General features: G+C 60.8%; 52 protein-coding genes and 4 tRNA genes. 15 read left to right on the forward strand and 41 right to left on the reverse strand.

The features are described 5' to 3' along the window. The 3 genes from iscB to FHR94_RS17120 form a co-directional block, all read left to right on the forward strand. On the forward strand, positions 1-908 hold a 908-nt coding region (gene iscB, locus FHR94_RS17110; RefSeq protein ID WP_183327549.1), incomplete at its 5' end, for an RNA-guided endonuclease IscB. A 67-nt stretch (positions 909-975) separates the two neighbouring features. Then, positions 976-1,746: a UDP-2,3-diacylglucosamine diphosphatase gene (locus FHR94_RS17115; protein ID WP_183327551.1), complete on the forward strand. Its 771-nt coding sequence runs from the start codon at positions 976-978 to the stop codon at positions 1,744-1,746. Between the two features lie 262 nt (positions 1,747-2,008). Beyond that, positions 2,009-2,200 carry a DUF2283 domain-containing protein gene (locus FHR94_RS17120; protein ID WP_183327553.1) on the forward strand — a complete coding sequence of 64 codons (192 nt, stop codon included), beginning with the start codon at positions 2,009-2,011 and terminating at the stop codon, positions 2,198-2,200. 7 nt (positions 2,201-2,207) lie between these two features. Here FHR94_RS17120 and FHR94_RS17125 read toward each other — a convergent pair whose 3' ends face one another. From FHR94_RS17125 to FHR94_RS17175, 11 genes are all read right to left on the reverse strand, one after another. After that, the gene (locus tag FHR94_RS17125) at positions 2,208-3,257 is read right to left on the reverse strand and encodes a CobW family GTP-binding protein (RefSeq protein ID WP_183327556.1); all 1,050 of its coding nucleotides are present in this window, start codon (positions 3,255-3,257) and stop codon (positions 2,208-2,210) included. A gap of 251 nt (positions 3,258-3,508) precedes the next feature. Next, positions 3,509-5,326 (reverse strand): SurA N-terminal domain-containing protein, encoded by a 1,818-nt coding sequence (locus FHR94_RS17130; RefSeq protein ID WP_183327558.1) that lies wholly within the window; start codon positions 5,324-5,326, stop codon positions 3,509-3,511. Between the two features lie 190 nt (positions 5,327-5,516). Further along, positions 5,517-5,789, reverse strand: a complete 273-nt coding sequence (locus tag FHR94_RS17135) for an HU family DNA-binding protein (protein WP_183327560.1) — start codon at positions 5,787-5,789, stop codon at positions 5,517-5,519. A 177-nt stretch (positions 5,790-5,966) separates the two neighbouring features. Continuing rightward, the gene (gene lon, locus FHR94_RS17140; protein ID WP_183327562.1) at positions 5,967-8,375 is read right to left on the reverse strand and encodes an endopeptidase La; all 2,409 of its coding nucleotides are present in this window, start codon (positions 8,373-8,375) and stop codon (positions 5,967-5,969) included. A 165-nt stretch (positions 8,376-8,540) separates the two neighbouring features. Beyond that, the gene (gene clpX, locus FHR94_RS17145) at positions 8,541-9,824 is read right to left on the reverse strand and encodes an ATP-dependent Clp protease ATP-binding subunit ClpX (protein ID WP_183327564.1); all 1,284 of its coding nucleotides are present in this window, start codon (positions 9,822-9,824) and stop codon (positions 8,541-8,543) included. 105 nt (positions 9,825-9,929) lie between these two features. Continuing rightward, positions 9,930-10,550 carry an ATP-dependent Clp endopeptidase proteolytic subunit ClpP gene (gene clpP / locus FHR94_RS17150; RefSeq protein WP_183327566.1) on the reverse strand — a complete coding sequence of 207 codons (621 nt, stop codon included), beginning with the start codon at positions 10,548-10,550 and terminating at the stop codon, positions 9,930-9,932. 88 nt (positions 10,551-10,638) lie between these two features. Next, positions 10,639-12,012 carry a trigger factor gene (gene tig / locus FHR94_RS17155; RefSeq protein ID WP_183327568.1) on the reverse strand — a complete coding sequence of 458 codons (1,374 nt, stop codon included), beginning with the start codon at positions 12,010-12,012 and terminating at the stop codon, positions 10,639-10,641. Positions 12,013-12,330: 318 nt separating this feature from the next. Continuing rightward, positions 12,331-12,405: transfer RNA gene (locus tag FHR94_RS17160), tRNA-His, on the reverse strand. A gap of 22 nt (positions 12,406-12,427) precedes the next feature. After that, positions 12,428-12,502, reverse strand: a tRNA-His gene (locus FHR94_RS17165). Between the two features lie 72 nt (positions 12,503-12,574). Further along, positions 12,575-12,651, reverse strand: a tRNA-Arg gene (locus tag FHR94_RS17170). A gap of 68 nt (positions 12,652-12,719) precedes the next feature. Continuing rightward, positions 12,720-12,796 (reverse strand) — tRNA-Pro (locus FHR94_RS17175). A gap of 287 nt (positions 12,797-13,083) precedes the next feature. Here FHR94_RS17175 and folD point away from each other — a divergent pair. From folD to FHR94_RS17200, 5 genes are all read left to right on the forward strand, one after another. Beyond that, positions 13,084-13,944, forward strand: a complete 861-nt coding sequence (gene folD, locus FHR94_RS17180) for a bifunctional methylenetetrahydrofolate dehydrogenase/methenyltetrahydrofolate cyclohydrolase FolD (RefSeq protein WP_183327570.1) — start codon at positions 13,084-13,086, stop codon at positions 13,942-13,944. A gap of 269 nt (positions 13,945-14,213) precedes the next feature. Continuing rightward, positions 14,214-14,681: an S-ribosylhomocysteine lyase gene (locus FHR94_RS17185; RefSeq protein WP_183327572.1), complete on the forward strand. Its 468-nt coding sequence runs from the start codon at positions 14,214-14,216 to the stop codon at positions 14,679-14,681. After that, positions 14,678-15,421 carry a 5'-methylthioadenosine/S-adenosylhomocysteine nucleosidase gene (gene mtnN / locus FHR94_RS17190; RefSeq protein WP_183327575.1) on the forward strand — a complete coding sequence of 248 codons (744 nt, stop codon included), beginning with the start codon at positions 14,678-14,680 and terminating at the stop codon, positions 15,419-15,421. The genes FHR94_RS17185 and mtnN overlap by 4 nt, the downstream gene beginning before the upstream one ends. Positions 15,422-15,438: 17 nt before the next feature. Further along, a complete protein-coding gene (locus FHR94_RS20110) occupies positions 15,439-15,729 on the forward strand; it encodes a nucleotidyltransferase family protein (protein ID WP_183327576.1) in 291 nt (96 codons plus the stop codon). Then, the gene (locus tag FHR94_RS17200; protein ID WP_183327578.1) at positions 15,726-16,079 is read left to right on the forward strand and encodes a HepT-like ribonuclease domain-containing protein; all 354 of its coding nucleotides are present in this window, start codon (positions 15,726-15,728) and stop codon (positions 16,077-16,079) included. Before FHR94_RS20110 ends, FHR94_RS17200 begins: the two co-directional genes overlap by 4 nt. 142 nt (positions 16,080-16,221) lie before the next feature. Here FHR94_RS17200 and pyrC read toward each other — a convergent pair whose 3' ends face one another. Further along, positions 16,222-17,259, reverse strand: coding sequence for a dihydroorotase (pyrC, locus tag FHR94_RS17205; RefSeq protein WP_183327580.1), 1,038 nt, complete (start codon positions 17,257-17,259; stop codon positions 16,222-16,224). Positions 17,260-17,386: 127 nt separating this feature from the next. Here pyrC and FHR94_RS17210 point away from each other — a divergent pair, with 127 nt between their 5' ends. Together FHR94_RS17210 and FHR94_RS17215 are read left to right on the forward strand one after the other, a co-directional pair. Further along, positions 17,387-18,280: a DMT family transporter gene (locus tag FHR94_RS17210; protein ID WP_183327582.1), complete on the forward strand. Its 894-nt coding sequence runs from the start codon at positions 17,387-17,389 to the stop codon at positions 18,278-18,280. 43 nt (positions 18,281-18,323) lie between these two features. Next, positions 18,324-18,761 (forward strand): hypothetical protein, encoded by a 438-nt coding sequence (locus FHR94_RS17215; protein ID WP_183327584.1) that lies wholly within the window; start codon positions 18,324-18,326, stop codon positions 18,759-18,761. Positions 18,762-18,952: 191 nt separating this feature from the next. On the opposite strand, the gene FHR94_RS17220 is transcribed toward FHR94_RS17215, so the two are convergent. The 3 genes from FHR94_RS17220 to FHR94_RS17230 all read right to left on the reverse strand — a co-directional run bounded on the left by FHR94_RS17220 (position 18,953) and on the right by FHR94_RS17230 (position 21,331). Further along, a complete protein-coding gene (locus tag FHR94_RS17220; protein WP_183327586.1) occupies positions 18,953-20,194 on the reverse strand; it encodes an NAD(P)/FAD-dependent oxidoreductase in 1,242 nt (413 codons plus the stop codon). Positions 20,195-20,287: 93 nt separating this feature from the next. Beyond that, the gene (locus tag FHR94_RS17225) at positions 20,288-20,746 is read right to left on the reverse strand and encodes a tellurite resistance TerB family protein (RefSeq protein WP_183327588.1); all 459 of its coding nucleotides are present in this window, start codon (positions 20,744-20,746) and stop codon (positions 20,288-20,290) included. Positions 20,747-20,899: 153 nt separating this feature from the next. Beyond that, complete coding sequence (locus FHR94_RS17230; protein ID WP_183327590.1) at positions 20,900-21,331, reverse strand: DUF6789 family protein; 432 nt, start codon at positions 21,329-21,331, stop codon at positions 20,900-20,902. 164 nt (positions 21,332-21,495) lie between these two features. Here FHR94_RS17230 and FHR94_RS17235 point away from each other — a divergent pair, with 164 nt between their 5' ends. The 4 genes from FHR94_RS17235 (at position 21,496) to FHR94_RS17250 (ending at position 25,384) form a co-directional block, all read left to right on the forward strand. Then, entirely contained in the window at positions 21,496-22,596 is a 1,101-nt protein-coding gene (locus FHR94_RS17235) for a pyridoxal phosphate-dependent aminotransferase (RefSeq protein ID WP_183327591.1), read from the forward strand. Positions 22,597-22,667: 71 nt separating this feature from the next. Further along, positions 22,668-23,735: a glycosyltransferase gene (locus tag FHR94_RS19995; protein ID WP_183327593.1), complete on the forward strand. Its 1,068-nt coding sequence runs from the start codon at positions 22,668-22,670 to the stop codon at positions 23,733-23,735. A 1-nt stretch (position 23,736) separates the two neighbouring features. Further along, positions 23,737-24,438: a lipopolysaccharide kinase InaA family protein gene (locus FHR94_RS17245; protein WP_183327595.1), complete on the forward strand. Its 702-nt coding sequence runs from the start codon at positions 23,737-23,739 to the stop codon at positions 24,436-24,438. 37 nt (positions 24,439-24,475) lie between these two features. Further along, on the forward strand, positions 24,476-25,384 hold the full coding sequence (locus tag FHR94_RS17250; protein ID WP_183327597.1) for a glycosyltransferase family 2 protein: 909 nt from the start codon (positions 24,476-24,478) through the stop codon (positions 25,382-25,384). A 4-nt stretch (positions 25,385-25,388) separates the two neighbouring features. Here the strand turns inward: FHR94_RS17250 and FHR94_RS17255 are convergent, their stop codons facing one another. The 18 genes from FHR94_RS17255 to relB all read right to left on the reverse strand — a co-directional run bounded on the left by FHR94_RS17255 (position 25,389) and on the right by relB (position 48,473). After that, positions 25,389-26,009 carry a polysaccharide pyruvyl transferase family protein gene (locus FHR94_RS17255; RefSeq protein ID WP_183327652.1) on the reverse strand — a complete coding sequence of 207 codons (621 nt, stop codon included), beginning with the start codon at positions 26,007-26,009 and terminating at the stop codon, positions 25,389-25,391. A gap of 259 nt (positions 26,010-26,268) precedes the next feature. After that, positions 26,269-26,823: a YrbL family protein gene (locus tag FHR94_RS17260; RefSeq protein ID WP_183327598.1), complete on the reverse strand. Its 555-nt coding sequence runs from the start codon at positions 26,821-26,823 to the stop codon at positions 26,269-26,271. Positions 26,824-26,930: 107 nt separating this feature from the next. Further along, the gene (locus tag FHR94_RS17265) at positions 26,931-28,508 is read right to left on the reverse strand and encodes an ATP-binding protein (protein ID WP_343064683.1); all 1,578 of its coding nucleotides are present in this window, start codon (positions 28,506-28,508) and stop codon (positions 26,931-26,933) included. 109 nt (positions 28,509-28,617) lie between these two features. Continuing rightward, a complete protein-coding gene (locus FHR94_RS17270; protein WP_246390037.1) occupies positions 28,618-29,409 on the reverse strand; it encodes a hypothetical protein in 792 nt (263 codons plus the stop codon). A gap of 125 nt (positions 29,410-29,534) precedes the next feature. After that, positions 29,535-30,791, reverse strand: coding sequence for an O-antigen ligase family protein (locus FHR94_RS17275; RefSeq protein WP_246390039.1), 1,257 nt, complete (start codon positions 30,789-30,791; stop codon positions 29,535-29,537). A 71-nt stretch (positions 30,792-30,862) separates the two neighbouring features. Further along, positions 30,863-32,245, reverse strand: coding sequence for an undecaprenyl-phosphate glucose phosphotransferase (locus tag FHR94_RS17280; protein ID WP_183327610.1), 1,383 nt, complete (start codon positions 32,243-32,245; stop codon positions 30,863-30,865). Positions 32,246-32,302: 57 nt separating this feature from the next. Then, positions 32,303-33,529, reverse strand: coding sequence for a glycosyltransferase family 4 protein (locus FHR94_RS17285; RefSeq protein ID WP_183327612.1), 1,227 nt, complete (start codon positions 33,527-33,529; stop codon positions 32,303-32,305). Beyond that, positions 33,526-34,776 (reverse strand): glycosyltransferase family 4 protein, encoded by a 1,251-nt coding sequence (locus FHR94_RS17290; RefSeq protein WP_183327614.1) that lies wholly within the window; start codon positions 34,774-34,776, stop codon positions 33,526-33,528. Before FHR94_RS17290 ends, FHR94_RS17285 begins: the two co-directional genes overlap by 4 nt. Then, complete coding sequence (locus tag FHR94_RS17295; protein ID WP_183327616.1) at positions 34,769-36,505, reverse strand: hypothetical protein; 1,737 nt, start codon at positions 36,503-36,505, stop codon at positions 34,769-34,771. Before FHR94_RS17295 ends, FHR94_RS17290 begins: the two co-directional genes overlap by 8 nt. Before the next feature lie 218 nt (positions 36,506-36,723). Then, a complete protein-coding gene (locus FHR94_RS17300) occupies positions 36,724-37,623 on the reverse strand; it encodes a hypothetical protein (protein WP_183327618.1) in 900 nt (299 codons plus the stop codon). Positions 37,624-37,984: 361 nt separating this feature from the next. Beyond that, a complete protein-coding gene (locus FHR94_RS17305; protein WP_183327620.1) occupies positions 37,985-39,601 on the reverse strand; it encodes a heparinase II/III family protein in 1,617 nt (538 codons plus the stop codon). A gap of 9 nt (positions 39,602-39,610) precedes the next feature. Further along, positions 39,611-41,752, reverse strand: a complete 2,142-nt coding sequence (locus tag FHR94_RS17310) for a glycosyltransferase (RefSeq protein ID WP_183327622.1) — start codon at positions 41,750-41,752, stop codon at positions 39,611-39,613. 3 nt (positions 41,753-41,755) lie between these two features. Beyond that, a complete protein-coding gene (locus FHR94_RS17315; protein WP_183327624.1) occupies positions 41,756-44,806 on the reverse strand; it encodes a glycosyltransferase family protein in 3,051 nt (1,016 codons plus the stop codon). A 40-nt stretch (positions 44,807-44,846) separates the two neighbouring features. Then, positions 44,847-46,127: a UDP-N-acetyl-D-mannosamine dehydrogenase gene (gene wecC / locus FHR94_RS17320; protein WP_183327626.1), complete on the reverse strand. Its 1,281-nt coding sequence runs from the start codon at positions 46,125-46,127 to the stop codon at positions 44,847-44,849. Between the two features lie 142 nt (positions 46,128-46,269). Continuing rightward, a complete protein-coding gene (locus FHR94_RS17325; RefSeq protein ID WP_183327628.1) occupies positions 46,270-46,488 on the reverse strand; it encodes a hypothetical protein in 219 nt (72 codons plus the stop codon). Positions 46,489-46,663: 175 nt separating this feature from the next. Further along, positions 46,664-47,788 carry a non-hydrolyzing UDP-N-acetylglucosamine 2-epimerase gene (gene wecB / locus FHR94_RS17330; RefSeq protein WP_343064684.1) on the reverse strand — a complete coding sequence of 375 codons (1,125 nt, stop codon included), beginning with the start codon at positions 47,786-47,788 and terminating at the stop codon, positions 46,664-46,666. A 231-nt stretch (positions 47,789-48,019) separates the two neighbouring features. Beyond that, complete coding sequence (locus FHR94_RS17335; protein ID WP_183327632.1) at positions 48,020-48,295, reverse strand: type II toxin-antitoxin system RelE/ParE family toxin; 276 nt, start codon at positions 48,293-48,295, stop codon at positions 48,020-48,022. Continuing rightward, on the reverse strand, positions 48,282-48,473 hold the full coding sequence (gene relB, locus FHR94_RS17340; RefSeq protein WP_183327634.1) for a type II toxin-antitoxin system RelB family antitoxin: 192 nt from the start codon (positions 48,471-48,473) through the stop codon (positions 48,282-48,284). Before relB ends, FHR94_RS17335 begins: the two co-directional genes overlap by 14 nt. Before the next feature lie 280 nt (positions 48,474-48,753). Here relB and FHR94_RS17345 point away from each other — a divergent pair, with 280 nt between their 5' ends. Next, entirely contained in the window at positions 48,754-49,062 is a 309-nt protein-coding gene (locus tag FHR94_RS17345) for a HigA family addiction module antitoxin (RefSeq protein ID WP_183327636.1), read from the forward strand. Positions 49,063-49,067: 5 nt separating this feature from the next. On the opposite strand, the gene glmS is transcribed toward FHR94_RS17345, so the two are convergent. The 8 genes from glmS to cysQ all read right to left on the reverse strand — a co-directional run bounded on the left by glmS (position 49,068) and on the right by cysQ (position 56,167). Then, positions 49,068-50,951, reverse strand: coding sequence for a glutamine--fructose-6-phosphate transaminase (isomerizing) (gene glmS, locus FHR94_RS17350; RefSeq protein ID WP_183327638.1), 1,884 nt, complete (start codon positions 50,949-50,951; stop codon positions 49,068-49,070). Further along, on the reverse strand, positions 50,951-52,846 hold the full coding sequence (gene cysN, locus FHR94_RS17355; RefSeq protein ID WP_221188529.1) for a sulfate adenylyltransferase subunit CysN: 1,896 nt from the start codon (positions 52,844-52,846) through the stop codon (positions 50,951-50,953). The genes glmS and cysN overlap by 1 nt, the downstream gene beginning before the upstream one ends. Positions 52,847-52,998: 152 nt before the next feature. Further along, positions 52,999-53,352 (reverse strand): four helix bundle protein, encoded by a 354-nt coding sequence (locus tag FHR94_RS17360; RefSeq protein WP_183327642.1) that lies wholly within the window; start codon positions 53,350-53,352, stop codon positions 52,999-53,001. Positions 53,353-53,519: 167 nt separating this feature from the next. Next, positions 53,520-54,437, reverse strand: coding sequence for a sulfate adenylyltransferase subunit CysD (cysD, locus tag FHR94_RS17365; protein WP_183327644.1), 918 nt, complete (start codon positions 54,435-54,437; stop codon positions 53,520-53,522). Between the two features lie 68 nt (positions 54,438-54,505). Then, the gene (locus FHR94_RS20115; protein ID WP_183327646.1) at positions 54,506-54,760 is read right to left on the reverse strand and encodes a type II toxin-antitoxin system PemK/MazF family toxin; all 255 of its coding nucleotides are present in this window, start codon (positions 54,758-54,760) and stop codon (positions 54,506-54,508) included. Positions 54,761-54,814: 54 nt separating this feature from the next. Continuing rightward, positions 54,815-55,018 (reverse strand): DUF2281 domain-containing protein, encoded by a 204-nt coding sequence (locus FHR94_RS17375; RefSeq protein WP_183327648.1) that lies wholly within the window; start codon positions 55,016-55,018, stop codon positions 54,815-54,817. 28 nt (positions 55,019-55,046) lie between these two features. Then, on the reverse strand, positions 55,047-55,289 hold the full coding sequence (locus tag FHR94_RS17380; protein WP_183327650.1) for a hypothetical protein: 243 nt from the start codon (positions 55,287-55,289) through the stop codon (positions 55,047-55,049). A 50-nt stretch (positions 55,290-55,339) separates the two neighbouring features. After that, positions 55,340-56,167: a 3'(2'),5'-bisphosphate nucleotidase CysQ gene (gene cysQ / locus FHR94_RS17385; protein ID WP_425485399.1), complete on the reverse strand. Its 828-nt coding sequence runs from the start codon at positions 56,165-56,167 to the stop codon at positions 55,340-55,342. Between the last annotated feature and the right edge of the window lie 110 nt (positions 56,168-56,277).

Raw genomic sequence — 56,277 nt, forward strand, 5'->3', positions numbered from 1 at the left:
TCAGCCAGGAGCTGGTGCGCTTCGACACCCAGAAGCTGGAGAACCCGGAGATCAGCGGCGTCGAGTATCAGCAAGGCACCCTGCTCGGCTACGAGGTGCGCGAGTACCTGCTGGAGAAATGGGGCCGCGAGTGCGCCTACTGCGGCGCCCAGAACACCCCGCTGGAAGTGGAGCATGTGGTGCCGCGTTCGCGTGGCGGCAGCCACCGGATCAGCAACCTCACCGTTGCCTGTCACGCCTGCAACCAGGCCAAGGACAACCGGCCTCTTACCGACTTCTTTGCCACCGACAGGGGGCTGAGGAAGCGCCTGAAAGCCAATGGCCTGTCGGCCGATACGCGGCTTGATCGCGTGGAACGCCAGCTCAAGCGCCCACTGCGTGATGCCAGCGCCGTCAACGCCACCCGCTGGGCGCTGTTCCAGGCGCTCAAGGCCACCGGCCTGCCGGTCACGGTGGGCAGCGGTGGGCTGACCAAGTACCACCGTCAGCGACTCGGCATCGCCAAGACGCACGCCCTGGATGCCGCGTGTGTCGGGCCGCTGGACGCCCTGCACCGCTGGGAAGTGCCGACACTGACCATCAAAGCCATGGGGCGGGGCAGCTACCAGCGCACGCGCTTGACCCGGCACGGCTTCCCGCGTGGCTACCTGAGGCGCCGGAAGCAGGTACGAGGTTTCCAGACCGGCGATAGGGTCAAGGCCATTGTCCCCAGCGGCAAGAAAGCCGGCGTGCATGTCGGCCGTGTCGCGATCCGCCAGACCGGCCGTTTCAATATCCAGACCCTGCACGGCGTTGTGCAGGGGATCTCGTATCGCCACTGCACCCTGATTCAGCGCGGTGATGGCTACGGCTACCACCAGACACCCACTCTCAACTCAAAAGGAGGAGCGGGACGGGCGGTGGCGTAGGTCGCCCTGCGGGCGACTCGCTATCCCTCCCGGCACTAAAAGTACCGGGTATCCCGCGAAAAATCTGATGACCACCCTGCTGATTGCCGACCTGCACCTGCATCCCGGGGCACCCGAGATCACCGAGGGCTTTTTGAACTGGCTCGACGAGCGCGCCCGGGGCTGTGAGGCTCTCTACATCCTCGGGGACCTCTTCGAGGCCTGGATCGGCGATGACCTGCTCGACCTGGGCGATGCCGACCCCACCGGCCACGCACCCCTTGCCGCTCGCGTCGCCACGGCGCTCAAGCGCCTGGCCGACGACGGCACCGCCATCCACCTGATGCACGGCAACCGTGACTTCCTGCTCGGTAGCCGGTTCGCCGAGGCCGCCGGGGCCCGCCTGCTGGAGGACCCCAGCGTGATCACGCTGGGCGACAAGCCGGTGCTGCTGATGCACGGCGACAGCCTCTGCACGCGGGACGAGGCCTACATGGCCTTCCGCACCCAGGCCCGCGACCCTCGCTGGCAGCAGCAGGTCCTGGCCATGCCCATCCCCGAGCGCCTCGCCCTGGCCAAGCAATTGCGTGAGCAGTCCGGCGAGGCCAACTCCAACAAGGCCGAGGACATCATGGACGTCACCCTCGAGGAGGTGGTCGCAGCGCTGCGCGCCCATGGCGTCGACACCCTGATTCACGGCCACACCCACCGCCCCGCAGTGCATGAACTCGAGGTCGATGGCCGGCCGGCGCGTCGGATCGTGCTGGGCGACTGGCGGCCCGACAAGGGGTGGGAGATTGTCGTCGAGGATAGCGGTGAGCCACGGCTGCGAGAGTTTCCATTGGAAATAAAGGCTTGAAGTTCATGTACAGCCGGCGTTTCCAAAGAAACATACATATCACCCGCCACGCTCGCGAGCGGATGGTACAGTGACACATCGACGAAGCGACCGTCCTGGACTTACTGAAAACCGGTGACACCCGCTACAAGGATGCATCACGGCTATGGGTTGCCAAGAAATGTTGTGGTCGCAGCGATCATCTTGTTTGTGCAGCAGTCATCCTGGAAGATAATCTCGTCGTCAAGACCATCATGCACCACTTCGCATGGGAGGATTGACAATGCGTACAACCTATGATGAAGCCGACGACATCCTGGTACTGCATCTGTCCGACAAGGAAATCGTCAGAGAACGCTCCCAGGATTGGAACACTCACATCAGCTACGCAGCAGACGACAGTATCGTCGAAGTGGTGATTTTGGATGCGTCCAAGCAGGGCGCATGGCCACTTCTACGCAGTGAGGCTGCGTGAGGCTGCTTCAAGGACATTCCAACTCCACAAGACAAGTGGCCAGTGCTTTCTCCAACGCCTCGGCATCGGGCAGGGCTCCGGCCTCACCGATGAGCTCCAGGCGCGAATCCCGCCGCCAGGCCGTGCCGGTCAGGCTCACCGTGCCCTCGGCGCGGTTGTAGAGCTTCCAGCCGTCCCCGGAACGGAAGACGCCCTTCACCCGCAGGCCGGCGGGCAACGATCCCAGCAGTATCGTGAGACGATCCAGGTCGAAGACATCGTCGGCCTGCCAGCGCCAGCCCAGGGTGACGTGACCCAGGGAGGCACCCTCCTCACGCACCGGCCGGCCCGGTGCCGGGTCAGGGAGGGCGAACGTATCCGGCAAATCGTCCAGCACCAGGGAAGCCGACGCCTGACGGGCGGCCTGGTGAGCGGGTGGCCCGGCACCGTCCGTCTCGGCGGCATGTCTCCCGCTCTCCAGCAGCCGGGCGAGCGGCAGCTCGCCATGGGGCGCCTCGGCCACCCAGCGCTTGGCGGGCCAGAGGCCCGCCAGCCAGCGGCGCGCCGCCTCACGCTGTGTCGGCGTGGCCAGGTCGGTCATGGTCAGCGCCACACCATCCGCCATGGCCAGCTGATCGCGGAAGGTCTCGTGCTCCCGGGCTCGGGGATCATCGAGTCGTCGCGGATCGAGCACGGCGATGATGTCCTGCACCGTCAGGGCGCCGGCGAACCCTTCGCCACGCAGCACGTCGAGTAACCCGGCCGGGTGGCCAAGCCCGGAGGGCTCGATGATCAGCCGGTCGGGACGATGGCGATGCAACAGGTTGACCAACGAGGCCTGCAGCACGAAGGCCAGCTGGCAGCACAGGCATCCGCCGGGTAACCCCTTGACGACGACATCGTCGCGGGCCTCGAACATCGCCTGATCGATGCCCACCTGACCGAACTCGTTGATCACCACCGCCCAGCGCTCATCGGCCGGCTTCTGCTCGACCAGCCGGTGGATCAGGGTGCTCTTGCCACTGCCGAGAAAGCCGGTGATCAGATGGACAGGCACATTGACCAGGGGAGCGGGCATGAAACGGCCTCCGGGAATGACGGAATTGTTATAAAATAACATAAAGCGCTGAGCAGGATGATGCCGGTATTGCATCAGGCATCAATGAGAAACCCCACCAGGCTCGACACCCGGTGGGGTTTCGCGTTCTCGTCCACGGTAGCTGCCGCCCGTCTATGAGCAGCTGGGCGCTGGGCGCTGGACGCTCGTAGCTGGGCGCTGCCCAAAGGGCGACTTGGCGCTTTCAGCTCCGCGCTTTCAGCTGGGCGCTCTCAACGCCGGATCTCCGCCTGCTCCCGCAGGTGTTCCAGCAGCCCCTGGATCGTTCCCTGGGCGCGCAGCTGTTCGACCATGCGCGCCACGAAGCCCTCGACCTGGGCATCGACCTCGCCGGACTCGACCCGCTCCAGGGCGATCAGGTAGACACGCTGTCTGTCCTCGGCATGGCCATACACCGTGCTTCCCTCGTCGGGATGGGGCAGGCGAAAGGCCGTCTCGACCACCGGTTGAGGCACCTCGCTGCCGGCCTGGCGACGAACCGCCTCGGCCTGCTGCCATATCAGGTCCATCGGTTCGCCGCCACGCAGTCGCTGGACCATCTCGGCAGCCTGCTCGCGCAAGGTCTCCTGGACCTTCTGCTCACGCACGGCCGCTGCGACCTGCTCGCGGACCGTCTCCAGCGGCAGCGTGGTGGCCTGGCGATGATCGGTCACGCGCAGCACCAGGCGGCGGTCCTCATCGAGCTCGATCACCTCGCTGTTGAAGCCCTCCTCCAGGACCTCCTCGGAGAATGCCTGACGCATAACACCGGGCTCGGCGAGCACCCCCTCGGCCGACTCGCGGCTGACCCAGTCGCTGCGCTCGAGCTCGAGATCCAGGCTATCGGCCACGCTCGCCAGGTCCTCGGCGGCGAAGCTCTCGTCGATCAGCTGCTGGACGCGGTCGTTGAAGGCGTCGCTAACCTGCTCATGCGCCAATTCCCGGACCAGCCGGTCACGCACCGCCTCGAAGGGCGGGCGCTCGATCTCGGTGACCTTGATCAGGTGCAGGCCGTTGTCGGTCTCGACGATATCCGACACCTGCCCTTCCGAGAGGGCAAAGGCGGCCTCATCGAAGGCCTCGCCGAAGAAGCCACGACTGATCACGCCGAGATCCCCCCCGGTGTCGCGGGTGGCACCGTCATCGGAGAACTCCGCCGCCAGGTCGGCGAAGGCCTCGCCTTCGGCCAGGCGTGACTTGACGGCTTCTAGGCGCGCCACGGCTTCCTCCCGGGAGCGCTCGTCACCGAAAGTGACCATGATGTGGGACACGCGACGATCGGCCTGGGCGGCATCGGCCTGCCAGGCATCGCGCAGCTCGGCCTCACTGATCTCGACCTGCTCGGCCATGCGCTGGCGATCCAGCACCACATACGCCAGGCGCACCTGCTCGGGGCGCTGATAGGCCTGCTGATGGGCCTGATAATAGTCGCGCAGCTCGGCGTCGCTGACCTCGGGTGCCTCGGCCAGGTCGGCAGGCTCGAGGACATGGTAGCGGAAGGTGCGCGTCTGGCGTTGCAGCGAGGCGAGACGCGCCTGCTCGTCATCGAGGCTGAACTCGCTGGCCGCCAGGCCCTGCTGGAGCTGCTGGCGCTTCATGTCGAGACGCAGCTGCTCACGGAACGAGAGGGGCGTATAGCCGGCACTGGCCAGACGGTTGCGGAACAGTTCGCGATCGAAGCGCCCCTGCGCGTTCTGGAATTCCGGCAGGGTGACGATCAGGCGATCCAGCTGCGCCTCCGAGAGGTACAGCCCGCCCTGTTCGGCATACTGGGTCAGAAGACGGTCGGTGATCAGGGCATCGAGCATCTGGGCCCGGAGCTCACGCTCACGCTCCGGCGGTACCTGGCCACTGCGGATGGCCCGCTGGACCTCGAGCTCCAACTGCTGGCGGGTGATGGACTCACCGTTGACCGAGGCGATCTCGTCACCGTCGCTGCCCAGCAGCCCGACGAGGGACTCCACGCCGAACAGGGCCATGGTCACGACGATGGCCCCGATGATGATCTTGGCGCCCCAGCTCCTGGAGCGGTCACGAATACTTTGCAGCATGCAGGCCTCTGCGGATGAAGTGTGTCAGGACGCGCACATTATACGCATCAGACAAGGAGCCGCGACCGTGGGAGTGCCTGGAAGCGGCCGGCACCGGCCGGGAAAAGCGCGGGATAAAAAAACAGGCGCACCGCGGGGCGGCGCGCCTGTCATCGAATCGGTCACCGATGGAGCAGCAGCGGCCGGCCCCTCAGTTCACGGAATCCTTCAGTGCCTTGCCGGCCTTGAAACTCGGCACCTTGGCGGCGCTGATCTCGATCGGCTGGCCGGTCTGCGGGTTACGGCCGGTGCGCGCGGCACGCTCCTTGACGGTGAAGGTGCCGAAACCCACCAGGGAAACGCTGTCACCTTTTTTCAGGCTGTCGGTCACGGTATCGACCATGGCATCCAGCGCACGGGCAGCGGCGGCCTTGGGAATATCGGCAGACGCGGCGATGGCTTCGATCAGCTCGGACTTGTTCACACTTCACCCCTTGACTGTTGCGTAAATTGGCTCTAATCGGCAGGAGGTTGCACTGACTGGCGCGATCACAGCATGGCTGCAGTTTATAGCAATGCGATGAAAGACCTGTCAAGCAACCATCCCGTCCGGCCCCCATCATGCCGGGGTTTTGACACGGGCATGATGGGGAAAACGCCGTTAATGGGTACTGACCATCGAGTAGGAAGAGGCAGGGTCTTCTGCCTTGGACTCCTCGCTTTTTGCCTCTGGCTTTTTCACCAGCGCCGCCTCGAGAACTTCATCGATCCAGCGGACCGGACGGATGTCCAGGACATCCTTTATATTGTCCGGCACTTCCTTGAGGTCGCGACGGTTTTCCTCGGGGATAAGCACCATTCTTATACCACCCCGCCTGGCGGCCAGCAATTTCTCCTTCAGCCCGCCAATGGGCAGTACCTCGCCGCGCAGGTTGACCTCGCCGGTCATGGCCACATCGCAACGCACCGGCTGACCGGTATAGGCCGAGATCATGGCGGTGACCATGGCGATGCCGGCACTAGGACCATCCTTGGGCGTGGCGCCCTCGGGCACGTGGATATGCAGGTCTTCCTTCTCGAAGCGCTCGGGATCGATGCCGAACGACGGTGCGCGGGCCCGCACCACGGTCTGGGCGGCGCTGACCGACTCCTTCATGACATCGCCGAGCGACCCGGTCTTGTCCAGGCGTCCCTTGCCGGGCGTGAGCACCGACTCGATGTTGAGCAACTCACCGCCCACCGAGGTCCAGGCCAACCCGGTCACCCGGCCGACCTGGTCCTCCTGGTCGGCCAGCCCGTAGCTGTAGCGGCGCACGCCGGCGTACTCCTCGATGTCCGCCGCCGCCAGCTGCTCGGGCGCCTGGGCCCCCTCCTTGCCTTCCTGCTCGAGGCGCTGGCGCAGCACCTTGCGACAGACCTTGGCGATCTGGCGTTCCAGCTCACGCACCCCTGCTTCACGGCTGTAGTAGCGGATCAGCTCCAGCAGCGCCTCATCGGCGAAGCTCAGCTCGTCCTCCTTGAAGCCGTTGGCCTTGAGCTGCTTGGGCACCAGGTAGCGCTTGGCGATGGCCAGCTTCTCGTCCTCGGTGTAGCCCGGCAGCCGGATTACCTCCATGCGGTCGAGCAGCGGACCGGGAATGTTCATCGAGTTGGCGGTGCAGATGAACAGGGTCTCGGAGAGATCATAGTCCAGCTCCAGGTAGTGGTCGCTGAAGGTGTCATTCTGCTCCGGATCCAGCACCTCGAGCAGTGCCGAGGCCGGGTCACCGCGGTGGTCCATGCCAATCTTGTCGACCTCGTCGAGCAAAAACAGCGGGTTCCTGACCCCGGCCTTGGCCATGCGCTGGATGATCTTGCCGGGCAGCGAGCCGATGTAGGTACGACGATGGCCGCGAACTTCGGACTCGTCGCGCACGCCGCCGAGCGCCAAGCGCACATACTTGCGGTTGGTGGCCCGGGCGATGGACTGGCCCAGCGAGGTCTTGCCGACCCCGGGCGGCCCCACCAGGCACAGCACCGGTCCCTTGATCTTCTTGACCCGCTTGTGCACGGCCAGGTACTCGAGAATACGTTCCTTGACCTCGTCCAACCCGTAGTGATCCTCGTCGAGGACCTTCTGGGCATGGGCCAGGTCATGCTTGACCCGGGTGCGCTTCTTCCAAGGCACCGACACCAGCCAGTCGAGGTAAGAACGCACCACCGTGGCCTCGGCGGAGGACGGCGACATCATGCGCAGCTTGCCCAGTTCCTGCTTCGCCTTCTCGGCCGCCTCCTTGGGCATGCCGGAGTCCTTGATCGCCTGCTCGTACTTGTCGGCCTCGTTGGGCACGTTCTCGAGCTCGCCCATCTCCTTCTGGATGGCCTTCATCTGCTCGTTGAGATAGTACTCGCGCTGGGACTTCTCCATCTGCTCCTTGACCCGCGAGCGGATACGCTTCTCGACCTGCAGCAGGTCGATCTCGGACTCGATCAGCGCCATCAGGTGCTCGATGCGATCGCGCACCCGGTCCATCTCGAGCAGCTGCTGCTTGTCGTCGATCTTCAGCGACAGGTGGGCGCAGATGGTGTCCACCAACCGGCTGGGGTCCTCGATGCCCGAGAGAGAGTTGAGGACCTCGTTGGGGACCTTCTTGGACATCTTGACGTACTGCTCGAACTGATTGAGCAGGACCCGCACCAGGGCCTCCTGCTCACGCTCGGACAGCGGCTCGCTCTCGCGAAGCACCACCTCGGCACGGCTGTAGCCGTCGTCCACCGGCAGGATCTCGCGGATATCGGCTCGGGACTCCCCTTCGATGAGCACCTTGACGGTGCCATCGGGCAGCTTGAGCAGCTGCATGATCTCGGCCACGGTACCGATGGCAAACAGGTCCTCGTCATCCGGATCGTCCTTGCTGGCCTCGCGTTGCGCCACCAGCAGCACACGCTGGTCGGCCGCCATGGCGGCATCCAGCGCCTGGATGGACTTCTCCCGGCCGACGAACAGCGGAATGACCATCTGCGGGTAGACGACCACATCCCGCAATGGCAAAAGGGGCAGACTCAGGGTCTGTTCGGCGTTCTGCTGCATCGCAGACGTTCCTCAAACGATCAATTGGATACCAAGGGAGTGGGGGCGTTGCCATGATATTGCAAGGCCGGCGATGGCGGCGCGGCAAAGAAAAGGGCCGCCAGGCGGCCCTTGGATGTGCAGGCTGACAGGGCGTCTCGACGCGGCGAGACCGGCATGTCGGACCTAGCCGCTGGTCCCGTCGACGCGCGGCTGCTCCTCCTGCTGGGAGTAGATCAGCAGCGGTTCACTCTCGTCGGCGATGACCGAGGCATCGATCACCACCTTGCTCACCCCCTCGAGGGACGGGATCTCGTACATGGTATCGAGAAGCACCGACTCGAGGATCGAGCGCAGGCCACGGGCCCCGGTCTTGCGCGCCATGGCCTTCCCGGCCACCGCCCGCAGCGCATCCTCGCGGAACTCGAGCTCGACGCCCTCCATCTCGAACAGGCGGGCATACTGCTTGATCAACGAGTTCTTCGGCTCGGTGAGGATCTGGATCAGGGCATCCTCGGTAAGCTCGGTGAGGGTCGCGATGACCGGCAGACGACCGACGAACTCGGGGATCAGACCAAACTTGACCAGGTCCTCGGGCTCCACATCGAGCAGCAAGTCGCCCACCCCCTTGGTCTCGTCCTTGCTCTTGATCTCGGCGCTGAAGCCGATCCCGCCCTTCTCGGCGCGCTCTCGGATCACCTTGTCCAGCCCGGCGAAGGCGCCGCCGACGATGAACAAGATGTTACCGGTATCGACCTGCAGGAACTCCTGCTGGGGGTGCTTGCGCCCGCCCTGGGGCGGCACCGAGGCCGTGGTGCCCTCGATCAGCTTGAGCAGGGCCTGCTGTACACCCTCACCCGAGACATCACGGGTGATCGAAGGATTATCCGACTTGCGCGAGATCTTGTCGATTTCGTCGATGTAGACGATGCCGCGCTGGGCCTTCTCCACATCATAGTCGCACTTCTGCAGCAGCTTCTGAATGATGTTCTCGACGTCTTCGCCCACATAACCGGCTTCGGTGAGCGTGGTGGCATCGGCGATGGTGAAGGGCACGTTGAGCAGCCGTGCCAGCGTCTCGGCGAGCAGCGTCTTGCCGCTGCCGGTCGGGCCGATCAACAGGATGTTCGACTTGCCCAGCTCCACCTCGTCGCCCTTTACGCCGTAGCGCAGACGTTTGTAGTGATTGTAGACCGCCACCGACAGCACCATCTTGGCGCGGTCCTGGCCAATCACGTAGTCGTCGAGTGTGTGACGGATCTCGCGGGGCGCCGGCAGCCGCTCCTCGTCGCTCTCGGCATCGGCATCGAGAACTTCCTCGCGAATGATGTCGTTGCACAGATCGACACACTCATCGCAGATATACACGGACGGGCCGGCAATCAGCTTGCGCACTTCGTTCTGGTTCTTGCCACAGAACGAGCAGTAGAGCAGCTTGCCGCCTTCGTCCTTGCCTTTGCCGTCGGCCATTCGCGTACCTCTTTCATGGTGACGTCCGGCCAAAGCCGGGCGTCGGGTTCGCCACGGCGGCCCTAGGGCCGCCGGGAAACGTCTCACTGCGTGGATTTCACGCTATCAGGATGTTGGCCGCTTATCCAGCACGGCGTCGATCAGGCCATATTCGGCGGCCTGCGGACCGTCCATGAAGTTGTCACGGTCGGTATCCCGGGCAATGGTCTCGAAGTCCTGACCGGTGTGGTGCGCCAGGATACGGTTGAGCTTGTCGCGGATACCGAGGATCTCGCGGGTATGGATCTCGATGTCCGAGGCCTGCCCCTGGTAGCCGCCCAATGGCTGATGAATCATCATTCGCGAGTTGGGCAGGCAGTAGCGCTTGCCTGCCGCCCCACCGGCCAGCAGCAACGCCCCCATGCTCGCCGCCTGACCGATACAGACGGTGGAGACATCGGGCTTGATGAACTGCATGGTATCGTAGACCGACATGCCCGCCGTCACCGAGCCGCCCGGCGAGTTGATGTAGAGGTGGACATCCTTGTCCGGGTTCTCGGACTCCAGGAACAGCAGCTGGGCCACCAGCAGGTTGGCCATGTAGTCTTCTACCGGCCCCACCAGGAAGATGACGCGTTCCTTGAGCAGCCGGGAGTAGATGTCGTAGGCGCGCTCGCCGCGAGCGCTCTGCTCGACCACCATCGGCACTAGGCCGCCAGCAGCTTGGGTATCGAACTCGTTGCTCATCGGGTGATGTCCTTCGATGTATGAAGCGGAGTGTGGCACCCTGCCCGGCCGCGGGCCAGGCAGGAGGATCGATGCGCTGATCGGCTGATCAGGCCTGGCGTTCCTCGCCCTGCGCCTCGTCCTGGGCTTCTTCCTCGCCTTCCTCGGCATCACCGCCCTGCTGCTGGGCCGCGGCGAGCGCCTCCTGGTAGCTCATCTCCACGTCCTTGACGGTCGCCTGGTCGAGCAGCACGTCGACGGCCTTCTCTTCCAGCACGGCAGACTTGACCTGGGTCTTCATCTGGTCGTTGCCCATGTAGTACTCGACCACCTGCTCCGGATCCTGGTACTGCTGGGCCAGTTCCTCGACCTTGGCCCGGATCTCGTCGTCGGAGGCGTCGAGCTCATGGGTCTTGATCACCTCGGCCAGCAGCAGGCCGATCTGCACACGGCTTTTGGCCTGCTCGGCGAACAGCTCGTCGGGCAGTTGGCTGACATCGAAGTCCTCGCCGAGCCCGAACTGCTGAGCCGCCTGGCGCTTGAGGCCCTCGGTCTCCTGCTGGATCAGGCTCTGCGGCACGGCAATCTCGTTGGCCTTCTTCAGGGCCTCGAGCACCTGCTGCTTGACGCGGTTGTCGACGGCCTGGCTCGCCTCACGCGTCATGTTCTTCTTGATCTCGTCGCGGAACTTATCCAGATCACCGTCTTCGACGCCGAATTGCTTGACGAACTCGGCATCGACCTCGGGCAAGGCCTGTTCTTTCACAGAGTGGACCTTGACCTTGAAGGTGGCTTCCTGGCCGGCCAGCTGCTCGGCCTGATAGTCCTCGGGGAAGGTGACCTTGAGCTCCTTCTCCTCGCCGGCCCTGGTCCCGATGAGCTGCTCCTCGAAGCCCGGAATGAAGCTGCCGGAACCGATCACCAGCTCGTGTCCCTCGGCACTGCCCCCCTCGAAGGGCTCGTCACCCAGAAAGCCCTGGAAGTCGAGGGTCACCTGGTCGCCATCCTCGGCAGGACGCTCGACCTCTTCCCAGCCGGCATTCTGCTTGCGCAGGGTCTCGATCATCTCGTCGACATCGGCCTCGGTCACCTCAACCACCGGGCGCTCGACCTCGGTGCCCTCGATGGACGCCAGCTCGATCTCCGGATAGACCTCGAGGGTGGCCGTGAACTCCAGGTCCTTGCCCGCCTCGTTGACGGTGGCCTCGATCTGCGGGTAGCCGGCCGGGTTGAGGTTCTCGTCGGTGATGGCACGCACGTAGCGCTCACGCATCACCTCGCCCACGACCTCGTTGCGAATCTCGTTACCATAACGCTGGCGAATCACCGACATCGGCACCTTGCCCTTGCGGAAGCCGTCCATCCGCACGTTCTTGGCGGCATCCTTCAGGCGTGCATCGACGGCCTCGTCGATCTCGGCAGCCGGCACCTGGACCTGTACGCGGCGTTCAATCTGGGAGGGCGTATCGACGGAAACTTGCATGAAATGTCCTCTACCGACTAGGGCGTTCTGTAAAGCGTGAAACGTTCAAAGAAGGGGATTCTATGAATCCCGCTACACAGTGGCAAGCGCCATGCTTGTTGACATGGGGGCCGGCTGGCGCATTGCAAGGGGTGGCGCGGATAAGATTGCGGTCATCGTGACCTGGCCATTCTGGCACTACGACAAGAGGTAACGAGGAAAGATCCCTGCATGGCGCCCTGAGCACTCAAGCCACGCCGGAAGAGCGAGCCGAAGGGAGCATGCAGAAGAGGCAGAGGGGCAAGGAAAAGTCGGGAAGATACCGCGAAAGGGAGGCAATGGGGTGGATGATGGGGATCGAACCCACGACCACCGGAGCCACAATCCGGGGCTCTACCACTGAGCTACATCCACCACTGCCTGATGACGTGTCGAATGGGGTGGATGATGGGGATCGAACCCACGACCACCGGAGCCACAATCCGGGGCTCTACCACTGAGCTACATCCACCATCTCGACACTGCTGCTCGACCGACCACTTGGCCAGAGGTACGATCGCTGCCGACCTCGCCATGGTAGCCATGGCGCGCCCAGCAGGACTCGAACCTGCAACCTACGGCTTAGAAGGCCGTTGCTCTATCCGATTGAGCTATGGGCGCATTCTATGTCCCCTGACACCTGACCGCAACCCCTTTATGACGAATTTTTCAATTCATTCAATGGGTTGTGGTCGGGGTGGAGGGATTCGAACCCCCGACATCCTGCTCCCAAAGCAGGCGCGCTACCAGACTGCGCTACACCCCGTCGGCATCGTGCACGGCCCTGACGTCGCCGCAGAGGCCTCGTCAAGCGCTGCGTATTCTACGTAACTTTCCCGTCCCGTCAAGTTACGAGCGCCGAGCGGCGTAGGGTAGATAAGCGCCAGCGCATCTACCAATTCCTCTCCTCTTCATCTGCCGCCGCATCGATACGCCGGATGCGCCCGCTGCGCGGGCTTATCCGGCCTACGGCTCCCCCCTCGCTTTGCCTAGACGCCCGGTCATGCGAAAATCGCCTCCCCGCCCACCATCCGCCAACCAGAGGGAAGCTTGATGTCCGCTCAACTGATCGATGGCAAGTCCATTGCCGCCCGAGTCCGCCAGCAGGTTGCACGCCAGGTGCAGGCGCGCCGCGAGGCCGGAGGGCGCATTCCCGGACTGGCTGTTGTGCTGCTGGGCGAAGATCCGGCGTCCCATGTCTATGTCCGCAACAAGCGCAAGGCCTGCGAGCAGGCAGGCATCCAGTCCTTCATGCACGAGTTGCCCGCGGACACCTCCCAGGCCGACCTCGAAGTCCTCGTCGACAAACTCAATGCCGACCCGGCGGTCGACGGCATCCTGGTCCAACTGCCGCTGCCTGACCATATGGACTCGCGCCCGATCCTCGAACGCATCCTGCCGCACAAGGACGTCGACGGTTTCCACCCCTACAACCTGGGACGCCTGGCCCAGCGGCTGCCCCTGCTGCGCCCCTGCACGCCCAAGGGCATCATGACCCTGCTGCAGGAGACCGATCTGACGGTCCGCGGCCTGGATGCCACCGTGGTCGGGGCTTCCAACATCGTCGGCCGGCCGATGTCACTCGAGCTGATGATGGCCGGCTGCACCACCACGGTCTGCCACCGCTTCACCCGCAACCTCGAGGCCCATGTGCGGCGTGCCGACCTGGTGGTGGCTGCGGTGGGCATTCCAGGCCTGGTCAAGGGCGAATGGATCAAGCCCGGCGCCATCGTCATCGACGTGGGCATCAACCGCCAGCCGGATGGCCGACTGGTGGGCGACGTGGAGTTCGAGTCGGCGGCCGAACGCGCCAGCTGGATCACTCCGGTGCCAGGCGGGGTAGGCCCCATGACGGTGGCCTCGCTGCTCGAGAACACCCTGCAGGCCGCCGAGATGCATGATGCCGGGCAGTAAGGAGCAAGAAGCAAGCAAGAGGTAAGAAGTAAGGGGTAAGGAGTGAGGAGACCAGCATGGCGAGAGGCGCCGGGGACAGGCCGAAGGGGAGGTCCGAGGACCAAGGATGGCCGAGGTAGCGTCCAGGGAAGGATTCATAGCGCCTCCCTGAAGGCCTGTCGACGGATCAGCCCCGGGTGGTAACCCTAACGGCCATAGCCCTCCCGTGCACCTTTCGTCGAAGTTCGCTAGAATCGCGGGTCCTTTTTCCCGACTCGCGAGGTCCTTCGATGACCGACACGAAGATGAATGTCGAAAGCTTCAACCTAGACCACACCAAGGTGCAGGCCCCCTATGTGCGCCTGGCCGACATCAAGACCGGCGAGCACGGCGACACCATTCACAAGTACGACATGCGGATCTGCCAGCCCAATCAGGACCACATGGAGATGCCCGCCCTGCACTCCCTGGAGCACCTGATGGCGGAACTGTCACGCAACCACTCCGACAAGGTCGTGGACATCAGTCCCATGGGCTGTCAGACCGGCTTCTACGTGGCGATGATCAACCACGACGACTACGACGGCGTGCTCGACCTGCTGGAAGGCACCCTCAGGGATGTGCTCGAGGCGGACGAGGTGCCCGCCTGCAACGAGATGCAATGCGGCTGGGCCGCCAGCCACAGCCTGGAAGGCGCCAAGCAGATCGCCCAGGGCTTTCTCGCCAAACGTGATGAATGGACCCGGGTGTTCGCATGAAACGCATCGGCATCATCGGCGCCATGGCCCAGGAAGTCGCGGTGCTCGCGGCACAGTTGGAGGGTCGCCGCACCCGCCAGCATGTCGGCTGCACCTTTCACTTGGGCCGCCTGCACGGCGTCGAGGTGGTGATCCTGCAGTCCGGCATCGGCAAGGTGAACGCCGCCATCGGCACCACCCTGCTGCTGGATGTCTACCGGCCCGAGGCGATCATCAATACCGGCTCGGCCGGCGGCTTCGGCGAAGGCCTGGCGGTGGGAGATATCGTCGTCTCCAACGAGGTGCGCCACCACGACGTGGATGCGGTGGTGTTCGGCTACGAACATGGCCAGGTACCGCAGATGCCCGCCGCCTATCTGCCCGACGAACGCCTGGTCAGGGTGGCCCGGCAGTGCATCGAATCGCTGGGCGAGGTCAACGTCATGGAGGGCCTGATCGCCACCGGCGATGTCTTCATGGCCTGCCCGGAACGGGTCGCCACCACCCGCTCGCGTTTCCCCACCATGCTCGCCGCCGAGATGGAGGCTGCGGCGATCGCCCAGACCTGCCATCACTACGGCTGTCCCTTCGTGGTGATCCGCGCGCTGTCCGATATCGCCGGCGGCGGCGACAATCACCTCTCCTTCGCGCAGTTCCTGGACCAGGCCGCCGATCATTCGGCCCGGATGGTCACCGCCATGGTCGACCGGCTGGCACGGATGGTGCCCACACATTATCCTGAGGTCGAGGTGGAGGACTGACAGCACAGGGTGTCGGCATGTTACTCGATGAGCTGCATGAAAAGCGTCACGCCATCATAAGCGCAGCCAAGGCCCATGGTGCCCATGGTATACGAGTATTCGGTTCCGTCGCTCGACGGCAGGAAGACAACGATAGCGATATTGACTTCCTGGTCGATTTCGACGAAGGCTATGATCTCTTCACGCAACGCATGGCTCTTGCCGAGAAGCTGGCGGAGATCACTGGCCATGACGTCGACTTGATCCCTCTCCATGAACTCAACCGCCACATGAGAGACGCTGTCCTCTCGGAAGCCCAGGAACTATGAGCAAAAATTGGCGGCTTTACGCGCAGCATATCCTCGATGTCATCGACAAGGTGGAACGTATCAGACAACGTGGCGATATCACGGAAGATGACATCCTCTACGATGCCGCCTTGAGAAACCTTCAGACGCTGTCTGAGGCAACCCAGCGCCTACCAGACTCAAAAAAATCTCGCTACCCGGATATACCGTGGCGCCAGATCAGTGGCTTTCGAAATATTCTAGTGCATGACTATCTCGGCAATATCGACCCCGTGACCATAACCCGCGTCATCGACCAGCATCTGCAGCCGCTGGCGAAAGCCACCCGGGAAATGCTGGCCAAGGACAGTGAGTCGCAAGACGATAGCTGAGCTTCAGGCGGCCAAGCGGCCAAGCGGCCAAGCGGCCAAGCGGCCAAGCGGCCAAGCGGCCAAGCGGCCACAGGGTAAGGTGCCCGCAAGCAAAAGCGAACCCCGGAGGCGGCGGCCTGCGGGGTTCGCTTGTAGCTCGGCGCTAGTCGCGCAGCTTCCACTCCAGCGTCTCGCCGGCCCCCAGCGGCACGATGCGCTGGTCGTCGGCGTAGGGCAGCGATTGGGGCAGGGTCCAGTCCTCGCGCACCAGGGTGACGGTATCGGCATTGTGCGCCAGGCCGTAGAAATCGGGCCCGAAGTGGCTGGCGAAGCCCTCCAGGCGCTCCAGGGCCCCGGCCTGGGCGAAGGCGGTGGCGTAGAGCTCGAGCGCCGCCGGCGCGGTGAAGGCGCCGGCACAGCCGCAGGCGCTCTCCTTGTCACCCTGGGCATGGGGGGCGCTGTCGGTGCCCAGGAAGAACCGCGGGCTGCCCGAGGTCGCCGCCTCCAGCAGCGCCTGGCGGTGGCGCTCGCGCTTGAGGATCGGCAGGCAGTAGTAGTGTGGGCGGATCCCCCCGACCAACATGTGGTTGCGATTGAACAGCAGGTGGTGAGCGGTGATGGTGGCCGCCACATTGTCGGGAGCCGCGGCCACGAACTCGGCGGCATCCGCCGTGGTGATATGCTCGAAGACCACCTTGAGGTCCGGATGTCGGTCGAGCAGCGGCTTCATCACTCGCTCGATGAACACCGCCTCGCGATCGAAGATGTCGATCTCGGCATCGGTCACCTCGCCATGCACCAACAGCGGCACGCCGCGCCGCGCCATGGCGGCGATGGCCGCGTCACACAGCGTCAGGTCGGTCACCCCGGAAGCGGAATTGGTGGTGGCCCCGGCGGGATAGAGCTTCACCGCCTGCACTAAGCCGCTGGCGTGGGCCCGCTCGACCTCCTCGGCCGGGGTGTTATCGGTGAGATAGAGCGTCATCAGCGGCTCGAAGGCACTGCCTGCCGGCAAGGCGGCGAGGATGCGCTCGCGATAGGCACTCGCCTGCTTGGTGGTGGTCACCGGCGGCTTGAGGTTGGGCATGATGATGGCGCGGCCCATCTGGCGGGCCGAGGCGCCGACCACGGCGGCCATCGCCTCGCCGTCGCGCAGGTGGAGGTGCCAGTCATCGGGGCGGGTCAGGGTGAGGGCGTTCACGGCGTATCCTGTGTCCAGTGCATCGAAGTGGCGCCAGTATATCGCAAGCCGGCCGCAGCCCCGAATCCCGCCAAGACCGTTTGTCTGCTAGCATTGCCGGCTCATCCTGTATTGCCCCCGGAGCCCAATGGCCACTCCCGATCCCCGGCGCTCGCCGCTGCGCGCCGACCTGCTGCTGCTCGCGGTCACCCTGCTGGCCGCCGCCGGCTGGATCTTTTCCAAGGAAGCCCTGGCCGGCATGCCGCCCTTGCTGTTCATCGGCACGCGCTTCTTGTGTGCCGGCGCCATCCTCGCCCTGTTCGCCGTGCCGACGCTGCGCCGTCTGTCGCGCACCGACTGGTCCCGCGCCGCCGGCGTGGGGCTGGTCTTCAGCGTCGCCCTGGCGCTATGGATCCTCGGCCTTAAGTACTCGAGCCATCTTGGTGAGAGCGCCTTCATCAATAGCCTGGGGATCCTGCTGGTGCCGGTGGTCGCCCGGCTGCTGTTCGGCGAGCGGCCGCCGCGCACCACCTGGATCGCCCTGCCGGTAGCCCTGGTCGGCTTCCTGCTGCTGTCGCTGAACGCGGGCTTCCGGGTCGAACCCGCCCAGGCGCTGATGGCCGGTGCCGCCGTGACCTTCTCGCTGCTGATCAACCTCAACTCGCGCGTGGTCCGGCGCCTTCCCGCCCTGCCGCTGACGGCCATCCAGCTGCTGGTCGTGGGGGTGGTGCTGACGCTGGCCTCGCTGCTCATCGAACCCTGGCCGCGGCAGCTCTCCGGCGCCACCCTCGGCTGGGTCGCGGCCAGCATCCTGTTTGCCAGCACCCTGCGCTTCTTCCTGCAGGTGCATGCCCAGGGGCTCACCACTCCCAGCCACGCCGCGGTGATATTGATGCTGGAGGCCGTATGGGCCGCGCTGATGGCCGCCTGGTGGTTCGGCGAGACCATGACCCCCTTGCAGCTGGCCGGCTGCACGCTGATCTTCGCCGCCCTGCTGATCAATCGCTGGTACTGGGTACGTCACCTCGTCTCTGGCCGTTAAATTGACGTATCATCGCCACCGCAGCCCGCTCGCGAGGAATCCCATGCCCAAGGTACGCCACTACGCCGATCTCGTCGCCATCCTAGCCGGCCTGATGTGGCTGCTGGTCTTCTGGTCGGTCAGCATCTCGGCGCATATCGGCAGCATCGAGCCTACCCTGGCGGCGCTTCTGGCGTTGGGCAGCGTGATCCTGGTCAGCTTCATGCATCGGCCGGTACGGATCATGCTGAGCCGCTACCATGTCCGCAAGCGGCGTACCGAGATGTGGATGCATATCCTGGCCCTACCCCTGACCCTGGCCTTCCTGCTCGCCATCATCATCGACCACCTGATCACGCCGATTAACGGCACGCACAAGATGCTGCTGTTCAACATCATGGCCACCGCCGGCTGGCTGGTGTTCATCGTCACCCTGCTGGTGAAGCTGGCCGCTCATCACTTGAGCGAAAGGCGCAAGCCCCCGCACAACTCGTCGCAATAACGATCCTGTTGCCGACGCCCTAGGAGCCTGCCGGACTTAACACTAATCTGCTGCGACACCCGGACTTTCGGCCAATTTCATTCGATCTGATTCGTTAAATAGCGGGCTATTCGCCTCATCAGATCGATAAACTTGTCTCGAAATCCGTGCATCTCGCGACGATCGGTCAAATCCGACAGGCTCCTAATCTATTAGAACCGATCGGCCTGGAACGGCGCCATCGCCACGTCCGGTGTCTCACCTTCCATCAGCTGGGCCAGCAGCCGCCCGGTGGCCGGCCCCAGGGTGAAGCCCTGGTGACCATGGCCGAAGGCCAGCCAGAGGCCCGGATGCCCCGGGGCAGGGCCGATCACCGGTTTCATGTCCGGCGTACAGGGGCGTGCGCCCTTCCAGGGCACCGGGTCGAGCCGCTCACCCAGCGGGAAAAGCCCTTGAGCTACCCGCTCCGCGGCCTCCAGCTGGCGCGGGTGAGCCGGAGCATCGAGCCGCTCCAGCTCGGCGCCGGTGGTCAACCGGATACCGGCCCGCATCGGCGCCAACAGATAGCCCACCTCGGCATCCATCACCCAGTGCCGAAGTGTCGCGCCTTCCCGGCTACCGTAGTGCATGTGGTAGCCGCGTTTCACGAACAGCGGGATCGAGAGCCCCAGCCGGGACAGCCACTCCTGTGACCAGGGCCCCATGGCCATCACCACCTCCTCGGCCTCGAGGGCCTCCCGGTCGGTAGTGACACGCCAGCCGCTGCCGGTTGTGACGATATCCTTCACCTCGGCCCGCATGATATGCCCGCCGGCCTCCTCGAGGGCCCCGGCGTAGGCCTGTACCAGCGCGCCAGGGTCGGCCACCGTCCAGGGATCCAGCCAGTGGATGGCCCCGGCCAGTCTGGATGCCAGGTCAGGCTCCAGGGCGGCGAGCTCGGCGGCGTCGAGGGCCCGGTAGCGAACCTCGAAGCGCCGGGCGTTCTCCTCCGCCTCGGCGAGCCGAGCATCCAGGGCCTCCCGGGTGCGATAGACTTCCAGCCACCCCTCGTGACGCACCAGTGCCTGTGCCCCGGCGGCCTCGATCATCGGCGCATGGGCCTCAAGCGACAGCGCGATGAGGGGGGCATACTCGAGAACGATCTGCCGATAGCGCTTCGGCGAAGAGTGGTACCAGTACTGGAGCAGCGGCCAGGCCGACTCGAGCATGCCCCCAGGGCGATAACGGATGTCCACCTGGCGATTGGGCAGTACTCGCATGAGCGTGGCCAGGTCCCGTGGAAAGGGATAGGGCTTGACCGCCTCCCGCTGGATGATCCCGGCGTTGCCGAAGGAGGTCTCACCCCCCGGCTCCCGCCGGTCCACCAGGGTCACCGCATGCCCGCGCCGGGCCAGGTACCAGGCCACCGAGACGCCGACAATGCCCGCCCCCAGAACGATGATCTCCCGTGCCATCTCACGACCTCCTTGCCAGACCATGCTAGACACCCAGCATGCACCTCTCGATGCCCGAGCGGAAGGTATCCGCCGGCGCCGGGCGAGGGGGGATCAAGGGTCCAGATGCCCCTGCACCAGTAGCTTGGCACGGATGAAGTCGGCGTGGCTGACGTGCAGCAGATCGGCCAGGCGGCGGATACGATGCTCTTCCAGTGGATGCGGCTCGTTGTCGGCCAGGGCCAGCGACCACATCATCCTCACCAGCTCGCAGCGCTGGGCGTAACTGTAGTGCGTGCTGACCAGGCTGACGAACTGATAGTGATCCACCGCGGCCTCGGCTTCCTGCTGCGCCAGGTGAATCAGCTCGTCCAGGGCTTCGCCCCCCAGGTCGAAGTGACGGCGCAGCAAATTGCGCAGCATCGTCAGCTCACGCTTGTCGAGATGGTAGTCGGCACGAGCCACCTCGAACAGCAGGGCCGCCGTGGCCAGCTCCAGGGTCGGCACCTCCTCCTCGGAGGTCTCGTCGGACGTCATCAAATCGAGAAATAAACGTTGCAGGGATGCAATCATCGGTGAGCTCCACGGCAGGCGTGATGGGCACCCATATCGCTCAGACAACGGCCGTTTCGACGGCGTTCCTTTCCTTCCGTCGCGAGAGCCTTCCCTTGCGAGACGCGGCCCACCTTCCGCCCCACCATCTCAACCGGATGCCTGCCTGATCGGCTAGGCACGCTGAAGCCAACCGTAGGTAGCCCCCATCACCAGCCCGAAGATGATATGCCCCAGCAGCGTGGACAGGGGCGCCACCAGCCCGAACCCCAGGCCGAAGAAGCCCGAGCCGGCCAGGGGAAACACCGTGATCATCACCACCACCCAGGCCCCCAAGGCGAACTCCAGCCCACGGCGTGCCGGAGTGCGCCCCGGCATGCGGGGCTCCAACAGCCCGAACAGAGTGCCCCAGATCAGGGCGCCCACTACGAAATGGATGGTCCAGCCGATGAGGATGCTGTCGGGCGTGCCCAAGGCGTGCTGCGCGGTCAGGTTCATGATCTCGACCGGGTTGTACCAGGGCATCACACCCGCCGCCAGACGCAGGATCATGAGCATGGAAAGGACCAGTGTCGCCACCAGCCCCGCGAAAATTGCCTTTCCCAAGCGGGCCACCATAGTGTACCTCCATGACAGGTGCATGCCCGTCCCAGTATAGGCAGGTAGTGCGAGACTGCAGACCGTTCAGGGGCAGGAGCAGTCGCGAGCGGTGCACACGACTGGTACCTTGACAGCATTGGGTTCATCTCGACGTCATCTTCGGAGTGACCATGCCTCGCTATCCTGATCACCTGTCCGGCCAAGGCCCCGACAATCCCTTCCCCGGCATCAAGGTGCTCGAACGCCGTCTGGGACGCGAGATCCCTCACCGTCTGGGCTCCAACGAGGGCCTCGACATGCCGCACCGCGCCCTGCGCAAGCACTTCGGTGACGCCATGGTCGAGCATGTCTACTGCTACGGTGACGCCGAGGCCCTAGGGATCCGGCGCCGCCTCGCCGATCAACAGGGCATCCCGCTGGAGGCGTTGCTGGTCGATGCCGGCGCCGACAGCTTGATCGCCCTGGCCCTGCGCGGCCTCACCCCTCCGGAGACCCCCGTGGTCAGTTCCGCCGGCACCTATCCCACCTTCGGCTACTTCGCCCGTGGTCAGGGCTGCCGCCTGGTGGAAGTCGCCTACGAGGAAGGCCCCGGCCGGCTCGCGCCCAATCTCGACGCTTTGGTGCGTGCCGCCCATCGGGAGCAGGCCGGCCTCGTCTACCTGGCCAACCCCGACAACCCCACCGGCCACCTGCATGGCGACGAGGCCATCCGTCGGCTGCGTGAACGGCTACCGGCGGACTGCTGGCTGCTGCTCGATGAGGCCTACCACGACTTCCGGAAGGATGCCGACAGCCCTTTCGCCGCCGAGGTGCTGCCCGGCGTGGTCCGCCTGCGCACTCTGTCCAAGGCCCATGGCCTGGCCGGCCTGCGGGTAGGCTATGCCATCGCCGAGCCCGAGACCCTGGCCGTGCTGATGAAGGTACGCATCCACTATGCGGTCTCGACCCTCTCCCAGGCCGCCGCCGAGGTGGTGCTGGACCATCCCGAGGAGACGCGTACTCATATCGACGCCGTGCTGGCGCGTCGCGAGCGCCTGGCCAAGCATTTCGAAGGGCTCGGCGCCAAGGTCCTGCCCAGTGCCACCAACTTCCTCTGCCTGCAACTGCCCGACGCCGACCTGGCCAAGCGCATCCACGGCGAGCTGCTCGAAGCCGGCAGCCTGATCGCCCGCCCGGCCCATCCGGACCTCGGCCATGTGCTGCGCATCACCGCCGTGGAGGATGCCCTGAAGCCGGGTCGACTGACGGCCTTGGAGGCCGCGCTGCGCTAACGGCCCGGTCGGGGGCTTCGTCTCAAGCGGTTCTATGCTAGCCTTGCGCGTTTCATCATCCGGGGATTGCCGTGGACCACCAACGCTTCGCCTTCGTGATCAAGGACCTCTACGGCGGCGGCGCCGAGAAGTCATTGCTCTATACCGCCGACCAACTGCGTCAGCGCGGCCACGCGGTCATCGTCTTCACGTTGCGAGAGCGAATCGAGCACCGCGTTCCCGAAGGCCTCGAGATCGAGAACCTAGAGGTAGTCACCCCCTTCACCAAGGTCACGACCACGGTGCTGACCGAGAAGTGGCAGGCCCATCGCATCGCCAGGGCGCTCAAGGCCTGGCGGCCGGACGTGGTGATCTCCTGCGCCTGCGACAGGATCACCCGCCACCTGCGCCACCCCAACCTCTACTTCTGGGTGAAGTCGGACGTCACCGCCAAGTTCAGCGACCCCGCCAAGCGCGAGCATGCCTTCGCGAAGGTACGCCACTTCTATGGCGGACGACGGGTGATCGCCGTTTCACAGGGCGTGAAGGACAACCTCGAGCAGAGGGTGGGCCTCGAGGCCGAGCGGATCCTGCCCATCTACAACCCCTACGAGCGCGAGCCCTTCGTGGCGATGGCCGACGAGCCGACCAAGCTGCCGGAAGGCGAGTTCCTGCTCTGCGTGGCGGCGCTGGAGCCGCGCAAGCGCCATGACCGCCTGCTGCGCGCCTATGCCGCCAGTGGCGTCACCACCCCGCTGCTGATCATGGGCAAGGGCAGGCCGGAACATGAGGCCGCAATCCGCGAGCAGATCGAGATGCTCGGTCTGAGCGATCGCGTGACGCTGACCGGCTATCACCACAACCCCTACCCCTTCATCCGCCAGGCCAAGGCGGTGATCCTCACCTCCGACGCCGAGGGTCTGCCCCGCGTACTGATCGAGGCCCTGCTGCTGCACACTCCGGTAATCAGCGTGGACTGCCCCAGTGGCCCCCGGGAGATCCTGACCCAGGAGCTGACCGACTTCCTGGTGGCCCCGGACGATGAACAGGGGCTAGCCGACGCCATCGCGCGCATGGACCGGGCGCCCGTCGCGATCGAGGAGCGCCATTACCGTCAGTTCCTCAAGGACAGCGTGCTGCCCCACTTCGAGGCACTGTGACGTGAAGCTGCTGGATATCCCCTTCAACGACCGCCGGCGTCGCTACCTCATCTTCCACGCCAATGGCTTGCCGGACCGCCTGACCCTGGCCAGTACCACCACCACCGCCGCCTTCGAGGCCGTAGGCAGCAGTCGCTTCTTTGTCTCGGCAGACCAGCAGATCCTCGCCAAGGTGGTGCCCGACAAGTACCGGAAGTCACAGTCACCGCTCAAGTGGGTGTTACGCGACTATCTGGAAAAGCGCTGGCTGGCCCAGTCAGTCGCCCGCAAGGAATTTCTGAGTCTGCAGATCCTGCGCCGCGCGGGACTCAAGACGCCCCGCTGTCACGGCTGGGGTATCTCGCTCAACCCCGGCAACCGCAATGCCTCGTTGCTCTTGATGGAGCACATGCGCGATGCCCGACCCGGCGGCGAGGTCTTCGACGAGATGGACGAGGACGCGCGCCAGGCTTTCCTGGAGCGCTTCTGTCATGAGGTCGCCCAACTCGCACATGCCGGGTACGTGCATCGCGACCTGCACTACAACAACCTGCTCGTCACCGACCAGAACGAGATCCTCTGGATCGATACACACGTGCGCCGGCTACCAACGAAAAGCGCCGACCAATGGCCGGCGCTGAGGCAATCGTTGACGGTGAACAAGCTGCGGGGGGAGACCTACCGCGACAAGGTCGAACAGCGGCTTCACACCTTATGGCAATAGAAACATTGACGCTTTCCCAATACTTCGGCATGCCAATATGAATGACACCAAACCCTCAGTGGCGATCATTATCCCCTGCTTTAACCGCTGGCCACATGTTCAAGAAGCCATCGACTCCGTACTGGCTCAGACCTGGCCCAACACCCGCTGCATTGTCGTGGATGATGCCTCCACGGATGACAGCCTGGTCATGCTTCGCCAGCATTATCAGGAAGAGCCACGCGTGATCATTGAGGCTCTGAGTAAAAACCAAGGACAGTCAGCTGCCCGCAATCACGGTGTGAGCATCGCGGATGCCGATTATATCGGTTTCCTGGACTCGGATGATTTGCTCGTCACCACTGCCGTGGAAAGCCGCATGCGGCTTGCTATAGAGCATCCTGATTTCGAAGGGATACTCTTTGGAGAAAAGATCGATGAGAAGAGCAGGGAATCGTTGCTTCCCGGCATCAAGGAAGAAGGTGACAGCCTTTTTCTCAGTGAATACATAAAGCGCATGGACTGGCTGCATACCAATAGCTTTCTCATGAAGCGTGACTCCTTTCTTTACCTCAACGGGTTCGACGAGACTCTCAGGAAGAAAGAAGACGTAGAGTTCTTCATACGTGCGCTATATTATCAGCCAGCTCTCTATGCCCCCGGACCATCTTGCATAGTCCGCAGCGTATCTCCTCACAGAGCCAGACATGATCACCACCGCATCATCGAACAAGGAGAACGCTTCGTAGAGGCCATTCAAGCCAACACAAAGCTTCTTGCATCCCTTACTTCGATAGAAAAAGAAAAACTAGTGGAAGCCGATATAAGGTCAGCACTCCAGTCACTTTATCGCACTAAACAGGGAAAGAAATTTAGAAACACACTGCGTACCGGAATTAAGCATGGAAAGCTACGCCTCGATGCCAGGCTTGCGAAGCGTTACTTGCTATCCTTTTTTCAAAAATAATATTTTATTTACTCACAACCCCTTTATCTATCAGCATTTCTATATCTGGAAAAGCAAAGTCTTTCTCACTGTAGACAACATTTTCGGGGCTGGTTTTCAGCCCTCTCATATTACAACATCCAAAGTCGCTAATCGGCAGTGGAAAATTTAAGCCCACGGAAGCGTAATAATCTTTATACTTTACTAGTGATTCGTTTTTAGGCGCTACCAAAGTGGCCGGCCGCCCTAAAGCATGCGCAAAAACAATTCCGTGTAATGACGAGCTGAAAACGTGCTCAACCTCAAGAATTTTTCTGCATACATTCTGGGGCAGGTTGTCAATATCAATCATTCGAACCTTACGTGGCAGGCTTCGATAATTATTACGCTCCCTGTAGTGGGGAATAAACGCAACGGCTCCTGGATCAGGGTGTCTTGTGTCATCACTAAACATGAATCGCACCAGTAACCCCGGATCAAGAAGACAGCGAACTGACATATCGTAACCTTTACCCTTGAATTCATCGTAGGTAATAGGTCCACGAAGCCCCAGAATCGTGACATCCTGGCGCTTGGGTAGCGCACCCGCCTTACCTTGGGTTCCAACCCCGAAGAGTATATCACCATCTTTTACACGATGAGATATCGACCTACGATTAACAGGCGACTTCCATCATCAGCAATGTTTAATGCTGATGCATCATATTGATCACGAATAATAACTTTTACAAGAATATCTCCTGCGTTGCCAGTAGTGAAATACTTATGATCATCACGAAAGAATAGCCTCCCTAACTTAAGCTTCCATTCAGGCACCACTCTATTGCACCAATAATATGTTCTAATATTCATGCTTTTCCCAGCACATCTTGACTCTTGATTCGTACGAAAAGATCAAAATGCGCTTATAGTTTCTCTACTTCCACCATCAAACGGCGCCAATGCCGCTCAATCTTGGCCTTGGCCAATGCCGGCACATGATCGGCGATCTTGAGAAAGTCACCATTGCCCAGTCCATCGACAAGATAAAGCCGCACCTGGTGGCCTTCTGTTCTGCAGAGAATATTCTTTGATCTCAGGTCGCAGACGATAATCCTGTTTTTCAGCAGATAACTTCTCAGATCTTCCAATGGGCCCGCTAGTTGCTCCAGGCTCAATGCACCGCTGGCAAGCGCCTCATGCAGGGACTTGCAGGGCTGTCCATGCATATCACTGATGAAATCGAAGGCCAGGCCGGAGCCTAGATCGGTCGCCACCCACCCATGGCAGCGTGGAATATGCGCCCAACTGGACACCCGCTTCAGGCGCTTTCGGTAATACTGGTACTCTTTGATATTCTGCTTGTTGTTTCTGGCCGCCTTGTAAGCCACCTTGATACAGATGTCTTGATCGCCGGGATGCCGATAGCAATAACGCTCCGACCCTTTTCCGATACACAAGCTTTTATCTATGGTAATCATTCACGCTCCCCACACGCCGATGCGTCGGCCGGCGTATTGGCGCTCGGCATGCCAGATACGCGCCTCCCAGCTCACGGCCGGGGTATCACAAGAGCCGCGGTCGAAGATCACGCCTTCAAGGAAGGCACGACTTCGTGGTCGAAGGCCACGATCTGGCGCTTATCTCTGGAAAACTCCACGCCGATCAGGTGGATCGGCTTGCCGGCGGCGCGATACTTGTCAGCGTAGCCCCTCTCCTTGACCTGCTGTAGCGCCTTGCCCTCGGGGAGTTGCTCCACCACCTTGAATTCGAACAGGTAGAGATGACCGGCGAAATCCACGGCCATGTCGACCCGGCCGTGGTGGCTGGCGTCTTCCACGATGACGTTCAGGCCCAGGGCGGCGAAGTGGCTGTAGAAGACGCTCGCATAATGCCCTTCGTAGCGGGCGATCGGGTTGTTGCGGTACCAGTCGTGGGGCAGGCCGGCGTAGAGCGACTTGAGATGAGTCTCCAGGGCCTCCAGGTCGTGAGCCTGCAGGGCGCGAAACAGGCTGAGCCGCTCACGGGGGGCCTCCTGAACCCCCAGCGCCGGAAGCAATGCCTGGTTGAGGCTCGCCTCCACCTCACGATTGGGATAGCCCAGGGTATAGAGCCAGTAGCCGGTCATCGGCTCCTCAACCCGACGAACGGTGAGGTAGCCGGTCTGGAACAGCAGCGCCTCGCTGGCGATCTGGTCCACATCGAAACGGCCAAGCAGCTCGGCTTCCGTCTGCAGCCGCTCCAGCTGCGGGGTGAACACGCCCCGCTCGGTCAACAGCTTGACCAGGAAAGTGGGCGTCGCGCTCTCGAACCAGTAGGGGGCGAACTTTCGCTTCTGGAACAACAGCAGCACGTCGAAGGGGTTGTAGACGGCAGAGACCTCTTCCCCGCCCCAGCGGTAGCCGTTGTACCAGCGGCGGATCTCGTCGCGGTCCAGCCCCGGCAGCTCGGGGGCGAACACCGTGTCGATATCCGTATCGGTATAACCGCACAGCGTCGCGTAGGGCGTGTCCAGGGTGATGTCGTTGAGGTTGTTAAGCCCCGAGAACAGGCTGACCTTGCTGAACTTGGACACCCCGGTGAGCAGCACGAAGGCCAGGTGCGGGTCGGCGTCCTTGAGCACGCTGTAGAGGTTCTTGAGCCCCTCGCGCAACTCGCGGGCGCGCTCGGGTTCGAGAAGGTTGTCGAGGATCGGCTTGTCGTACTCGTCGACCAGCACCACCACGCGCTGGCCATGGCGTTCATGGGTCAGGCGGATCAGGTCCGAGAAATCGCTGGAGATCAGCTCGGGGCGTGCCGCCTCGATCCCCAGCCGCTCCCGGTGCTGCTTCAACTGGTGGCGGATATGCGCATCCAGGGCGTCGCGGCTGGTCAGCATGCCATCGGCGAAGCTCAGTCGAATCACCGGGTGCCGGCGCTGCCAGTCCCACTGGTCGTGGATGTAGAGCCCCTCGAACAGCGCCTCGCGCCCCTCGAACAGGCAGCGCAGGGTATCCAGCAGCAGGCTCTTGCCGAAGCGCCGCGGCCGCGACAGGAAGTAGTACTTGCCCTCCTCCACCAGCCGGTGGATTCCCGGCGTCTTGTCGACGTAGTAGTAGCCACCCTCGCGCATGTCCGCGAACGTCTGAATGCCGATCGGCAGCCTGAGTCGACCGTTGTGGGACACGTCCACCTCCTGGAACCCGAGCGTCGTGCGGATGAGCTGGGGCCAGCATAGCATGCCGAGTGGCGCAGCCAGGTCTGCCCGAGGCCCTTCGGCCTGTCAGGCGCGGCGATCACACCGGATCCAGCGGCCCCGGCGCGGTTTCCGGGGTGCACTCTGCCAACGCCACCTTCAGGCGCTCCAAGGCCGCCTGGCCGGTGGTGCCGGCGGTAACCTGATGCCACCACTCCCGGTGAACGGCCTTGACGCTGACGGGCACCGAATCGAGCCCCAGCCGCTGCGCCATAGCCAGGCGGTGCAGGCCACGATTGATCTTGAGCAGGCGCCCTTCCCGGGTAACAGCCACCCCCAGCGCATCCTTGCCACGGGTGTCATCGAAGCCACGCACCGCCATGTCATCCAGGAAACTCAGGTAGACCCGCAGATAGGCAAGGACTCGTTCCTCGGAATCCAGCAGGATGCCTTGCTGATGAGAGGACCAGGGGCGCCCTTCCTCCAGACGCGCCTTCAGCTCCCGAAAGCGCGCCGTGTGACGAAGGTCATCGCGATGCCGGTCCAGATCGCTGATGAAGCGATACCGTGAGCTGTAGCGAAGGTCGCCACGCCTGAGATCCCACTCGCCGTCCCAGAGGAAGGCCGAAGACAAGGGACGACTGCTGTGCGCATAGCCCCGCCAGTCCGTGATACGGATCAGCTTGCGCGGATCGACGTGCAACACCAGATCCGAGCCCAGTTCCTGCTCGATCACCCGCCTAGGGAGCCCTTTCTGCTCCAGCAGCCCGGCGCCCGGCATGGCTCGCTTCCAGACCTGGAATAGGGCCCGCTCCACAGGGAGGGTGACGGCCGACTGGAAGCCTTCTCGCACTGCCACCTGGAGCCAGGCACGCCGGATAGGCCAACGCATTCGAGGGTCATACAGCGGTGCAAACGCCGGATCTCCCGCCGGGGCAACAGGGGCAGCCGATGGTGTCGATTGTCTCTCGGTAATCCTCATCTCCCTTGATCCGGCGTTCTTCCTTGACGTTGCGGTTATCTATTCTGGCTGCGCACCTCATACGCTCTTAATGTCCCGTAGAGGACCGCCAACCAGAATGCGTACATCATCACCCCGCTGTTATGCGCCAGGAACACCTGCGTCAGACCGAAATCGATATAGGCCACGCTCAGCAACATTCCCGCCACGGCCAGCGATCGCTGCTCCAGATCCCGATTGCCGAAGCGTTGCGCAAACAACTTCATGGGAACGAGATAAAGCGCCAGTAATACAGCCAGGCCGATAATCCCGCGCTTGGCGAAGGCATCGATGAACTCATTATGCGCATGACCATAGCGCGTCACATAAGGGTCTATCACCCCCTCATCGGCCAGCGCCTGCATACGCTGCTGGTAACCGTTGTCGCCCCAGCCCGTCAGCGGCTTCTCAAGAATGAGTTGTGTCGCCCCCTTCCACATCTCGAAGCGCGACCCGACGGAGCTGGCGCGACTCTCACCGGAGACATAATCGGAAACGTCGTTGAAGGCCATATGCACGCGCCACTGCACGCCGGTCTGTGGCAGCACATAGGCGAGCGTTCCCCCCATCACGACCAGCGCCAGGACGAACAGCTTTAGCGCAAGGGACAATTGACGTCCATAACCGCGATAGAGCACCAGCAGGATGAAGGGTATACCGATCCAGCCGCCTCGGCTGCCCGAGAACAAGGAGCCCAGGATGCCACCCATTGCCCCCAAGGACAGCAGCACGACCCAAACTCTGCGCTGGGGTTGCACGACGGCCCAGCCAAGGCCGGCCACACAGAGCACCCCCAGCAACATGCTCAGGTTGCCGAACTGGATGACGTACGTGTATCCGGTCGCGCGGTCAACGCCTTCCACCAGCTTCTGCCAGCCGGCCCAGCTGCCGGACAAAATGGCGCCAATGGCCAAGCCACCCCACATCCAGGCCAACTTGGGCGGATAGGCCATCACCAACAACATGGCCGGTATCGCCAACAGAAAGCGGCTTGGCTTGTCGAGACCGGATGTTCCCTGCTCATCCCACCAGGCCTCCATCATTCCCACAGCAGCAAACGCCATCAGGACAGCCACGATGCTCCAGTCTTGCCGATCCAATCCCAGGTACGGGCGCTTGAACAGCAATACCACGCTGCCCAGCACCAGCATCACGGCACCCAATGAGTAGCCGCTGGAGACGATCAACGCAATGGCGCCGAGCAGAAAGACCGCCAGGCTGGTGTAGTACGGAAGGACAACATCGCCGGACGCACGATAGGTCATAGAGAACATGGCAAGGGAAGCTCCAGGAACAGAAAGGCCGGCTGGTAAGCCGGCCATGCTACCACCAAATCAAGGTTCATTCAGTAAGCATTTGGCCCTCTAAACCCCTTGAGAATCGTCAATCCGATGATGCGCAGATCCAGCCAGATGGACCAGTTATCGATGTACCAGAGGTCGTGTTCGACGCGTCGTTCCATCTTGTCGATGGTGTCCGTTGCCCCACGAAACCCATTCACCTGCGCCCAGCCGGTAATCCCCGGTTTGACCTTATGCCGCTTCATGTAGGACTCCACCAACTCCATGTAGTAGTCGTTATGGGAAAGCGCATGGGGACGCGGGCCCACGATGGACATGCGCCCCTGCAGCACATTGTAGAACTGGGGCAGCTCATCGAGTGACGTGCTTCTGAGAAAGGCACCAAACGGGGTCACACGAGGGTCCCCACGGGTGGCCTGAGTGATCATACCGCTTCGCTCGTCATGGACCTCCATGGAGCGAAACTTGTAGACCTTGAAATGCTTACCGTTCACGCCGGTTCGGAATTGCTTGAAAAGCACCGGTCCGGGAGATTGACACTTGAGAATGATAGCGATGACAAGACAGGCAGGGAGCGACATAATAAAAAAGACGCTCCCCAGCAGCAAATCTTCCAGACGCTTGATGATTCGCGCCATGCCATCAATGGGTGTCACGCTCAAGTCGATGGCGAGCCGACCGGCCACCTCACTCATTTGATGGTTGAGGAGCTGCATATCCTGAAAGTCCGGAATGAAACGAACTTCAGCCGTGAGATTGCGTAGCGAGAACAGGATCGAGCGGACCACGTTACCCATCTCGAGGGGCAGGCATATCCACACTTCCCGTGCCCCGCTACGGGCAACGCGTTGACTCAACTCCTGGAAGCCGCCAGGACCCACCTTATGGGAAAGACGCGCGACCCCGGCGATGGAGTAGCCCTCTGCTGGAGAGGCCCGCATCCCCTTCGCCACCCGGATCAGCTGGTCGCCCGGCCCTATCAGGAAGACGGAACGACGCGCTAGGCCTCGCCTTCGGGCCTGGCGAAGCAGCAACTGGGCAAGGACCCTTGCGCCACCGGAAACCGCGAACGAAATAAGCAGTGTAAATCCCACCCACAGACGGGAATAGCGATCGGCGGCATGGGCAAAGTAGATGATAGACGCGGCGAGGATGGCCACCACCATCCAGACCAGCAACAGCTTGCCCAACAGGGTCGAAATTCTGGTAAGACGCCAGCGGGCATAGGCCCCCTGCATGATATTCAGCAGAATGACCAGCAGCACCATGATGGCGATCGCGAGGGTATAGCGCTCATGGAGATCTACGGTATCGAAACGCAACCAATAGGCGGCTATCCCGGCGAAGGCCAGGGCCAGTGCATCGACAACAGGAACAACGAGCTTGGCAGGATAGCGTTCGGAAAAAGCGATGGACGACTTGCTCATATTTCCTGACTGTTCTCAGTGTGGCTCATAGAGCTCGCACAGAATTAATTCCAGACGTCAACGATCGACCAGTTCCGCAATGTCACCTGCCATTTCTGACATGATGCGATCACGCCGGAAGCGATCGACAAACTCTTCACGGGGTTGATCCGAGATGCTCAGCCTGCGAAAGGCCGATTCGCCAGCTTCCGGGTCGCATGGCTCGAAGACACTGGCGTTGGCGATATGCCGCGCACAGAATTCGGCCGGAAAGGCCCTGACCCCGGCCAGGATCGGCTTGCCCGTCGCCGCATACTCGAACAGTTTGGAGGGGATGACCCGCGAGAAACAGGCCATGTCATTCAGGTGCAGAAACAGCACATCGGCCTTGTGGTACTCTTCAATCAACCTATCACGCTCGACGGGCGCCCGGATCTCCACATTCGTGGTGCCCAGCTCTCGAAGCCTGGCCTCCAGCGCCTGCCTTCGACCGCCATCCCCGATCAAGACGAAGCTGGCCTCGTTTTCCAGCCGCTTGGCCAACGCCGGGAGCGTGCGCTCCAGCCCTTGGCATTGTCCGATGTTGCCCGCATACAGGATGCTCAAACGGCCCCGGCGAGGCTGCCGGGAGGCAGCGGCTCCCACGGCCCGAGGTCGCGATCCGGCCTGTTCGGCGAAAGCGTCGATAAAGAGACGATCCACCCCGTTACTGTGCCAGGAGAACACCTGACGAGGAAAGCGCGGCCGATAATACGCCTCGAACCCCCGGGAGACGAGATTGACCCGGCTGGCTCGCTTGACCGCCCAGCGCTCGAGGGCTGAAAAGAACGGGATGCCGAACCAGCGACTCCCTGGCGGCAACAGGAACGGCAGGTTCTCGACGAAGATATCCCGGATATCCAGGTAGAGCCTGGCCGAACACTGCCTGGCAACATAGGCGCCGAGCACTGCCGTCATCAGGCGCGATGACGTGGCCATGACCAGATCATAGCCTTTGCCATGCGTCAGGCGCCTGACCTGATAGGCGTACGACGCAAAGGCACGCGATTGGTCCAGCATGCCGCTTTGATGACTGGGCAGCGCCAAGCGGCGCACGGTCAAGCGGCCTGAGGCATTCTCTTCAACCGCCGGCGCCTGCGTCGAAAAGCCGGCATAGCGGTTAGGCGCCGTGGTCAATACCTCCAGATGCGCGTTGGCGGGAAGCCGCTCGAGCAGCGCCTGGACCAGGGCATGGCTGCGGAAAGACCCGGCCCCCAGGTCCGGGGGATAATAGAAGGTAAGAAGCAGCAACCTGGGCCCGTTCATTGACTGGCGCGCTCCGTGGTCGTGTTTGCCCCTAGCACCCGATGGTAAAGCTCCAGCAAGGAGGCCTCCTGTGTTTCCCAATTGAGCGATTGCGCCGCCTTCTCTGCGTTGGCCTGGTAACGTCTGCACAGGTCCGGGGCCTGCACCAGCGTGCGGATGGCGTCCGCCAAGGCTTCGGTATCGCCTGGCGGCACCAGCAGGCCGAGGTCATGATGCTGAACCACCTTGCGGATTTCCGGAAGCCGAGTCGCCACCACCGGTAACCCGGCGATCACATACTCGAACAGCTTGTTGGAGTCGGTGGTGAAGTGGTTCAGGCAGGTGTTCTCGATCGGCTGCACCCCGATATCCGCCGAAGCGGTGTAGAACGGCAGCTCGTCCAACGCCACGGTATCGATGAAGCGGACGCGACCACCCAGGCCCGAGGCCTTGACCAGCAGCTGCAGCTCATCAGCCTGGCTGCCTCCGCCGATGAAGACGAAGTACGCTTCCGGCACCTTGGCGGCCGCCTTGGCCAGACGTTCCAGACCGCGGCCGGGCTGCAGCCCGCCCTGATACAGCACGATCGGCCAGGGCTCGCTCAACCCAAGCTCCTCGCGAATGCGATTCGCGCCTTCCACCTTGACCAGGCGCGGGCGATTCTGCAGCACCAGGGGGCGTGACACCCCGTAGGCACGGGCAAAGAACTTGGCGCGGGCATCCGTCGTGGTGATCATGCCCGCCACTCGGGGCACCAGTTGCTTCTCGATCCAGCCCACGGCACCTCGAAACGACCGATAGCCTTCTCGGTCGGTACTGATCTCGTGGGCATCATAGACCAAGGCGGCCCGGGCAAGCCGAGCCGCCAGCCAGGCGGTTGGCAGCATGTTCACATCGTGGGCATGCACGATATCCGGGCGAGCACGAAATGTCGACCAGGCCATGCTGATCAGCGCCCTGCCACGAGAGGCCACGAGGGCGAGTACCTCCCGTCTGGAACGCTCCCGCTTGCTCGCCCCGGATTGTCGCGCTGGCTTGGCCTCACTGGCCCCATGGCGCTGGACCCGTACACCACTCTCGAGCACCTCAAAGCGCGGCGTAACGCCCGGCAAGGCGAGCGCATGCACCGTGACCTGATAGCCGGCCAGAGCCAGGGTCTCGGCCTCCTTCCGGACCCGCGCATCATTCAGGAAGGGATTGCAAACCAGCATGCTCACCGTGACGTCGCTATCCGGCCTGGCCGGCTTGAACCCATGCCCATCAGTCATTGACTGCCCCTTTCCAATAGGATGAGCTCTTGTTTTCGGCCAGCCGTTCCACCAATGCGGGTACCAGTTCCAGGGCCTGTACATAGCGCTGGCGGTTGCACTCCCGCTCCAGGGCAAAGGCCAGCGCCGACAGCTCGGCCTCCTCGATGGCCACTCGATGCAACGCCGGCCGAGTCTCGGCGGTCTCTGCGATGGCCGATTCCAGGTAGGCCAGTCCTTTCGCCCCCTCCGGCCAACCGGCACCGAGCGGCTCCAGCGACCACCGTCCCCAGTCCAGCGCCATAGGCGATGCCTCGTCAGTTACCCAGAGCGTATCCTGAGACAGGCCCGGCTGATGAATCACCAGGGGGAGCGCCTGGAGCATGGCCCCCAGGCGGGACAAGTTCTCCACTAGCGAATCCAGTTCCACCCGCTGCTCATCGGAGGTAACGGCCATGTGCAGGCGCTCGAGCAGGCCGGCATTCAATCGCTGCCAAAGCATGGGGCGCGAACGCTGATAGCGATGACAGAGTGGCGAAGGCGGGTCAATGCCCAGTAGCTGACGACGTAAAAATTGAACCTGGGGTTTCACCTCCCCGAGTTCCGGTGGGCGCCCCGCTGGCAACTCATAAAGGAGGCAGTGAAATTTCTGGACCTGTGTCGCACCCACAAAGCGAGGGGCCGGCAGCCCTGTCACGCTCTCCCCCATCAGGGTGGCCTCATGCAGGGCGAGTGAGCTGCGGTTTTTCTCGAACACCTTCACCAGATAGCGCCGTGAGTCCGTCTCGACCCTGAGGGCGGCTACATTTGGCTGCCCCGTCTGATGCCACTGGCAAACCACACCCTCTTCGACATCGTCTGCCAGCTCTTCCAGCACCGCCCGTATCCATGAATCTCGCACGTGGGGTTGCAGCAGTGGCCAAATCGATCGTTCGTGTTGAACGGTATCCGACAGCAGCACCTTTCCGTGAAAGAAAAGGGCATCCAGCTTGACCCTTTGCTGACGCAGCGCAGCCAAGTCTGCCACGAGGCCGGTAGCCCGAGTCATCATCTGCCGACTAAGGATCAATGTCACAATGGCAATGATAACACCAGGGGCCTGCCCAAGAATGAAGTCCGACACCAGATACCCGAAGGCAACGAAAAAACCAACCCCTGCCACGATATTGAGCAAGTTGCTCAGCTTGGTCTCCAGTCTCTCCCGCACCGTCGGGCTATGGCGATGCAGGAACCACAGCACGAGGAAGGCGAGCACGGCGTAACCCATGATCACCAAGGTCACTTCCGGGTAGAACCATCCCAGGCCAGACAGCGACAACCCGATGAATACGCCACCGGCCAAAGCCCGCGAGTAGCGCTGGTAGCCCCCGGCCGCCACTTGGTCCTGATTCTCGAAGAGGACCATCTTGTGGCTTTTTGCCAATAGTCGACTCGTGCCTAGAGCCGTAATCCAGCCGATGAGTCGCTCCGCCAACAAATGGGCAAGGAAGAATCCCAGGGTCGCTGCACTCAACCCGGCAATCAGAACATCGCGATCCATTGCAGCGAATGAGGCAGGGAAATAACGCGGAACACCATCCGAACCGAGCAGGATGACAACCTTCAGCGGAAGAAACGATGCCAGAAGAGATGAGAGCTGAGACACTAGCGTAACGATAACGATGGCACTGGTGGGAAAGGCCACTACACGGATAAACTTGGCGCCCAGTGAAACCGACCATCGCAAAGTCTTGAGAACCGGCTTCAACATAAAAAGGTCTCTTGCCAAGGGCAACAATACTGCCTGGACTCATAGAATAACTGCAGAACTTTGGACCACACAACAGAGGCAGGAGGACCAGCGACATCCGCGAACTGAGCTTTCCGAATACCTTGCTCCTTTATAACGAGAAGGAATGAACTCTGAAGGCAGAAGCGCTGTAAATTTCAGGAAAAACTCAGGCGTTGCCTATGTTGATAGATACTGGCTTACGTGGACATCGCTCGGTATTCTTCTCGAATTTTATGAAACTCGCCCAAAACAGAAACAAGCTCAGACTTGGCTATAGAATAATAGGCATCGTCGATAGTTATGTCGGGGCCTTTATATTTATTAGATGCGCCATTAGAAACTGCTTTCTTCAGTGCCTCATGTATAGCATCCTTACTATTAAATCTCTTGGCAAATTTAGCAATACTCACAGAAACCTCATAGTCACATGACAACAAATCCTCATAAAAGAAGTATTGATCATAAGGATAACTTAATGCCGCATCATAGAATCTTTTAGTCTTAACAAGATTCTCTTTTAAATACTCTTTGTCAGAAACACCCTCCTTTCCCAAATAATTCCTATACTCTCCTTTCCGGAAAGTCCTAGACATAACCAGATCTACTGGATTTCTCAACAAAAAAGCAGAACTATATGTAGCTGTGTTTGAAGAAAAGCCCTGCAGCTTAGCCTTGTGTGCAGTATTTATAATTTCTTTTTTTGCAAATATTCGTTCAGGACCACTATGCAGCAAGTGGTAAGATTCGACAAACAGCTTATTGGTGGCATCTTCGCCGTCTTTTAGCAATCTCTCAATTTTAGGAGGGAGATATATCTCTCCAAGACCTATAAAACCAAGCGAATCAACTAAAACATGCTGCAGCAAGTGTGACCCAGAAGACCCAAAGCTTGAAACATAAATTGTTGGCAGTTCCTCATTAATTCTTTCTTTCGCAATGGCTATAATTATTTTGGACAGACTCTCCTCTCCCAAACCATAATATGAGCGTAACTTACAAATCCTTTCTGAACTTTTACTAGCCTGTCTTTCATTTCCCTCCCAAAACGAAGATGGACACTTTATATATGAGGCAAGAATCTTATCTATATGTTGCATTCTCATTTAAACCTGTAAAATTAATTACAAACCTTTCACACAAAACATTAAAATATAACTTTTAATCACTTCAAGGATATTAAAAGCTCAGGGAAGGCCTGAAAAAGTCTACCTGGATACGTATATATCTCAGTTAACTTCAGGAACCGATAAGGCATCGATGGTGTTCTGGCCGCCATCGTGCCACAATCGGGCACAAATCCCTTGGATCAGGGATGTTGAAAGAGGGCCGACCGGCGCTGCGCTTCGGTGCCGTAAGACAGGCCGGGCTGGAACCGAATGAGATTGCGAGCCATGTTACTAACTCCTTAACTACCTTTGTGATTCTAGTATGGCTACAGGAGGTGTGCTTGATGGCCAATTAAAATGAGTAATCAGGAAATATCATAGAGCACCTTTGTGGGTGCTGTAGATCGATCTCAACTTCAAGCTTATTTGGTGCCTCAATACCATCTTTAGCAACCAAGCTGAAGCAATTGATCTTACTAAACTGAGTAAATTTACTTGAGAAATATGTGGAAAATCTATTAAATTCAACAGCACCCTTTGAACTAATTCTTAACGATGAAACAGCATTGATAGGGGCCAGCAAGCTATTTTGTGACTTAACAAACCCTAATGTAGAATAAAAATTAGCAGCAAGCTTATAAGCCTCCTCTCCTTTAACCTCATCTTTGATTATGAATTTTCCTTGAGGCAAATTAGCCAAGTCCACCTCTCTTCTAATTGGCGCACTGTAACCAAAGGCTTCACCTACCACTTTATTTTTTTCTACAAAGACCTTAGGGTGGCTACCATTTAAATGGACAACATTTCTTATTGGCTCTTCTCCCACGATGTACGGCACGTTGTGGGATAAGTTTGATCTTAAGAAAATCCTTTTTTTATCTTTTTCATTATGAGACCCTAGACCACCATCCCCTAGTATAATTTTGTCATCAAAATACAAGTGTATCGACAAGTCATCATCATGACGATGATAGTTTGACAGGTGACTTGCCTTGAAGATCAAGTGGAAGTCCTTATCCAGAACCTTTCCTCGAACAATGACGTAACCAGATGCCGAGTAGTCCAGTACATCGATCTCCTTTTTTTGGACATACGCTAAACCTTCATCCTCACCCCGCGTATCCCCAATCATCGGTAAGTAGCCATTAGGCAGTGTGATTGCCCGCAGGAACGCTTCTGCTTTATCAATATAGCGCTTTCCCAACTGCAAGATTTCCTGTTCCCCTAATGGAGCCAGAGTACGCAGCTGCTTGAGCCTTCCCAACATCATCTTCTGGTAGCCGGGGCTGTTTTCTTTGTGCACCCCTTCATCAGTAAAGGCGAAGGTTACCTCATCTTTCAAGCGTTCACGGTTACGCTGACGATGCGATCCAAAGTCATCACGGGCAAACATCAGCCCGATCGTCAGTGCGATCATGGCTTGGTCGAACCCGTGGTTGGTGTGCTTCGAGTAGTGTTTGTCGTCTCCCAGCCAGTCGAGGTGCTCAACTATCAGGTTGGCAAGAGGCTCTGCACGGGCATCCTCACTGACCGGTAGCTCGGCGATATGGCAGAACAGCAGCCAGTTGGTCAGGTTGCGCACACGGAACGCTGCTGCGTGGTCGTGCCACACCAGTGGGGACTCCTTATTCTGCTTGGCATGGTTGATCCAGCAGTGGACCGCGTCCAGGCAGTATGAGAAGTAGCGAGCCCGCTCCTCTTCGCTTTGCAGTTCCAAGCTATTGGCAAACCAATTGAGGAACGGCAGGGCCTGTAGCTGCCACCACCAGTTGCGATCACGCTCCAGATTTTGCCAGTCGAAGGTGAGGACATCCAGCTCACTATCATCAAAATTCTTTGCTTCAAACTGTTTACCATCAAACAGTTTCTTGAGCTTTTGGTAGTCAGCTTTATTCTTTGAGTTAACGGCCTTTTTAATGTACTGGATCGCTTCCGGCGTGGCGCAAGCCAATATCTCTTTCGTCGTCATAGGATCTCATTAACTCTGTTTAATCACTTTTTTCCAGCGCTGGCTGATATCTTGCGAAGACATGGCGCTCATTAGACGTGCTGCCAGGTCTTTAGTTGGCTCGCCGCTAACCACGTTTTGCTTGGCATCCTCAAACGAGCTGACAACCCACTCATCACCCCAAATCTCGGCTGCCCCATCCCAATTCCAAATCACGGGCATGGCACCGGTCAGCATCCCTTCACCAACTGCCATATGAAACGACTCAAAGTCGGAAGGCGATAGAATAAAACCTACCATTGTGAACCATTCGTTCACATCGTCTCCAGCCGGATCAAAGATCACCTTATGGCGAAGCTTGGGGTTGCTGTTGATTCGCTTGAACACCTCTCGATAATAGGTCAGCTCCTCTTCACGCTTGAGCAGCCAACCGTAATCCAGCGGGTGCTTTCCCTTAACTCGCAGGCAATAACGGTCATCTTCTTCCAGCAGGGCTTCCAGGAGATCAATGGCACGGTCCAGACGCTTGCTCTTGGGGGCGACACCCACCATGCCCAGCGTAAAGCGGGCCTCTCCAGTCTTTTTCTTGGGCGTGAACTTGGTGTCGTCCAGGTAGTTGGGGATCACTGAGGTCTTGTCAACCGGGAAGCCTTGGAAAACCTCTAGCGCTTGTCGGCGGGTGTGCTCGCTGACAAAGCTGACGTGGTCGATGGCCTCCCAGTTGGCCTCACCCATGTAGGGCACACGGGCTTCCTGGGCGTGAAAACGTGCCACCAGGCGCTGATGGGGCTTCTTGTGATGCGAGTACCATTTGAGGTTACCCAGGCACCATTCGCAGAAGATCACATCGGCCTGCTCCAGCAGGGCGCGGCTCTGGTCCTCGTCGTGTTGATTGTGCCCCTGCCACTGATCGGTGAGGAACTCGAACTGGCCGGTGGCTTCCAGCTTCTTCTGCAGCAGGCTGAAGAACTTGAGGTCATGCCCGGCCACCAGCACCTTGGTCTTGGACTGGGGCTTGGGCGCCTTGGGAGTTTCGTCCAGCCACTGGCGGATTTCACCGACACGGGTGGAGAAGGTGTGGCGCTCGGCCAGGCGCTTGAGCGCGTTGGCAGCCTGCTGGGCAACCTCCGGTTCGCTGAGCGCCCGGGTGAGTTGGCGAGTGAACTCTTGGGGGCTATTGGCAAACAGCGGATAGTCGTGGCCCAGCAACTGTTCGTGCAGCGAGTTACGGTTGAGGATCGCCGCGCACCCTGCCCCGCCGTACTCCAGGATCTTGGTAGAGTACTCCACGGTGTCGTTCATGCTCTCGTCACGCCAGGAGAGGCCTACGCGCGCTTGCTGTAGCTGCTGCTGCACGGCTTCACGAGACTGGCCACCCAGCCAGCGCAGGCCCGGGGTGGCTTTCAGCGCCCGCTGCATCCGGGTTTGATAGTCGGGGCGCTCGGGTTCGGTGTGGATCTTGTCACCGATCATCACCAGCTCGCTGCCGGGAAGCTGGCCATGGATGGCAGGCCACTGCTCGGCCATTTCCAGGGTCATCCAGTCGCCCGTGAACTTGCCGGCGTAGATGGCACGCGCCGGACGCTCGGCTAGCGGCGGCAGGGTCTTGGGCAGGTCCGGTATCACCGGGGTGTAGAGACGTACCTTGGCGGTATCGAGATCTGGCACCAGGGCCTGCCACAGGGCCTGGAAGCCTTCTGCCTGGCACAGCAGGCGGTGACAGCCGTGAGCGATGCGCTGCATGGTCAGGCGCTGCTCGTCGCTGTATTCCTCCAGGCGTTGAGGAATATCGGTCAGGTATATCCAACACTTGGCCAGCACGTCCGGCGCTTCCAGCAGCTGGGTGGCGATCTCCAATCCTCTCACGATGATCACATCGTAGGGGTTGGCGCGGTCACGCTTGACGGTCAGCTCGGCCATCATCGGTGGCGTTATGCGAGCGAAGCCCCTGCCTTTCCAGTGTTGACGGTCACTGCCATCGATGATGGAGAGGTTGTCGGCACTCTTCAGCGGGCCGAAGAGCTCATCACGTTCCGGCGTGCTTTTGGCCAAAAAGTCGACTTGGGCGCTGCCGGTGGCAGCGGTGGCCAGGGCGATGGTCTGCGCCCAGATAGAGGAGCCGTCGATGAAGTTGAGGTCGGGGTTGCCGCAGACCAGTACACGCTTGGTCATGGTTCAGCCTCCCACCACTTTCTTAGGTGCAACATCGCCAGGCTGGAACTGGTCACTGTCAGCCAGGTAGAGATCCGAGCGCGCCAGTCGGTCGTCGGGGTGTGCCTTGATGGGTTGCTTGAGAAACTCGCGGGTCTGCCACAGGGCACCGGCCAGCACGGCCTGACCACCGTAGGCAAAGTGGTCCTGGCCGAGAGCCTTGGCCCAGCCGACGGCATCAGGCTCGTAGAGGGTGGCGTTGGCCAGGTCGCGCAAGTAGTGCTCGCCATAATGACCGTAGGGCGTGACCCAACCGGCGATGGGGTGCTCTTTCTGCTGCTCTGCCATCCAAGTGGCTTTCTGCCCCGGCTGCAGCAGCACGATGCGCTCGGAAAGCGTACCGGCCAGTGTGGCGATCCCGGGCGAGCAAGCGATACCTAAGCGGAACGCACGATAGCGCTGCTGACGGGCGAAGCGGTCGAGGGCCTCAAGCTCCACTTGGCTATGGGCCTCAGCCACCAGGGCGATGGTGGGATCGGTGGGCAGGCGTGATTCGATGCCCAGCCGAACGAAAATATCGTTGAGGCGATGAGCATAGGTGTGCTTGGCAAATACCTCACGGATACCGGCAAGGCTGCGACGCCGCCACTCGGCATCGTCGGTCATCAGGGTGCGGATGGCCTCATCGGCCTCTTCTTGGCTGTTGACCAGCCACACGGCATCAGACTCGAAGAGATTCTCGATGCCCTTGGCGTAGGTGCTGACCACCGGGGTACCGCAGGCCATCAGCTCGAACACCCGGCGCGAGAACATGGTGGGCGAGTCAGTCACCGAGTTGACGTTGAGAAATACCCGATAGCGGCTGTATTCGTCGCACAGCTCCTTATAGGGCAGGCTGCCCTTGATACCAGCCTGATACTCCTCCGGGAAAGGAAAGATGCCGGTGCCGTGGTTACGATCGTAAATATTCAGACCGTGCCGGTTGGCCGCCTGCAGCAGCCAGCGCATCGCCTGGCCACGCTCGGCGTGGCGATTGCCGTACCAGCTGCCGGCGAAGCAGGAACGCGGCTTGCGGCCTGCCAGCGGTGCGGGCTTGTGCAGCGCTGGCTGGGCAGCAAACGGCAGCGCATGGACGTTCTGATTGCCGGTCTTGGCCTGGTAGGAGCCCTTCATGTTGGCATCAGTGGTGAAGATGTGATCCACCAACTTGGCGCTGCACATGAATTTGTCGTGGTGGACCGGGTCCTCCTTGTTCCAGAACAACGTGGGGATGCCCTTCTCACGGGCGTATTGGCAGATATACGCCACTTCTTGGCCAGGTTTGTTGGCATAGTCCGCCACCCGGTACTGCCAGCTGCCGTAGTTGCCCTTCCAGGCACTTTCGATGAAGAAGAACGCGGGCTGGTACTTTTCGGCCAAGGCGTACCAGTTATCCGGGCGCGGCTGGATAAGGTTTACCTCTTGTTCGAAGCAGCCGGTGGTAAACTCATCCATGATGCCGATCACATAGGGCTTGCCGTTGGGTGAGTACTCGGGCCAGCCAAGAATACTGATTTCCTGTGCAGCGGCGGATGGAGGAGTAAATTCTTCGGTCTGCTGTGCTTGAGAAGATTGGTGCTTAAAGCGCCGTACAATGCTTCTAACCGACTGAGGGAGAGTAAGATACGCAACCTTGTTGTAGGGAACGCCAAGTCGCGTGGCGAGAGGAACCACAACCTTCCATTTAGTATAGCGCAGACCTTGCTGAAGGTTCATGCGCTGTTTAGGCTGTTTCTTTTTCGGCCCCCTGAGACGCCACAGCCGCACAGGCAGCTTGACTGCATCAGTCAACGATCTGGAGGCAGCCCTTATATACGACGCTGCCTTGTAAGCCTGACTGGATCTTAGTGCGGAAAGTTGTTGGCTAGCACTGCGGTATTTTGCATTGGCAGCTCTGTATTTGGCAAAAACATCTTCGTATTTCGTGTTAATTTCTTTGTAATCAGCGCTAGCAACGTCCAGCTTTTCTTGCAGAGAGACCATCTGTTGGCAGGCGTCACTGTATTTGGCAAAAACATCTTCGTATTTTGTGTTAATTTCTTTGTAATCAGCGTTAGCAACGTCCAGCGTTTTTTGCAGAGAGACAATCTGTTGGCAGGCGTCACTGTATTTCGCGTTCACAGTGTCCAGGTGTTCTTTAACATCAGATAACTCTTGACCAAGCGACTCATGCTCCAACGTCTTGGATTCTAACTTAACTAACAATCGACTATAGTTATCTTGATGCTGTGCAGACTGTGGAAACGAAGTCTCTACCTTTTTATTTAAAGAAACACTTTCTAATATAGAAAAATCTTCACAGTAAATTTCTTTGAGACGCGTTTCTATTGCAGGTGTTATCACCTGATTTAATTCTGGCAATGCCTTGCCCTGGATATATTTTTTCTCGAAGTATACCGCAGGCGTGTCAACATCACAGTTTTCTAAAGGCACACTTCCCTTTTTAGTACTATTACTTGGCTCGCGAAATGCCTGATCACATAGTTCTTTTGGAAGCAACTTTAACATTTCGCCATAAACATTCTCCATGGGAATTACCATGTTGTATGTTATGGGTAACAAATGCCATGCCTGTGGATACAAATGACCGTCGACCTCTCGCCAGCGCTCTGTCTCCAAAAGTGAGACATATTCGTTGACAAAGTCACTAAATGTCATTAAGCCAGGATCTCGGCCTGTTACTTTCCTTAGCTTGTCGAGTAGGTCTTCTGCACCATCCCGTTGAATTAATTTATTTTTATACACAGAGAAAACACGTTCAATGGGATCTCTATATATAAAAACTTTATTTGTAAAGCTTCGATCTATCTCTTCCGGCGAGAGGTCTTTGACTTGGGCGTACTTAGCCATACAGCCAAGTGAAGGAGTTTTTCCAGGACACAGCCCAGGATGCATCAACTGAAACAGTTTTTTAAACGATGTTGACGCATTTTTACGGATATAGGTATAAAAAAAAGAGACACCATCGCCCTGAAAGGCAAAATCAGGTGAAAAATGCTTTTTTTCAGGAAAAAAATGCCGTGTCTTATAAGTCATACTACCAACTCATTATTAGGTATTAATGTACAAACATGATTTAGGCTACCCAAACACCACGGCTATCGACAAGATAATCTGCTGTCACTTGGTCTAACGGTATCTGCTTAAAAGGCTTGTGATCCACAAGAAGCACTACCACATCGGCAGCCTCCAGCGCTGCCATTTCGTCAACCAGCCTGGCATCGGCTAACGCGCCACCCGGCAACGACTCGATATTCGGCTCCACTACCAGAGACCGGCCGGGATGCTTCGCGACGATGGTCTCCGCGATCTTCAGAGCGGGGCTTTCCCGCAGATCATCGATATCCGGTTTGAAGGCCAGGCCGAAGCAGGCAATGGTGACGTCCCTGGCGGTCTTGTCCGGATTGGCACTCAGGTACTTGCCTACCGCCTCGTTAACCTTGTCGATGACCCACTGCGGCTTGCCATCGTTGACTTCACGCGCGGTGCGAATCAGGCGCGCCTCTTCCGGCGTCTCGCTGACGATGAACCAGGGGTCGACGGCAATGCAGTGGCCGCCTACGCCGGGGCCGGGCTGCAGGATGTTGACCCGCGGGTGCCGATTGGCCAGACGGATCAGCTCCCATACGCTGATATCGATCTTGTCGCAGATGATGGAGAGCTCGTTGGCGAAGGCGATGTTCACGTCGCGAAAGCTGTTCTCGGTGAGCTTGGCCATCTCGGCGGTGCGCGCCGTGGTGGTGATGCACTCCCCTTCCACGAAGATCTGGTAGAGCGCGGTGGCCGCCGCGGAGCACTTGGCGGTCATGCCGCCGATCACCCGGTCGTTCTCCACCAGCTCACGCACCACGTGCCCCGGCAGCACCCGCTCGGGGCAATGGGCGATCCGGATATCGGAGTCTTCCCTATGGGTCTGCGGGAAGGTCAGGTCGGGCCGCGCTTCGGCCAGCCAGGCCGCCATCTGCTCGGTGGCGCCTACCGGCGAGGTGGACTCCAGAATCACCAGATCGCCCTGCTTCAGCACCGGTGCCACCGCTTGGCTTGCCGCCTTGATATAGGCGAGATCCGGCACATGGTCGTTGCCGTTCTCGGCCTTGAAGGGCGTCGGCACGGCGATCAGGAAGGCGTCCGCCGGCTCGGGCGTGGTGGTCGCCCGTAGGTAGCCTTCCTTCACGGCCGCATGCACCACGATATCCAGCTCGGGCTCGACGATATGGATATCACCGCGGTTGATGGTCTCCACGGCGCGCTGATTGATATCGACGCCGATGACCTGCTTGCGACGAGAAGCGATGACGGCGGCGGTCGGTAGGCCGATGTAACCGAGACCGATAACGGAGATGGTGTTGAAAGGCATGAGGTGCATCCGTTACGTGTTGTGAAGGGCCGAGGGCCGAGGAAAAGCGCCCAACGCCCAGGAGTGTCAGAGTCGAGGTGAAATGTGGCCAGCGGCCAAGCAGAGCGTGAAGGGCCGAGGTTCAGGAGGAAAACGCCGTGGGTTACCCCTCCGCGAACAGGGCGTCGAAGCTGTCGGCGGTGAGGATCCTGGTGACCCAGGTATCCAGCTGTTCGTCATTGGTCTGCTTCAGGTGCTCAACGGCCCCGGCGGGAAGATCGCCGAACTTCAGTTCGATCTGTTTGCGTAGCGTGCCTTCCACGCCTTCATGTCGGCCTGGCTGCATGCCCTCTGTTCGCAAACGCTCTACCCGTCCGGTCATGGCGGTGCTCTTCATGTGTGAGGGGTGAGGCGTTAGGCGTTGAGCGTTGATAGTCCACGGCCGGTCAGTGGGTATTGGCCCTACCCTTGGTTGAAGACCTCGGCCAGCGACCGGGCGTCCAGCAGGTTCTCGGCCCAGCGCTCCAGCTCGTCGGTGGTGGCCTGCTCGAGGTGAATCACCCTGTATGCGAACTCAGCAGCTCGAGGATCCGCTGGCACGCCCTGCCATCCCCATAGGGGTTATGAGCATAGCTCATGGCCTCGTAGGCGGCGGTGTCGGTCAGCAGGGTATGCATCTCGCCGACGATGCGTTCCACGTCGGTGCCCACCAGCTTGACGGTGCCGGCATCCACGGCTTCCGGGCGTTCGGTGGTGTCGCGCATCACCAGCACCGGCTTGCCAAGCGACGGCGCCTCTTCCTGCACGCCACCGGAGTCGGTCAGGATCAGGTGGGCCCGGTTCATCAGGTAGACGAACGGCAGGTAATCCAGCGGCTCGATCAGGTGCACGTTGTCAATGTCAGAGAGCAGTCGCTTGACCGGCTCGAGGACGTTGGGATTCAGGTGCACCGGGTAGACGATCTGGGTATCGGGGTGCGCCGCGGCGGTATCGTGCAAGGCCTGACAGATGCGCTCGAAGCCGCCACCGAAGCTTTCGCGCCGGTGCCCCGTGACCAGGATCAGCTTGCGATCGGCATCCAGGAAGTCGAACTGCTCGGCGAACTGCTGCTGGAAGGTCCCGCTATTCTCGAGTTTGGCCACCACCTCCAGTAACGCATCGATCACGGTGTTGCCGGTGACATGCACCTTGGCCGGTGCGATGCCTTCTTCCAGCAGGTTCTGGCTGGAGCGCTCGGTCGGCGCGAAGTGCAGCTCGGCCAGGGCACCGGTCAGCTTCCGGTTGGCCTCTTCCGGCCAGGGGGAATAGAGGTTGCCGGTACGCAGGCCGGCTTCCACGTGGCCCACCGGGATCTGCTGGTAGTAGGCGGCCAGGGTGGTGGCAAAGGTGGTGGCCGTGTCGCCATGCACCAGTACGATATCCGGCTTGACCTCGGCCAGCACGCCCTTCATGCCCTGCAGGATCGCCGTGGTCACGTCGGTCAGATCCTGCCCCGGCTTCATGATGTTGAGGTCGTGATCCGGGGTCAGCTCGAACAGGTCCAATACCTGATCCAGCATCTCGCGGTGCTGACCGGTCACGCAGACCCGCGCCTCGAAGCGCGCATCGGCGGCGAGGGACAGGGCAAGGGGCGCCATCTTGATGGCTTCGGGGCGCGTGCCGAACACGCAGAGAGTCTTGATGGACATAGGATTATGGATGTCGTAGGTGGGTAAGGCATGGCTGCCGGTGTGGCCAGGTGCAGCTCGTCGTAGCCCTTGGGGTCTGACCCCCAGGTCAAAGGTTGGTGTAACACGCAGCAACGGGGTCAGACCCCAAGGGGACGCCGCATTAGGTGCCAGCGACGACGGACCGAAACATGTTCCCACAGTACCGTTTGTCGAGGAGCCAAGAGGTATTCTAAGCGACTGATGTTAGGGATATTCCCGGCGAGCGTGGAGCACGTCCAGGATGGCGATGTGATCGGACGCGATGCGATACACCAACAGGTAGTTAGGGTGAACCACGGCCTCTCGCGTTCCAAGGACACGCCCGTGGCGGTACAGATAGGGATGCTCGGGTAGCGCCTCGGCGGTCTCCTCGATGGCGCTGACGAGTGCCTCGGCAGCGTAGGGGTTGCGCTCGCTTAGGTAAGCGGCGATGTCTTCAAGCGCATCCAGCGCGTGAGCACGCCACTCAACCGGTAGCATGTCGGCGCTTCTTGGACTCGATCATGGCCCGGACACGAGCCATCGCTTCGTCATGGGGAACGTTGGGGCGAGGATCGTCGAGGCTCTGCTGGATGCGCTCGCGAAACCAGCGGTCGTAGCTGTCGGCTTGCTCCTGCGTCTCGAACTCCGAGACGATAGGGTCTAGTGGGGTGCTCATCATCATGTCTCCTCGTGTACCTCCAGCTTACTCTACCAGCGAAGAACCGTCTGGTGCATCTCGTATAGACTGGCGATCAGATATTGTGGGTGAAAAATAAAGTTTCATCCCTCAGCTCTCATAACCCATTGATTCATCGTGTAATCATGGAGCCGCCAAGCACGAAAGTATCATTACACCGTACATGTGAACGGCCCTTGGTGCCTCACTTTTGAATTCGAGGGCGGCGACGCTTACCGAGTTGACTTCGAGCAATACCACTAAGCGAGGTGGAATCACTATGGCTATTATCGCAAAGCAAAATCCCAACCGCTGCCCGCCGCCCCCCGGCGAGGTGATCGACGACATGCTGGAGGATATGGACTACAGCAAGACAGCCATCGCGCAGATGCTGGGCATCTCACGCCAGCAGTTGCACGCCATCCTGGCCACGCGCAAGCCAGTATCGCCAGAAATCGCTGCACGCCTCGGCAAGCTTTTCGGTAACGGCCCCGGCCTATGGCTACGCCTCCAGGCGGCCTACGACGCCTGGCATGCCGAGCGCGAAGTAGACGTCAGCGCAGTGCCCTCGCTGAAGCTTGTGGGATAAGTGACTTACTCGACGGTCACGGACTTGGCGAGATTGCGCGGCTTGTCCACATCGGTGCCCTTGACCAGAGCCACATGGTAGGAAAGTAGCTGAAGCGGCACGCTGAAGAGGATCGGGGCCGCCACATCGCTGACCTTGGGGAGTCTCAGGTTATGGACGCCCTCCCCGTCTTCCATACCAGCCTGCTCACAGACGAAGTTGATCAGCTGTCCGCCGCGGGCACGCACTTCCTGAAGGTTGCTCTTGAGCTTCTCCAGCAGCTCATCGCTGGGCGCCATGGTGACCACGGGCATGTCGTCGTCCACCAGGGCCAGCGGACCATGCTTGAGTTCCCCCGCCGCATAGGCCTCGGCATGGATATAGGAGATTTCCTTGAGCTTCAGCGCCCCTTCCATGGCCACCGGGTAGTGGGGGCCTCGTCCCAGAAACAGGGTATGGTGCTTGCTCGCGAAACGCGCGGCCAAGGCTTCAATGGCGGGCTCGAGCTCGAGCACCTGCTCGATCAGCCTTGGCAATGCCAGGAGCTCCTCCATCAGCGCCATTACTTTCTCATCGCCCAGCCGGCGTTGGCCAAGCAAGCCGGTCAGCCATAGCAAGGCCACCAACTGGGTCGTGAAGGCCTTGGTGGAGGCCACGCCGATCTCCGGCCCGGCATGGGTCATCAGTCGCAGGTCCGATTCCCGCACCAGCGAGCTTCCCGGCACGTTGCAGATGGTCAGGGTGGCCAGGTAGCCGGCGCTCTTGGCAAAGCGCAACGCGGCCAGGGTGTCGGCCGTCTCGCCGGACTGGGAAATGGTCACGAACAGGGTGTTGCTCGGCACGACCACGTGGCGATAGCGGAACTCGCTGGCCACCTCGACCGAACAGGGAAGGCCCGCCAGGCTCTCCAGCCAGTAACGCGCCACCAGGCCGGCATGGTAGCTGGTGCCACAGGAGACGATCTGGACCTGCTCCACCTGGCCCATGAGGGACTCCGCGTCCGGCCCCAGGATCGAGGCAAGTAGACGCCCCTCGCCTGACACCTTGCCTTCCAGGGTAGCCCTGAGGGCCTGGGGCTGCTCGTGGATCTCCTTGAGCATGAAGTGACGATAGTCGCCCTTCTCGGCTACCTGATCGCCATGCTCATAGCGGTGCTCGTCCCTCACACAGGGCCGAGGAACAAGGGCCGAGGGCCCAGGAACCCCCTCACCAGCCTGGGTGGCGAATATTTGCCAGTCGTGGGCAGTGAGGAGAGCGTGGTCGCCTTCTTCCAGGTAGATGAAGCGGTCGGTAACCTGCAGCAGCGCCAGCGGGTCGGAGGCGATGAAGTGCTCTTCGCTGCCCACGCCGATCACCAGGGGACTGCCCATGCGCGCGCAGAGCAGACTGTGGGGGTGTTCGATATGAATGATGCCCAAGGCATAGGCGCCGTGCAGGGCAGATAGCGTGGAGCGAAACGCGCTCAGCAGGCGCTGCTCGGCATGGGATGCTTCTGTCCGCTGGTAATGGTGATGGAACAGGTGGGCGATCACTTCGGTGTCGGTCTCGGAGTGAAAGGTATACCCCTGTTGCTGGAGCCAAGACCGCAGGCTTTCATGGTTCTCGATGATACCGTTGTGCACCACCGCCACCGATGCATTCGACATATGGGGGTGGGCATTGTAGCGGCTCGGCTTGCCGTGGGTGGCCCAGCGCGTATGGGCGATACCCAACTGCCCTTTCACCTCCCGCTTGGCCAACTTCGCTTCCAGTTCGGCGACCTTGCCGCTTTCACGCTCTCGCTGGAGCTGGCCGGCCTGCGCCACGGCGAGTCCGGCAGAGTCGTAGCCGCGGTACTCGAGCCGCTTCAGCCCTTCGAGAAGAATGGGGGTGACATTACGCAGGCTGGCTGCGCCGACGATTCCACACATTACAGCTCCTTCAGCAGCCGGCCGATGATCTCCTGCTGTCCCAGCTCCGCGGTGTTGACGGTGATCTCCGCCGCCTTGGGCACCTCGTAGGGGCTGTTGATGCCGGTGAAGTCGGTCAGCTTGCCTTCGCGGGCCTTCTGGTACAGGCCCTTGGGGTCGCGCTGCTCGCACACATCCAGGGGGGTGTCGACGTGCACCTCGATGAAGTCGCCCTCGTCGAACAGCTCGCGGGCGGCGTCGCGGTCGGCGCGGAACGGCGAGATGAAGGCGGTGATCACGATGACCCCGGCCTCGGCGAACAGCCGGGCGACCTCGCCCACGCGGCGGATGTTCTCGGTGCGGTCGGCCTCGCTCATCCCCAGGTCCTTGCACAGGCCGTGGCGGATGTTGTCGCCGTCGAGCAGCATGGTGTGGTAGCCGCGGCGGTTGAGCTCCACCTCCAGGGCGTTGGCTAGGCTCGACTTGCCGGAGCCGGAGTAGCCGGTGAACCATACGCACTTGCCGGCGTGGCCGTTGATCTGCTCGCGCATGGCCTGGGTCACGCTGGTGCGGTTCCACACCACGCGGGCCTTGCTATCGTGCTCGCGGTACTCGTAGGGCAGCTCGCTGTCGAGCGGGCGGTGGATCATGCCGGCGCCCACGGTGAGGTTGGTCAGCCGGTCGATGAAGATGAAGCTGCCGGTGCCGGGGCTGGTGCGGTAGTCGTCCACCGGCACCGGGGCGGTGAGCTCGACGTGGCAACGGGCGATGGCGTTGAGGTCGAGATGATCCGCATGGCGCTGCTCGAGGGTGTTGACGTCGACCTGGTAGTCGATGGCGGTGACCTTACCGGCGAGGTCGCGGGTGGCCAGCTTGAGGTCGTAGAGCTTGCCGGGCTCGAGCGGGGTCTCGTGCATCCACACGATGTCGGCCTCGAAGCTCGAGGCCAGCGGCACCGGTTCGTCGGCCCCCACCAGCCAGTCGCCGCGGGAGATATCGATCTCGTCGGCCAGGGTCACGGTGATCGCCTGGCCGGGATAGGCGGCCTCGAGGTCACCGTCGAAGGTCACTAGGCGCGCGATGGTGCTGGTCTTGCCGGAGGGCAGCGCACGCACCGCCTGGCCGGGGTGCAGGATGCCCGCGGCCAGGGTGCCGCAGTAGCCGCGGAAGTCGAGATTGGGCCGATTGACGTACTGCACCGGCAGGCGCAGGTCGCGCAGGTTGTGGTCGTGGCTGATCTCCACGCTCTCGAGCAGCTCGAGCAGCGCTGGGCCCTCATACCAGCTCATCGTCTCGCTTGGGTTGACCACATTGTCGCCCTTCAGCGCCGACATCGGCACGAAGCGAATGTCGCGGGCACCCAGCTTGTCGGCCAGGGCCTGGTACTCGGCGACGATCTCGTCGAAGCGCGCCTGGCTGTAATCCACCAGGTCCATCTTGTTGATCGCCACCACCAGGTGCTGGATGCCCAGCAGGTCGGCGATGAAGCTGTGGCGCCGGGTTTGGGTCTGCACGCCGTGACGGGCGTCGATCAAAATCACCGCCAGGCTCGCCGTGGAGGCGCCGGTGGCCATGTTGCGGGTGTACTGCTCGTGCCCCGGAGTGTCGGCGATGATGAACTTGCGCCTGTCGGTGGAGAAGAAACGGTAGGCGACATCGATGGTGATGCCCTGCTCGCGCTCCGACTGCAACCCATCGACCAGCAGCGCCAGGTCGACCGCATCGCCGGTGGTGCCGCTGGTCTTCGAGGCTTGAGTGATCGCCGCCAGCTGATCCTCATAGATCATCTTGGAGTCGTGCAGCAGGCGCCCGATCAGCGTCGACTTGCCGTCGTCGACGCTGCCGCAGGTGATGAAGCGCAGCAGGTCTTTCTGCTCGTGCTCTTTCAAGTAGGTTTCGATGTCTTCCGAGATCATCGCAGATGCATGTGCCACAGTCTTTTCTCCATCCTGGTGAAGAGCACGAGCGCTGCGAGCTCCGGGCGTCGGGCTTCGAGCGGCGCTTCGCGCCAGTCACGGGCTTCGAGCTACGAGCTACGGGCACGCCGTGCCCTCTTCATGTCTAGTGGTTATCTCTGAGGACGCATATCAAGCGCTTTGAGTAAGGAACCGAGCATTCGCGACAGGGTCATGGCTTCGTTTCGCCAGTGCTGCCCCACGGCTTCGGTGATATAGCCCACTTCGATGCCAATCAGCGTCTGGGTCGCAAACTCGCCACACGAGCCTTTGGCGATCGAGACGAAGCGAAACTTTTCCTTTTCCGTGAAACGCTCGAAGCCCTCAGCAATATTGCTGGGTATCGACAAGGCGGAACGCGTGATCTGATCCTTGAAACCGAAATCGCGTAAATCTTTCAATTCTCGATAGACCTCAACGCTGAGCTGCTTACTACGCTGCCAGACTTCCATTTTTTCGTGGCGCATATGACGTCCTTGTCGGTTCCGAGCTTCGAGCATCGAGCTTCGAGCTTCGAGCTTCGAGCTTCGAGCTTCGAGCAGTATTGTAGCCCACAGCGCGTGGCCCTTAGCCCTTAGCCCGTACCTATAGCCCGTAGCCCGTAGCCCGTAGCCCGTAGCCCGTAGCCCGTAGCTCAAAAATAGCCTTCGCGTTTCTTCTTCTCCATCGACCCGGCCTGATCATGGTCGATGGCGCGGCCGCTGCGCTCGGACGTCCGCGTCAGCAGCATTTCCTGGATGATCTCGGGCAGGGTGGCAGCTTTGGATTCCACCGCGCCGGTCAGCGGGTAGCAGCCCAGGGTGCGGAAACGGACCCACTTCTCCTCGGGCACTTCGCCGGGTTCGAGCGGCAGGCGCTCGTCGTCGACCATGATCTGCATGCCGTCACGCTCGACCACCGGGCGCGGGGCGGCGTAGTAGAGCGGCACGATGGGGATGGATTCGAGGTAGATGTACTGCCAGATGTCCAGCTCGGTCCAGTTGGAAAGCGGGAACACGCGGATCGACTCGCCCTTGTTGACCTTGGCGTTATAGACGTTCCACAGCTCCGGGCGCTGGCTCTTGGGCTCCCAGCGGTGGTGCTTGTCACGGAAGGAGAACACCCGCTCCTTGGCGCGGCTGGCTTCCTCGTCGCGGCGCGCCCCGCCGAAAGCGGCATCGAAGCCGTACTGGTCCAGCGCCTGCTTGAGCGCCGTGGTCTTCATGATGTCGGTGTACTTGGCGCTGCCGTGCTCGAAGGGGTTGATGCCGGCCGCGACCCCTTCCTGGTTGATGTGCTCGATCAGGTCCATGCCGGACTCCGCGGCCATGCGGTCGCGGAACTCGATCATTTCGCGGAACTTCCAGGTGGTGTTGATGTGCATCAGCGGGAACGGCGGCACGCCGGGATAGAAGGCCTTGCGCGCCAGGTGCAGCATCACCGAGGAGTCCTTGCCGATGGAGTAGAGCATCACCGGGTTGCGAAACTCCGCGGCCACCTCGCGAATGATGTGGATCGACTCAGCCTCGAGCTGCTTGAGGTGGGTCTGGCGGTCGGGGGTGATTTCAGACATCGAATAGGCCTTGGGGAATAGCGGGTTTTAGATGGAAGATGGAAACCAAATAGTGGAAGACGAAAGAATCAGCAATAAAAATATTGACAAAAACTAACGCATATTTCATCAAAAACATCTTTCTTCAGGGTGCCAAACTGGCCAATCACGACTGATTCATTAAGGGTATAGACCTTTCCATACCTGACCCAGCTTGTCTTGGGAAGCACGCCATCAATGAAACTGTGGCCATAGATAGGCACGGATTGCTGATGGTTTGACTTGGAAGTAATAGCCAGGCACACCATGTCACCGTAGGCATCAGCGGGATGAAATACGAGCACAGGTCTTTCTTTTTAGTTTGCAAATCAAAGAAAGGAAATGGAATCAGGACAACATCACCGTACTGGTACATCGTTCCAAACCTCGTCCTCGTCATTGTCCCATAGCTTCTCCATGCTCGACTCCTGAGCTTGGGAAAGACTTTTCAGCTCATTTTTCTCAATCTTTTGCATCAAAAAATAAGTAAAGTCCAGCACTTCTTCCTGGAGTGATTCTGGAAGCCGGCTAACATTCTCAACAATTTTTTCAGAGGTATTCATGGTCTATTCACCTCGTTAGCAAGAACGTCTACCCCATTTCGATATCCATATCGACTTCCGGAAAACTCTTTCGTTTCGCCTTGATACGTTCAAATTCCTCGAGTGCGCCTCCTGCCTGCCGGTTGGGGCAGGCACGGGAATCTTCTTCTACCAGAATAATGATCCTGACATGCTTGTTGGCCAATTTTTCATAATCTTTGATTTTCAGATATCTGCTGGTGATATCGGTTTCAAATTCTACGGCATACATATCATCTACCCTCTGCAGCATGGACCACCATAACTCTCAGGTTAGTCCAGAGCCGAGAACCAGGAGATTTTTCACCGTTCGAGGCTCGCGCGTAGCGCGTCTTCCCAGCGCGCATCCCGCTGCCCGGCGACGATGAAGAAGGGGTTCAAGACGCTGTCCTGCTGGTTGCAGCGCAGCGATTCGAGGGTCTCAGCATTGAGCACCTCGCCGCCGGCGGCGGTGACCACGGCCTGGGCGGCGGCGGTGTCCCATTCGCAGGTAGGGGCGAGGCGCGGGTAGAGGTCGGCCTTGCCTTCGGCGACCAGGCAGAGCTTCAGCGAACTGCCCATGGAGACGCGCTCATGGGCGGGCAGCGCGGCACAGAAGGCCTCGAAGGACTCGGCGCCGTGGCGACGGCTGCCCACCACCTTCCAGGGTTCGACGTCGGGATCCGGCAGCGCGCGTACCTGGAGCGCTTGCTTTTCGCCATTCGTGAGCTTGACGGCGCCCTGCCCCGCCTGGCCGACCCAGGTGGTCTCCAGCACCGGGGCATGCACGATGCCGAATACCGGCACGCCATCCTCGATCAGCGCCATGTTGAGGGTGAACTCACCGTTCTTGTTGATGAATTCCTTGGTACCGTCCAGCGGGTCGATCAGCCAGTAGCGGTCCCAGGCGCGGCGGATGGCGAAGGGAATCCCGTCGGACTCCTCGGAGAGCACCGGCACCTGGGGGGCCACCGCCTCGAGCAGCGCCACCAGCGCATGGTGCGAGGCCATGTCCGCCTCGGTCAGGGGGCTCTCATCGGCCTTGGACTCGACGTCGAAGTCGCGCTCATAGATGGCCAGCACCTCGCGGCCGGCGGCGTGAACGCCTTCGATCAAGCGGGTGCGCATGTCGTCCGTTACGAAATCAGTCAAGAGAACTCCTTGTAGTGGCTTCGGGCTTCGGGCTTCGGGCTTCGGGCTTCGGGCTTCGGGCTTCGGGCTTCGGGCTTCGGGCTTCGGGCTTCGGGCTTCGGGCTTCGGGC

It is taken from the genome of Halomonas cerina, from assembly GCF_014192215.1.
GTDB lineage: Bacteria > Pseudomonadota > Gammaproteobacteria > Pseudomonadales > Halomonadaceae > Halomonas > Halomonas cerina.

What these genes read in the sequence shown, in the direction of transcription:
- FHR94_RS17115 (WP_183327551.1), top strand. Translation starts at nt 976, where the DNA reads ATGACCACCCTGCTGATTGCCGACCTGCACCTGCATCCCGGGGCACCC.
- FHR94_RS17120 (WP_183327553.1), top strand. Translation starts at nt 2,009, where the DNA reads ATGCGTACAACCTATGATGAAGCCGACGACATCCTGGTACTGCATCTG.
- FHR94_RS17125 (WP_183327556.1), bottom strand. Translation starts at nt 3,257, where the DNA reads ATGCCCGCTCCCCTGGTCAATGTGCCTGTCCATCTGATCACCGGCTTT.
- FHR94_RS17130 (WP_183327558.1), bottom strand. Translation starts at nt 5,326, where the DNA reads ATGCTGCAAAGTATTCGTGACCGCTCCAGGAGCTGGGGCGCCAAGATC.
- lon (WP_183327562.1), bottom strand. Translation starts at nt 8,375, where the DNA reads ATGCAGCAGAACGCCGAACAGACCCTGAGTCTGCCCCTTTTGCCATTG.
- clpX (WP_183327564.1), bottom strand. Translation starts at nt 9,824, where the DNA reads ATGGCCGACGGCAAAGGCAAGGACGAAGGCGGCAAGCTGCTCTACTGC.
- clpP (WP_183327566.1), bottom strand. Translation starts at nt 10,550, where the DNA reads ATGAGCAACGAGTTCGATACCCAAGCTGCTGGCGGCCTAGTGCCGATG.
- tig (WP_183327568.1), bottom strand. Translation starts at nt 12,012, where the DNA reads ATGCAAGTTTCCGTCGATACGCCCTCCCAGATTGAACGCCGCGTACAG.
- folD (WP_183327570.1), top strand. Translation starts at nt 13,084, where the DNA reads ATGTCCGCTCAACTGATCGATGGCAAGTCCATTGCCGCCCGAGTCCGC.
- FHR94_RS17185 (WP_183327572.1), top strand. Translation starts at nt 14,214, where the DNA reads ATGACCGACACGAAGATGAATGTCGAAAGCTTCAACCTAGACCACACC.
- mtnN (WP_183327575.1), top strand. Translation starts at nt 14,678, where the DNA reads ATGAAACGCATCGGCATCATCGGCGCCATGGCCCAGGAAGTCGCGGTG.
- FHR94_RS20110 (WP_183327576.1), top strand. Translation starts at nt 15,439, where the DNA reads ATGTTACTCGATGAGCTGCATGAAAAGCGTCACGCCATCATAAGCGCA.
- FHR94_RS17200 (WP_183327578.1), top strand. Translation starts at nt 15,726, where the DNA reads ATGAGCAAAAATTGGCGGCTTTACGCGCAGCATATCCTCGATGTCATC.
- FHR94_RS17210 (WP_183327582.1), top strand. Translation starts at nt 17,387, where the DNA reads ATGGCCACTCCCGATCCCCGGCGCTCGCCGCTGCGCGCCGACCTGCTG.
- FHR94_RS17215 (WP_183327584.1), top strand. Translation starts at nt 18,324, where the DNA reads ATGCCCAAGGTACGCCACTACGCCGATCTCGTCGCCATCCTAGCCGGC.
- FHR94_RS17220 (WP_183327586.1), bottom strand. Translation starts at nt 20,194, where the DNA reads ATGGCACGGGAGATCATCGTTCTGGGGGCGGGCATTGTCGGCGTCTCG.
- FHR94_RS17225 (WP_183327588.1), bottom strand. Translation starts at nt 20,746, where the DNA reads ATGATTGCATCCCTGCAACGTTTATTTCTCGATTTGATGACGTCCGAC.
- FHR94_RS17235 (WP_183327591.1), top strand. Translation starts at nt 21,496, where the DNA reads ATGCCTCGCTATCCTGATCACCTGTCCGGCCAAGGCCCCGACAATCCC.
- FHR94_RS17250 (WP_183327597.1), top strand. Translation starts at nt 24,476, where the DNA reads ATGAATGACACCAAACCCTCAGTGGCGATCATTATCCCCTGCTTTAAC.
- FHR94_RS17260 (WP_183327598.1), bottom strand. Translation starts at nt 26,823, where the DNA reads ATGATTACCATAGATAAAAGCTTGTGTATCGGAAAAGGGTCGGAGCGT.
- FHR94_RS17270 (WP_246390037.1), bottom strand. Translation starts at nt 29,409, where the DNA reads ATGCGTTGGCCTATCCGGCGTGCCTGGCTCCAGGTGGCAGTGCGAGAA.
- FHR94_RS17275 (WP_246390039.1), bottom strand. Translation starts at nt 30,791, where the DNA reads ATGTTCTCTATGACCTATCGTGCGTCCGGCGATGTTGTCCTTCCGTAC.
- FHR94_RS17280 (WP_183327610.1), bottom strand. Translation starts at nt 32,245, where the DNA reads ATGAGCAAGTCGTCCATCGCTTTTTCCGAACGCTATCCTGCCAAGCTC.
- FHR94_RS17285 (WP_183327612.1), bottom strand. Translation starts at nt 33,529, where the DNA reads ATGAACGGGCCCAGGTTGCTGCTTCTTACCTTCTATTATCCCCCGGAC.
- FHR94_RS17290 (WP_183327614.1), bottom strand. Translation starts at nt 34,776, where the DNA reads ATGACTGATGGGCATGGGTTCAAGCCGGCCAGGCCGGATAGCGACGTC.
- FHR94_RS17295 (WP_183327616.1), bottom strand. Translation starts at nt 36,505, where the DNA reads ATGTTGAAGCCGGTTCTCAAGACTTTGCGATGGTCGGTTTCACTGGGC.
- FHR94_RS17300 (WP_183327618.1), bottom strand. Translation starts at nt 37,623, where the DNA reads ATGCAACATATAGATAAGATTCTTGCCTCATATATAAAGTGTCCATCT.
- FHR94_RS17305 (WP_183327620.1), bottom strand. Translation starts at nt 39,601, where the DNA reads ATGACGACGAAAGAGATATTGGCTTGCGCCACGCCGGAAGCGATCCAG.
- FHR94_RS17310 (WP_183327622.1), bottom strand. Translation starts at nt 41,752, where the DNA reads ATGACCAAGCGTGTACTGGTCTGCGGCAACCCCGACCTCAACTTCATC.
- FHR94_RS17315 (WP_183327624.1), bottom strand. Translation starts at nt 44,806, where the DNA reads ATGACTTATAAGACACGGCATTTTTTTCCTGAAAAAAAGCATTTTTCA.
- wecC (WP_183327626.1), bottom strand. Translation starts at nt 46,127, where the DNA reads ATGCCTTTCAACACCATCTCCGTTATCGGTCTCGGTTACATCGGCCTA.
- FHR94_RS17325 (WP_183327628.1), bottom strand. Translation starts at nt 46,488, where the DNA reads ATGACCGGACGGGTAGAGCGTTTGCGAACAGAGGGCATGCAGCCAGGC.
- FHR94_RS17335 (WP_183327632.1), bottom strand. Translation starts at nt 48,295, where the DNA reads ATGCTACCGGTTGAGTGGCGTGCTCACGCGCTGGATGCGCTTGAAGAC.
- relB (WP_183327634.1), bottom strand. Translation starts at nt 48,473, where the DNA reads ATGAGCACCCCACTAGACCCTATCGTCTCGGAGTTCGAGACGCAGGAG.
- FHR94_RS17345 (WP_183327636.1), top strand. Translation starts at nt 48,754, where the DNA reads ATGGCTATTATCGCAAAGCAAAATCCCAACCGCTGCCCGCCGCCCCCC.
- glmS (WP_183327638.1), bottom strand. Translation starts at nt 50,951, where the DNA reads ATGTGTGGAATCGTCGGCGCAGCCAGCCTGCGTAATGTCACCCCCATT.
- cysN (WP_221188529.1), bottom strand. Translation starts at nt 52,846, where the DNA reads ATGATCTCGGAAGACATCGAAACCTACTTGAAAGAGCACGAGCAGAAA.
- FHR94_RS17360 (WP_183327642.1), bottom strand. Translation starts at nt 53,352, where the DNA reads ATGCGCCACGAAAAAATGGAAGTCTGGCAGCGTAGTAAGCAGCTCAGC.
- cysD (WP_183327644.1), bottom strand. Translation starts at nt 54,437, where the DNA reads ATGTCTGAAATCACCCCCGACCGCCAGACCCACCTCAAGCAGCTCGAG.
- FHR94_RS17375 (WP_183327648.1), bottom strand. Translation starts at nt 55,018, where the DNA reads ATGAATACCTCTGAAAAAATTGTTGAGAATGTTAGCCGGCTTCCAGAA.
- FHR94_RS17380 (WP_183327650.1), bottom strand. Translation starts at nt 55,289, where the DNA reads ATGCTGCAGAGGGTAGATGATATGTATGCCGTAGAATTTGAAACCGAT.